47 protein-coding genes and 9 pseudogenes (1 of these 56 cut by a window edge) are annotated in these 57,671 nt (G+C 50.0%); 34 read left to right on the top strand and 22 right to left on the bottom strand.

The features are described from left to right. A protein-coding gene (locus tag BLS62_RS27500) for a hypothetical protein (RefSeq protein WP_143521623.1) crosses the window boundary here: on the bottom strand, positions 1 to 92 show its 5' end (the start). Its footprint begins 157 nt before the window's first position; only the first 92 of its 249 coding nucleotides appear in the window; it begins with the start codon at positions 90 to 92; its stop codon lies off the left edge, out of view. 105 nt (positions 93 to 197) lie between these two features. Between BLS62_RS27500 and BLS62_RS27495 the strand changes: the two genes are divergently transcribed. From BLS62_RS27495 to repC, 4 genes are all read left to right on the top strand, one after another. Then, a complete protein-coding gene (locus BLS62_RS27495; protein WP_093176470.1) occupies positions 198 to 1,457 on the top strand; it encodes an IS256 family transposase in 1,260 nt (419 codons plus the stop codon). Between the two features lie 1,385 nt (positions 1,458 to 2,842). After that, positions 2,843 to 4,180: an AAA family ATPase gene (locus BLS62_RS27490; protein ID WP_093190040.1), complete on the top strand. Its 1,338-nt coding sequence runs from the start codon at positions 2,843 to 2,845 to the stop codon at positions 4,178 to 4,180. Beyond that, a complete protein-coding gene (gene repB, locus BLS62_RS27485) occupies positions 4,177 to 5,226 on the top strand; it encodes a plasmid partitioning protein RepB (protein ID WP_093190038.1) in 1,050 nt (349 codons plus the stop codon). Before BLS62_RS27490 ends, repB begins: the two co-directional genes overlap by 4 nt. Before the next feature lie 208 nt (positions 5,227 to 5,434). Continuing rightward, a complete protein-coding gene (gene repC, locus BLS62_RS27480; protein ID WP_093190035.1) occupies positions 5,435 to 6,679 on the top strand; it encodes a plasmid replication protein RepC in 1,245 nt (414 codons plus the stop codon). A 4-nt stretch (positions 6,680 to 6,683) separates the two neighbouring features. Here repC and BLS62_RS27470 read toward each other — a convergent pair. After that, a pseudogene (locus BLS62_RS27470) lies at positions 6,684 to 8,617 on the bottom strand (DNA topoisomerase). A gap of 1,231 nt (positions 8,618 to 9,848) precedes the next feature. Here BLS62_RS27470 and BLS62_RS31130 point away from each other — a divergent pair. Next, positions 9,849 to 10,013: a hypothetical protein gene (locus BLS62_RS31130; protein ID WP_159436591.1), complete on the top strand. Its 165-nt coding sequence runs from the start codon at positions 9,849 to 9,851 to the stop codon at positions 10,011 to 10,013. Between the two features lie 286 nt (positions 10,014 to 10,299). Continuing rightward, positions 10,300 to 10,653 carry a hypothetical protein gene (locus BLS62_RS27460; RefSeq protein ID WP_093190023.1) on the top strand — a complete coding sequence of 118 codons (354 nt, stop codon included), beginning with the start codon at positions 10,300 to 10,302 and terminating at the stop codon, positions 10,651 to 10,653. On the opposite strand, the gene BLS62_RS27455 is transcribed toward BLS62_RS27460, so the two are convergent. The 4 genes and pseudogenes from BLS62_RS27455 to BLS62_RS27440 form a co-directional block, all read right to left on the bottom strand. Continuing rightward, positions 10,603 to 12,113, bottom strand: a protein-coding gene (locus BLS62_RS27455) for an IS3 family transposase (protein WP_244283677.1) whose coding sequence is annotated in 2 segments (ribosomal slippage) — positions 10,603 to 11,687 and positions 11,687 to 12,113 — 1,512 coding nt in all. Because the reading frame shifts where the segments join, the coding sequence is not laid out codon by codon here. The genes BLS62_RS27460 and BLS62_RS27455 overlap by 51 nt on opposite strands. A 154-nt stretch (positions 12,114 to 12,267) precedes the next feature. Continuing rightward, positions 12,268 to 12,558, bottom strand: a pseudogene (locus BLS62_RS31810) (DDE-type integrase/transposase/recombinase); the annotation flags it as partial. 567 nt (positions 12,559 to 13,125) lie between these two features. Next, positions 13,126 to 13,734, bottom strand: a pseudogene (locus BLS62_RS27445) (IS66 family transposase); the annotation flags it as partial. 36 nt (positions 13,735 to 13,770) lie between these two features. Further along, positions 13,771 to 14,712: pseudogene (locus tag BLS62_RS27440) on the bottom strand (IS256 family transposase); the annotation flags it as partial. Positions 14,713 to 14,808: 96 nt separating this feature from the next. On the opposite strand from BLS62_RS27440, the gene BLS62_RS27435 reads away from it, so the two are divergent. The 4 genes and pseudogenes from BLS62_RS27435 (at position 14,809) to BLS62_RS27425 (ending at position 17,181) form a co-directional block, all read left to right on the top strand. Beyond that, the gene (locus BLS62_RS27435) at positions 14,809 to 16,194 is read left to right on the top strand and encodes an IS30 family transposase (RefSeq protein ID WP_208991274.1); all 1,386 of its coding nucleotides are present in this window, start codon (positions 14,809 to 14,811) and stop codon (positions 16,192 to 16,194) included. A 36-nt stretch (positions 16,195 to 16,230) separates the two neighbouring features. Continuing rightward, positions 16,231 to 16,518: pseudogene (locus tag BLS62_RS27430) on the top strand (IS3 family transposase); the annotation flags it as partial. 30 nt (positions 16,519 to 16,548) lie between these two features. Beyond that, positions 16,549 to 16,734: a hypothetical protein gene (locus BLS62_RS30865; RefSeq protein ID WP_143521622.1), complete on the top strand. Its 186-nt coding sequence runs from the start codon at positions 16,549 to 16,551 to the stop codon at positions 16,732 to 16,734. Positions 16,735 to 16,773: 39 nt separating this feature from the next. Next, a complete protein-coding gene (locus tag BLS62_RS27425; RefSeq protein ID WP_093190015.1) occupies positions 16,774 to 17,181 on the top strand; it encodes a hypothetical protein in 408 nt (135 codons plus the stop codon). An 82-nt stretch (positions 17,182 to 17,263) separates the two neighbouring features. On the opposite strand, the gene BLS62_RS27420 is transcribed toward BLS62_RS27425, so the two are convergent. Next, the gene (locus BLS62_RS27420; RefSeq protein ID WP_093190012.1) at positions 17,264 to 18,193 is read right to left on the bottom strand and encodes a LysR family transcriptional regulator; all 930 of its coding nucleotides are present in this window, start codon (positions 18,191 to 18,193) and stop codon (positions 17,264 to 17,266) included. A 409-nt stretch (positions 18,194 to 18,602) separates the two neighbouring features. Here BLS62_RS27420 and BLS62_RS27415 point away from each other — a divergent pair, with 409 nt between their 5' ends. Both BLS62_RS27415 and BLS62_RS27410 read left to right on the top strand, forming a co-directional pair. Next, positions 18,603 to 18,899 carry a transposase gene (locus tag BLS62_RS27415; RefSeq protein ID WP_093190009.1) on the top strand — a complete coding sequence of 99 codons (297 nt, stop codon included), beginning with the start codon at positions 18,603 to 18,605 and terminating at the stop codon, positions 18,897 to 18,899. Further along, entirely contained in the window at positions 18,896 to 19,561 is a 666-nt protein-coding gene (locus tag BLS62_RS27410; protein WP_143521621.1) for an IS3 family transposase, read from the top strand. Before BLS62_RS27415 ends, BLS62_RS27410 begins: the two co-directional genes overlap by 4 nt. Here the strand turns inward: BLS62_RS27410 and BLS62_RS27400 are convergent. Continuing rightward, positions 19,553 to 20,251: pseudogene (locus BLS62_RS27400) on the bottom strand (IS30 family transposase); the annotation flags it as partial. The gene BLS62_RS27410 and the pseudogene BLS62_RS27400 sit on opposite strands and share 9 nt — an antisense overlap. A 92-nt stretch (positions 20,252 to 20,343) precedes the next feature. Here BLS62_RS27400 and BLS62_RS27395 point away from each other — a divergent pair. The 3 genes from BLS62_RS27395 (at position 20,344) to BLS62_RS27385 (ending at position 23,222) form a co-directional block, all read left to right on the top strand. Next, positions 20,344 to 21,603, top strand: a complete 1,260-nt coding sequence (locus BLS62_RS27395; protein WP_093190004.1) for an IS256 family transposase — start codon at positions 20,344 to 20,346, stop codon at positions 21,601 to 21,603. Between the two features lie 515 nt (positions 21,604 to 22,118). Beyond that, positions 22,119 to 22,469: a DUF1330 domain-containing protein gene (locus tag BLS62_RS27390; protein ID WP_093190115.1), complete on the top strand. Its 351-nt coding sequence runs from the start codon at positions 22,119 to 22,121 to the stop codon at positions 22,467 to 22,469. A gap of 261 nt (positions 22,470 to 22,730) precedes the next feature. Continuing rightward, a complete protein-coding gene (locus tag BLS62_RS27385; protein ID WP_093190002.1) occupies positions 22,731 to 23,222 on the top strand; it encodes a protein-tyrosine phosphatase family protein in 492 nt (163 codons plus the stop codon). A 364-nt stretch (positions 23,223 to 23,586) separates the two neighbouring features. Here the strand turns inward: BLS62_RS27385 and BLS62_RS27380 are convergent, their stop codons facing one another. The 3 genes and pseudogenes from BLS62_RS27380 to BLS62_RS27370 form a co-directional block, all read right to left on the bottom strand. Then, a complete protein-coding gene (locus tag BLS62_RS27380; protein ID WP_093190000.1) occupies positions 23,587 to 24,435 on the bottom strand; it encodes a hypothetical protein in 849 nt (282 codons plus the stop codon). Positions 24,436 to 24,809: 374 nt separating this feature from the next. After that, complete coding sequence (locus tag BLS62_RS27375) at positions 24,810 to 25,802, bottom strand: IS5 family transposase (protein ID WP_244283671.1); 993 nt, start codon at positions 25,800 to 25,802, stop codon at positions 24,810 to 24,812. A 53-nt stretch (positions 25,803 to 25,855) separates the two neighbouring features. Then, positions 25,856 to 26,413: pseudogene (locus BLS62_RS27370) on the bottom strand (IS6 family transposase); the annotation flags it as partial. 375 nt (positions 26,414 to 26,788) lie between these two features. On the opposite strand from BLS62_RS27370, the gene BLS62_RS27365 reads away from it, so the two are divergent. The 5 genes from BLS62_RS27365 (at position 26,789) to BLS62_RS27345 (ending at position 31,804) form a co-directional block, all read left to right on the top strand. Then, positions 26,789 to 27,718, top strand: coding sequence for a substrate-binding domain-containing protein (locus BLS62_RS27365; protein WP_093189995.1), 930 nt, complete (start codon positions 26,789 to 26,791; stop codon positions 27,716 to 27,718). Between the two features lie 124 nt (positions 27,719 to 27,842). After that, positions 27,843 to 28,625 carry an ATP-binding cassette domain-containing protein gene (locus BLS62_RS27360; protein ID WP_093189992.1) on the top strand — a complete coding sequence of 261 codons (783 nt, stop codon included), beginning with the start codon at positions 27,843 to 27,845 and terminating at the stop codon, positions 28,623 to 28,625. A 14-nt stretch (positions 28,626 to 28,639) separates the two neighbouring features. After that, on the top strand, positions 28,640 to 29,623 hold the full coding sequence (locus BLS62_RS27355) for an ABC transporter permease (RefSeq protein ID WP_093189989.1): 984 nt from the start codon (positions 28,640 to 28,642) through the stop codon (positions 29,621 to 29,623). Positions 29,624 to 29,639: 16 nt separating this feature from the next. After that, positions 29,640 to 30,659, top strand: coding sequence for an ABC transporter permease (locus BLS62_RS27350; protein ID WP_093190113.1), 1,020 nt, complete (start codon positions 29,640 to 29,642; stop codon positions 30,657 to 30,659). A 155-nt stretch (positions 30,660 to 30,814) separates the two neighbouring features. Continuing rightward, positions 30,815 to 31,804 carry a LacI family DNA-binding transcriptional regulator gene (locus BLS62_RS27345; protein WP_093189986.1) on the top strand — a complete coding sequence of 330 codons (990 nt, stop codon included), beginning with the start codon at positions 30,815 to 30,817 and terminating at the stop codon, positions 31,802 to 31,804. Positions 31,805 to 31,884: 80 nt separating this feature from the next. Here BLS62_RS27345 and BLS62_RS27340 read toward each other — a convergent pair whose 3' ends face one another. Further along, on the bottom strand, positions 31,885 to 33,042 hold the full coding sequence (locus tag BLS62_RS27340; protein WP_093189983.1) for a Gfo/Idh/MocA family protein: 1,158 nt from the start codon (positions 33,040 to 33,042) through the stop codon (positions 31,885 to 31,887). Positions 33,043 to 33,051: 9 nt separating this feature from the next. After that, the gene (locus BLS62_RS27335; RefSeq protein WP_093189981.1) at positions 33,052 to 33,945 is read right to left on the bottom strand and encodes a sugar phosphate isomerase/epimerase family protein; all 894 of its coding nucleotides are present in this window, start codon (positions 33,943 to 33,945) and stop codon (positions 33,052 to 33,054) included. 587 nt (positions 33,946 to 34,532) lie between these two features. On the opposite strand from BLS62_RS27335, the gene iolD reads away from it, so the two are divergent. The 5 genes from iolD (at position 34,533) to BLS62_RS27310 (ending at position 40,161) form a co-directional block, all read left to right on the top strand. Beyond that, the gene (gene iolD / locus BLS62_RS27330; RefSeq protein WP_200798629.1) at positions 34,533 to 36,416 is read left to right on the top strand and encodes a 3D-(3,5/4)-trihydroxycyclohexane-1,2-dione acylhydrolase (decyclizing); all 1,884 of its coding nucleotides are present in this window, start codon (positions 34,533 to 34,535) and stop codon (positions 36,414 to 36,416) included. After that, positions 36,416 to 37,420 carry a 5-dehydro-2-deoxygluconokinase gene (gene iolC, locus BLS62_RS27325; protein ID WP_093189978.1) on the top strand — a complete coding sequence of 335 codons (1,005 nt, stop codon included), beginning with the start codon at positions 36,416 to 36,418 and terminating at the stop codon, positions 37,418 to 37,420. The genes iolD and iolC overlap by 1 nt, the downstream gene beginning before the upstream one ends. A gap of 2 nt (positions 37,421 to 37,422) precedes the next feature. After that, the gene (locus tag BLS62_RS27320; RefSeq protein ID WP_093189976.1) at positions 37,423 to 38,265 is read left to right on the top strand and encodes a 5-deoxy-glucuronate isomerase; all 843 of its coding nucleotides are present in this window, start codon (positions 37,423 to 37,425) and stop codon (positions 38,263 to 38,265) included. A gap of 10 nt (positions 38,266 to 38,275) precedes the next feature. Next, a complete protein-coding gene (locus BLS62_RS27315) occupies positions 38,276 to 39,106 on the top strand; it encodes a class II fructose-bisphosphate aldolase (RefSeq protein WP_093189974.1) in 831 nt (276 codons plus the stop codon). A gap of 80 nt (positions 39,107 to 39,186) precedes the next feature. Further along, a complete protein-coding gene (locus tag BLS62_RS27310) occupies positions 39,187 to 40,161 on the top strand; it encodes an IS5 family transposase (protein WP_093189972.1) in 975 nt (324 codons plus the stop codon). Between the two features lie 89 nt (positions 40,162 to 40,250). Here BLS62_RS27310 and BLS62_RS27305 read toward each other — a convergent pair. Beyond that, positions 40,251 to 40,787: pseudogene (locus BLS62_RS27305) on the bottom strand (transposase); the annotation flags it as partial. 2 nt (positions 40,788 to 40,789) lie between these two features. Between BLS62_RS27305 and BLS62_RS30860 the strand changes: the two are divergent. Further along, positions 40,790 to 41,356: pseudogene (locus BLS62_RS30860) on the top strand (IS66 family transposase); the annotation flags it as partial. A 224-nt stretch (positions 41,357 to 41,580) separates the two neighbouring features. On the opposite strand, the gene BLS62_RS27295 reads toward BLS62_RS30860, so the two are convergent. Together BLS62_RS27295 and BLS62_RS27290 are read right to left on the bottom strand one after the other, a co-directional pair. Continuing rightward, entirely contained in the window at positions 41,581 to 41,994 is a 414-nt protein-coding gene (locus BLS62_RS27295; RefSeq protein WP_093189968.1) for a type II toxin-antitoxin system HicB family antitoxin, read from the bottom strand. 19 nt (positions 41,995 to 42,013) lie between these two features. Continuing rightward, positions 42,014 to 42,196, bottom strand: coding sequence for a type II toxin-antitoxin system HicA family toxin (locus tag BLS62_RS27290; RefSeq protein ID WP_093189965.1), 183 nt, complete (start codon positions 42,194 to 42,196; stop codon positions 42,014 to 42,016). A gap of 655 nt (positions 42,197 to 42,851) precedes the next feature. On the opposite strand from BLS62_RS27290, the gene BLS62_RS27285 reads away from it, so the two are divergent. After that, positions 42,852 to 43,430: a recombinase family protein gene (locus tag BLS62_RS27285; RefSeq protein WP_093189962.1), complete on the top strand. Its 579-nt coding sequence runs from the start codon at positions 42,852 to 42,854 to the stop codon at positions 43,428 to 43,430. Between the two features lie 519 nt (positions 43,431 to 43,949). On the opposite strand, the gene BLS62_RS27280 is transcribed toward BLS62_RS27285, so the two are convergent. After that, positions 43,950 to 47,225, bottom strand: a complete 3,276-nt coding sequence (locus tag BLS62_RS27280) for a DEAD/DEAH box helicase (RefSeq protein WP_159436589.1) — start codon at positions 47,223 to 47,225, stop codon at positions 43,950 to 43,952. Positions 47,226 to 47,802: 577 nt separating this feature from the next. On the opposite strand from BLS62_RS27280, the gene BLS62_RS27275 reads away from it, so the two are divergent. From BLS62_RS27275 to BLS62_RS27255, 4 genes are all read left to right on the top strand, one after another. Continuing rightward, complete coding sequence (locus BLS62_RS27275; RefSeq protein WP_200798471.1) at positions 47,803 to 48,051, top strand: type II toxin-antitoxin system RelE/ParE family toxin; 249 nt, start codon at positions 47,803 to 47,805, stop codon at positions 48,049 to 48,051. After that, positions 48,048 to 48,341, top strand: coding sequence for a helix-turn-helix domain-containing protein (locus BLS62_RS27270; protein ID WP_093177776.1), 294 nt, complete (start codon positions 48,048 to 48,050; stop codon positions 48,339 to 48,341). The genes BLS62_RS27275 and BLS62_RS27270 overlap by 4 nt, the downstream gene beginning before the upstream one ends. Positions 48,342 to 48,725: 384 nt before the next feature. After that, entirely contained in the window at positions 48,726 to 49,028 is a 303-nt protein-coding gene (locus tag BLS62_RS27260; RefSeq protein ID WP_093189954.1) for a helix-turn-helix transcriptional regulator, read from the top strand. Next, positions 49,021 to 50,238 carry a type II toxin-antitoxin system HipA family toxin gene (locus BLS62_RS27255; RefSeq protein ID WP_093189951.1) on the top strand — a complete coding sequence of 406 codons (1,218 nt, stop codon included), beginning with the start codon at positions 49,021 to 49,023 and terminating at the stop codon, positions 50,236 to 50,238. Before BLS62_RS27260 ends, BLS62_RS27255 begins: the two co-directional genes overlap by 8 nt. A gap of 503 nt (positions 50,239 to 50,741) precedes the next feature. Here the strand turns inward: BLS62_RS27255 and BLS62_RS27250 are convergent. Then, on the bottom strand, positions 50,742 to 51,542 hold the full coding sequence (locus tag BLS62_RS27250) for a DNA adenine methylase (RefSeq protein WP_093189948.1): 801 nt from the start codon (positions 51,540 to 51,542) through the stop codon (positions 50,742 to 50,744). A 389-nt stretch (positions 51,543 to 51,931) separates the two neighbouring features. Further along, positions 51,932 to 52,360, bottom strand: a complete 429-nt coding sequence (locus BLS62_RS27245) for a helix-turn-helix domain-containing protein (RefSeq protein ID WP_093189945.1) — start codon at positions 52,358 to 52,360, stop codon at positions 51,932 to 51,934. A gap of 276 nt (positions 52,361 to 52,636) precedes the next feature. Here BLS62_RS27245 and BLS62_RS27240 point away from each other — a divergent pair, with 276 nt between their 5' ends. Continuing rightward, on the top strand, positions 52,637 to 53,620 hold the full coding sequence (locus BLS62_RS27240; protein ID WP_093189942.1) for a sulfotransferase family protein: 984 nt from the start codon (positions 52,637 to 52,639) through the stop codon (positions 53,618 to 53,620). Positions 53,621 to 53,790: 170 nt separating this feature from the next. On the opposite strand, the gene BLS62_RS27235 is transcribed toward BLS62_RS27240, so the two are convergent. After that, positions 53,791 to 54,003, bottom strand: a complete 213-nt coding sequence (locus BLS62_RS27235; protein ID WP_093189939.1) for a hypothetical protein — start codon at positions 54,001 to 54,003, stop codon at positions 53,791 to 53,793. 393 nt (positions 54,004 to 54,396) lie between these two features. Between BLS62_RS27235 and istA the strand changes: the two genes are divergently transcribed. Continuing rightward, positions 54,397 to 55,650 carry an IS21 family transposase gene (gene istA / locus BLS62_RS27230; RefSeq protein ID WP_093176876.1) on the top strand — a complete coding sequence of 418 codons (1,254 nt, stop codon included), beginning with the start codon at positions 54,397 to 54,399 and terminating at the stop codon, positions 55,648 to 55,650. Beyond that, complete coding sequence (istB, locus tag BLS62_RS27225) at positions 55,647 to 56,474, top strand: IS21-like element helper ATPase IstB (protein ID WP_093175407.1); 828 nt, start codon at positions 55,647 to 55,649, stop codon at positions 56,472 to 56,474. The genes istA and istB overlap by 4 nt, the downstream gene beginning before the upstream one ends. Positions 56,475 to 56,503: 29 nt before the next feature. On the opposite strand, the gene BLS62_RS27220 is transcribed toward istB, so the two are convergent. Further along, on the bottom strand, positions 56,504 to 56,908 hold the full coding sequence (locus BLS62_RS27220) for a hypothetical protein (RefSeq protein WP_093189937.1): 405 nt from the start codon (positions 56,906 to 56,908) through the stop codon (positions 56,504 to 56,506). Beyond that, a complete protein-coding gene (locus tag BLS62_RS27215) occupies positions 56,905 to 57,447 on the bottom strand; it encodes a recombinase family protein (RefSeq protein ID WP_093177232.1) in 543 nt (180 codons plus the stop codon). Before BLS62_RS27215 ends, BLS62_RS27220 begins: the two co-directional genes overlap by 4 nt. Between the last annotated feature and the right edge of the window lie 224 nt (positions 57,448 to 57,671).

Genomic DNA, 57,671 nt, shown 5'->3' with positions numbered 1-57,671 from the left:
ATCTCGCCGTAGTTTTCCTTCTTTAAGCCATATCGCGAACACAGAAGTTCAAAGAGTTCTTTGTCTAAATCCTCATCCTGGCCCTCTGCCACCGGAACCTTTAGAGCTAACGGTGAATCTTGGTGACGGAGTGAATTGCGGCGTATCATAGCAAGTGATTGAGGCTTGCTTTTGACTCCAGAGGAGCTGATACGCCTATGACAGATGATAGTGTTATCCCGCTTGTGCAGCCAGGGGAATTTCAAGATGCACTTACGGAAGTTTTGCGTTCGGGTGCACAGCAACTTTTGCGAGCGGCCATTGAGAGTGAAGTCATGAGCGTGCTTTCGCTTTACTCGGACTTAAAATTACCAGATGGCCGTCAGCGGGTGGTTCGGCATGGGCATTTGCCAGAGCGACAGGTCCAGACTGGCGTTGGGCCAGTCACGGTCAGCAAACCTCGGATCCGGGATCGAGATGAGAATGCAGAAGAGAAAATTCATTACCATTCCAATCTGTTACCTAATTATCTGCGCCGTTCAACCAGTCTTGATGAATTGATCCCAGCGCTCTATTTGCGTGGGGTTTCTACCAATAATGTTCAGCAAGCTTTGAGTGCTTTGTTGGGTGTTGATGCCCCCAACCTTTCACCGGATGTCATCCGCGGCCTTGTCAAAAGCTGGCGATCTTTATGGGAAGAGTGGAAAACCAGAGACCTGTCAGCGCGCAACTACGTTTATATGTGGGCAGATGGCATCTATCTGAAAGCCCGGGGAGAACGGGAAAGTCGCTGTATTCTGGTGTTGATCGGGGCAACACCGGAAGGCAAGAAAGAGCTGATTGGCTTTGATGATGGCTACCGGGAAGATACTCAGAGCTGGCGGGAGCTACTGCTTGCTCTCAAAGCTCGCGGCTTGCAGATCGAACCGAAGTTGGCTGTCGGTGATGGTGCTCTGGGTTTCTGGGCGGCATTGCGGGAAGTCTTTAGCACAACAAAAGCTCAACGCTGCTGGGTCCACAAGACAATGAATGTCTTAAGCAAAATGCCTAAATCCTTGCAGGCCAAAGCAAAGAAAGATCTACAGGATATCTGGATGGCAGAGAACCGCGTAGATGCTGAGACGGCTTTTGATCTTTTCATAGAGAAATTTGAGGCCAAATACCCCAAAGCCACGCAATGCCTTGCCAAGGATAGGATCGAACTGTTGGCTTTTTATGACTTTCCTGCTGAGCATTGGGGGCATATCAGAACCACCAATCCAATTGAATCAACCTTTGCGACTGTGCGCCACAGAACAAGGCAGACCAAGAACTGCCTCTCCCGGGATACTGCAATGCCAATGGTCTTCATGCTGATCAAGGCAGCGGAGAAGCGCTGGCAGAAATTGAGAGGCAAAAATCAATTGCCTAAGATAATACAGGGTGTCATCTTCAAAAATGGCATCGAGAGTGATGCAAACCAAAATCACGCCGCGTGAAACCCATCACCAACTTTTGCGGTTAGCTCCGCGAATAGCAGCAAGCGCCACTTTCGCTTTAAAAGCCGGCCTATGGTTCCGACGGGGACGTCTGCTCATGGTGTTCTCCTGTTGGTCGCATCATGCCAGTTTCAGGAGCTAAATCCACTTATACTACCTGTCTAAAAAACCTGAGTCATCTCTTTGAGGTCTTAGGCTGGACTGGAATACTCATGAATCCAGGAACCGCGAAGCAGTATGATTTTTCTGTGGTATCTTCAGCAGATGGCCAGCGATTGCAGGGCCTGCTCAACAAGGCTGCTCGATAATTATGAAATCGAAAGAAAACCGTGCGGAAGGTTTTGATCTGCTTGTCGGGCACAACTTGAGGGTGAACTTCAAACCGATTTTGTAAGCCACAAAACCTACGCAGGAACGACGAACCGGGAGGTTCTGGAAGCAAAGATTGAAGAGGCGTTGAATACTGGGAACAATCACCTCGTTAACGAATAGTGTTACCTCTTTGTAGGGTTTGTGTGGATGCCCAAACTTAATCTAAAAACAAAAAGTGTCATGCGAGGGTGACAAAAATGACTGCCACATACCTAATACAACACATTCACACTTAGAAACTCTTGTAATAAACCTTATGTGGCACAGCTCTAACGAGCCGTACTTCAAATACTAACTAACAGCGGAAGAGCCGCTGAAAACGGCTTCTGAAAAAGCTTGTGCGAAAGCATGCTGCCAATCAAAAACTATATGTTCCAGATTTAAGTTTAGGGCATCTATGCGGTTATGATTTCTGGCGCTGGCCCAGTTCCCACGAAGATGCAAAAGTGGCAGGATTTTTTAGAAGCCCCCTAAAGCTCTGATATTGTAAGGCATTATTTCGTAGCAAGATCACGTGTTTCGGTGCTGTTTTATGGAACAAGTAAGCTTTTGAATGAAAAGGACTAGATTTTTGTTCCGTTTTTCTTAAGTTTCGGAACATTTTGAAGCAGGCTGACAAATCCTGCCGAAAATACACGTTCGTGGGAACTGGGCCTTGATTGAGGAAACTACTTTTCTGAACTGAAACCTTAAGGAGATTTGCAAATTAGCGCTCTACGGGCTCAGTTCAAAAAACCATAGGTTTTACTGGACGGTAGAGCGAGCCTAATGCATATTCGGAAAAAATTACACGTATCCTGAACAAACCTCTAATTGCCCCACGCTTTGTTGTACTCTCCTAAAAAGCCCAGCTGGCCCGAAGCTCCAAAAGTGGTCGGTTCCGGCTGAGTGCAAAATGGATCGGACATTTGTTAATTTACGTTAACCAAAAACAAATTGACAGAATCGGGTTCTCTGCATATTTCTATTTCCACTATTTCGTGCATTTTTGGTATATGGTGGAAATGAGATAAATGACAATTTCAGAAATCTCCAAGCAGGTTGCAGAAGATTATAACAGCTTAGCTGCTACCATTGAAGCGACTTCCAGTATCCACTTTCCTCCTCAAGCCAAGAAATCTCTTCGATTGTTTTCTGCAAGCGAAGCCGCGAATTTGGTAGGCGTTACAACTCGTTACCTTGCTATGACAGCCGAAGAGATCAATTTGGAACTCATTCGACATGGAAAAGCGAATTCACGAAATTATAGTCTTAGTCAGATCAATCAAATCAGAAAGCATCTTGCTGTAAAGGCCGGTTGGGAAACTGAAAAGGGCTTTTCCTACGATCCAGTTCGTCGGGAAAACGAAGGCTTAGCAGTAGTTGCTGCTGTGAACTTTAAAGGCGGATCTGCGAAATCTACGACTTCTGCGCATTTTGCTCAATATGCGGCTCTTAAAGGGTATCGAGTTCTGATGCTTGATCTCGATCCTCAGGCCTCAGCTTCGAGTATTTTTGGGAAGGTCCCTGAATATCTTGAGGAAGATGAAAGCCTCTATGCAGCCCTTCGTTATGACAATCCACTAAGTCTGTCTGAAGTCGCGCAAAAAACTTATTTTGAAAACATTGATCTGGTGCCTTCAGGTCGATGGGTTTCAGACTGGGAGTATGATGCTCCGCGCGTGGCAACTGAAGCTAAGCTTATAGAGAGACAAATAGCGGAAGAGCTTGAGCAAATAAATATTCGGCTTAAATCTCCAAATTTGAACAATGATCAGTTTGAGAAAATTCAGGCGACACAACAAGAGCTTGCTAAGCAATTGACAGCAAGTACCGTTGAAAAGTTTTATTTTATGCGGTTGCAGATGGCGCTCACTGATGTGGCAGATGACTATGATATTGTCGTCTGTGATACCGCGCCAAACCTCGGCTATCTCTCAAACGCTGCCATTTTCGCCGCAAACCATCTCTTGGTAACAATTCATCCGCATTGGCTTGATTGTGAGAGTATGGCTCAGTACTTGGCTTCATTTCAACAACACCAAAGCGACCTTGAAAATGCAGTGAGAAGATCTTTGGGTGCGGAGTACCTCACAGATAAGACCTTGCATTATTTGGTTACGCGCCATGACACAACAAGCGCTCCAGAAGCGCAAGTTGTTGCCATGCTACGTAGCCAGCTGTCGAACGTGCTCACCAATGTTCTGGTTCGCAGCTCTGCAATCACGGAAGCAGGGACTTATCAGCAGACAGTTTACGAGGCCGAGCGCGCTAAATTCAACGGAAAAACCTACGACCGCGCCGCTGAATCTCTTAATGCCGTTAATGCGGAGATAGAGGCAATTATTCAGAAGGGTTGGGGGAGATCATGAGCAAGAGAAAAGAACAGCAGGATAAACTAGCAGCAATCTGGGCGACTAAGAAGGTGGGTGGGCCTACACGCCAAAATGCGCCCTCCCCTCAAGATACGCTCGGTGTCACCGGAGCTAAACAATCGGATGCTAGTTCATCTCGAAAGGGAGCGAGTCCACTTGGATTACTCTCTGAAGCACTTATCAACGTGGGCGAACATAAAACATCTTCTATGGTTGTGGATGAGATAGTTGTTATTCCGTCTGAGAGATGTTTGCCTTCCTTTATCCGTGATCGGTTTGATTTTTCGGAAGATCCAGATTTTCTATCTCTAAAGGAATCTATTGAGAGCAGTGGCCAACAACTTCCTATTCTGGTCCGCCCACACCCTACTGAGGACGGTTGTTACCAAATCGCTTTTGGGCATCGCCGTCATAGAGCCTGCCAAGAACTCAGCTTTCCTGTTCGTGCTGTCGTCAGAAATATGTCTGATGAAGAGCTTGTTATTGCTCAAGGCAAAGAAAATAACGAGCGCGAAGATCTCACCTTTATAGAGATGGCTTTGTTCGCAAGTCACCTTCGAAAGAACTTCCCTCGACGGGTTGTTATTTCTGCCATTGGTAAAAGTTCAAAAAACTACATATCAATGCTTGCAACTATTACTGAAGCCATACCGGAATCAATAATCAAAAATATTGGTAAGGCTAAAGGGGTTGGTCGGCCTCGTTGGGAAAAGCTCGCTTCCTATTTTGCAGCTGGACAATTACGCGGCGAGTTAAACGCAGAATTGAATTCTCTCTTAGAGACTATAGAATTTGATAGTGCTTCCAGCCCAAAACGATTTGAAGAGGTTTTGGGACTGTTAGAACAAAGCTCTCTGGTAGAAAAACCAAAGCAGATATCCAAACAGCTTAAGGCGAAGAACGGTGGTAATCTTGGCGAAGTCCAGATCTCGGAAAAGATGTTTCGTTTAACAATTAAGCGCGATGTAGCACCTGAGTTCGCAGACTATTTATCTAGTCATCTTGAAAAATTGATTGCTGATTTCGAAAGTGAAGGAAAATAATCATGACCTGACAGGTAAGAAAAAAGCCCACTTAACGCGGGCTTTAATCGTATTTGAAAGCGCAAGCGCTCCAATCAGTTTAGCAACTTTATATTAGAGCGTCTCTGATGTTATTTCAACCCTGCTTTTGTCAGGGAACGGATTTCTGCGTCTTTCTCATAATTTTGGGTACTTCAACCAGCCGCATAATTTGCGGCGGGGATATGAGATGCTGCATCAATCAATAGCTCCATTTCGGCGAATTAATCCTGCCATTCTGTCCGCTCAATGTCTTGCCAGTGAACCGTTGACTGAGGATATTGTAAAGAAAGATCTCGCCATGACTTTGAAACGGGCAGCTCCTGTTTTGAAGATCACTGGGACGCCTTACCAGATCCTGGACATTCTGCTCGGTTTGGTGCGAGCGGAAGACTTACGAGCGGGTGGGCGACCATTAGTTGCAATCTCTAATGAGAAGCTTGCTCAATATACAGACAGGTCCACTCGCACGGTCAGTCGGTGTATTAAGCGGCTCGTAGAAGCAGGTATTCTGGCATATGCAGATAGTCCAAACGGTCGCCGCTTCATCAGGCGTGATCGGAGTGGAGCGATAGACTACGGGTATGGCTTAGATCTTACACCAGCTTGTATGAGGCTCCAAGAACTACAAGAAAGCGTAACGGCTTTTCAGGAACAGTTAAAGCTAGAGAAGCAGGCTCGCCGGTTGGTTGTTGCTCGTGCGCGAGCGGTGAAGGATTTAGCGCTCTTGTTGGGAGACACAGGCATTTCGATTATGGATCGTTTGGAAGGGATTTTGGCCTTACCTCTTGACCCAGTTTCACGAGCCAAAGAAATAGAGACAATCTATCAAAATGCTTTGCAACTAGAAACAAAATTGTCGTGCTTGGGTGACAAAAATGGCGCTGCTATATCTAATACAACACATCCACACATTAAGAAAGAAGTAGAAACTAACCGGAATGCCTCTAACGAGACATCCTTAAATTCATCAAATGACAACGGCGCTAACACCGCCGTTGAAGTGGCTCTTGAAAAGAAGCCTGTCGCTACCTACGGGAAACTTCAAACAGGAAGTACAACCGCCCTCCCCTCGTCACTGCTTGCTGGAGTTTCAATAGGCTTGCTCAGTCAAGCGTGCAGCGAGGTTGGCGATCTACTGCAAGTACAGATTTCAAACTGGAATACTTTGTTTGCTTTAACAGAGGATCTGCGTCACCTTATTGGCCTTTCTGAAGCGGGATGGAACGCTGCTTGCACTGCTCAAGGCAGACATTTGGCAGCAGCTTGTCTTGTTGTGGTGGCTGAAAAGGCTTTGCGTGACCCGGAGGCTATAGGCAGACCTGGAGGCTATTTCCGCGCTATGATTGAACGTGCTAACGACGATAAGTTGAATTTACAAAAATCTATTTTTGGGCTGGTTCGCGCTTATGGTTTTAAGGGGTCACAGCTGTGACCCCTTAAACAGTATAGGGACATGGTGCATTGCGGGCCTCCACTGGTGCAAGGGTTGAAGGTGCTTTGGCTTTCGCTGCCTTGACCATGGCCGCACTTGGTTCGCGTTTGATATTGAGTTGCTGGCCCTGCGCCTCCAATTTGTCGATAGCAGATTTTGCCGTACTACAAATCTCATGGATGATTTCATCAGCACTGGCAGAGCCGCGCACAATGTCATCAAGACGCGCTTCCATTGTTGCAGTTGTGCCAGAATCAAGCAGTGACGGGCAGCGCCCCTGCAGGAGATCGTAGAGCTGCATTGCCGTGTCGCTGGCAAATAGCTTTCCTTTGGAAATGTTGAGAAAGCCTTGTTTCTTCAGTCCCTCAATTATGGTGTCTCTGGTCGCTGGTGTGCCGATCCCTTTGGCTTCCTTCAGCCGCGAGCGTTGGCCTTCATCTTCAACAAACCTCCAAGCGTTTTGCATCGCCTCAATGAGAGAGCCTTCATTGTAACGTCCGGGCGCTTTAGTTTTTTGGCATCAACTTTGATGTGTGTGATTTTGACGCCTTCACCGTTGCCCACTTGAGGTAACTCAGCTTCATTTTCTGAAGAGGTCTTGTCTTCGATGAACTCACCATAAACAACGCGCCAACCTGGATTGATGGTAGATCGGCCCACCGTCTTGAAAATAACAGCCTGATCCTTCACCGGTACACTGATTGAAATCTGTGTCTGGTGATACTCATAATCTGGCCCAAGCGCAGCTAGAAATGTCTTGGCAATAAAATCAAACAGCTTTCCTTCATCATCGCTCAGAACGGCAATGATCTTTGAAAACTGATCGATCACAGCAGGGTTTGGAATGATGGCATGATGAGATTCTCCGGCCAATCCTGCGTCGGAAAACACGCCGCGCTTGCCGGTTCTGATTGTCGGAGCCTGCCAGTCCAGATCCTTGGCATAGCCACCACTAAGGAGAGCGGTAAAGACAGCGCTTGCCCCTTCAACCATATTCTCCGGGAGGTAACGCACAGCTGCACGAGGATAGGTTGTCAGCTTATGGGTTTCATAAAGCGCTTGAGCTGTCTCCAGCGTTTTCTTTGCCGTCCAACCCCACTTTGATGCTTGTTTTTGCAGTGTTGGAAGATCAACAGGTTTACCTGGAGCCTGACGCCGGTTTTCTTGGCGGACACTGGCAGGACCTTGCCAACCGGTCGCTGCCACCTGAATGGCTTCAGCTTTGGACCTGTCAAAGTAGCGCTCGTTGTCTGACGGCCGGTGATGCAGCTGGAACGGTCCTTTGATACCCTGAACATCAGCCGTCAACTCAAAATAATCCCGTGCCTTGAAATCTGAAAGCTCTTGTTCTCGCCTGCAGACAATTCCAAGTGTTGGAGTGCGAACCCGGCCAATGCCGATCACAGCGCGGACACCGGCAGGCACCAACTTTGTCGTTGCTGTTCTGGTGAGACTGAGATTGAATATTTGATCTGCTTGCGCTCTGGCAACAGCTGCATCATAGAGCGGGCGAAACGCTGTATTGGGTTTTGCTGAAGCAAACGCCTCGCGAAGCGTCTTTTCATCTTCCGCCGTAAACATCGCCCGCAATACGCGGCCCTTGAACCCATAAAAATGCAGAAGGTTCTCACCGATTGCCTGACCTTCGCGGTCGCAGTCAGTTGCGATGATGACCTGATCTGCAGACCTTAAAGCCTGCTTGATCTTGTCCAACCGCTCGCCCTTGCCATTGGATCTATCTGCAACCAGCAAGTACCGGCCACCTTGGGGCCGTAGCAACGCCGTTGACCAGGCTTTCCATTCTGGATTGGCCTCATCAGGAGATTGAAGGCGCAACAAGTGACCTTGTGCAGCAAAGACCTCGCCATAGCGAGTGCCAACCGCTTTCAGGACATTGCGGGCTTGAGAGGGTTTTTCAGTAATGATGATTGAGTTCATGATGCCCTAGGCGAGTGATCGTTGATTTTGCGCGTGCTCGAAAAGTGAGTTTCTTGAAAGTCCTTAGAGTGGAGGAGGCAACTCCAATCTATGTTTCAATCCATGCGATTCTACTGGAACAGTTTCGAGCTGCAAGAAAAATCACTCAGCTCTGTAAGAGGGCGAGCGTTGGCTGCAACTGTTTCATTTCAAAGGTGATAAGTTTGTGGGGCAGGGGAGACCGTGAGAGGACCGGGGTGTGATTACAGGTTCGGCACGGCGGTCTTGCTGCGCAATCCCTTGTTGCTCACCTTCCATCACACGCTTTGTTGCTGCTCGCTACACAAAACACGCCTTCGACATGTTTTCCTGGGCTTGCAAGAGGAGTGTTGCGCACCCGCTTAGGATATACGTAATGTGCGCATGGGATGTGCAACGGCTCCTCGTTGCAGGGAGTGCAGAATGCCTTTGAAAGATATTCGTAAAGGCGAGCAGGGCAGGCAGACCGAATTAAGCCAGAAATCTGGCTATCCTCTCTACAAGATATCAAAGTGGGAAAACACTCAGATCCGATGGATCTGGGGAAACGTCCAAGGTCACTGAGCCTTGGAAGTGACGCCAAATGCGCTTTACTCAAACGCAAGAATGTTGGACGTGCGAGCCGTGAAACTTGGAGGACTGGAGCCCGATACCCATTTCGGATCGTTGCACTTGAAAACAAAAAACTCCTAAGTCAGGCCAAAGCACTGCAGGTCTCTTGTGAATGGACGTTGAAGATCGAGCCAGGCCTTTTGAAAATCCAAGCCAGTTCTTTTTGGTTCAAACCCTGAATAATAAATGCGTCTTCGTCAACAAAGCGCACATGTATGCAATGAGCAGGAACAGGCAGTAACCAGATCCAGACGAGCTTCCATATGTGTCAGCGTTTTATGGGATCTTAAGTTCACAGGAAGAACTCCAGGGCTTTGAAATGCCGCATGAATTCGTAGACCACTTTGTTAAAGTTCTGAAACAAACAGATCTTGAGGATTTGGTTTGTATTCAGGGCCTTAAAGAGCCAAATGAGAAAGTGCATAATGCTCTCTAGAATAACTAATTCAGTCTATATTTCAATACCTTAATATGATTTCCTGAATAGCCACATTCAACCGTGTTGTTGCTGTTTGAGAAGCTGATGGGCCGGGAGTATCGTTGTGTTCCAGATCAATAAGTTGAAATCCTGAAAGTCCCAGCTGAATTGGTGGATCGTAAGATGAATGGTCCTGATGAATATGAAATCTTAAATTTGCCCTCTGATGAAGAGATGGACCGGATTTTGGTACAAATGAGGGAAAAGGGCAGGGGCACGTCTGCTACGCAGACCACGCCAGATCCACGCGCCTTTGGCGCTTACCAAGCCAGACACCTCCGCTCTTAAGGTTTCCTAATTCCCTTGCCGTCTCGAACGAGCCAGCAAGGACAAAACTCAACCTAAAGCGCTCCACTGTCTGTCTCGGCCTTCGGGGACTGTCCCTCGTGCAAAGATCTGCGGCAAGCCGCTGATGGATAAGTCTCCCTTCAATTTGCTCAAGGCAACCTGCAAGCAGGCATTCAAAGAATGACCTTGACCAAACTGAACGGCTCCGGGTGACGAGGAAAATGAAAGCGAACCTTCCAAACGGGGAGGGGAGTTATCAACTCTCTCGATCTCAGGGGACGACAACATGAATACCAAGATAATTCCATTTCCCACCAAACAAACAGCCATCAGCCGGTCTGAAGTCATCTCTTATTCAAAGGTGCTTGAGGCAGCTTGGGATGCTTCTTTGGAAGCAACCTTGGAATTTTATGAATCCAATGGTGATTTTTATGAGGAGGGCGGCGCCTTCGTTCTTCTGGAAGACTTGAACGCACCCTTTGTACGGCTCCTGAAGGTCAAAGGGATTGGAGAGCCAACGATTGCCGGTGAGTGGCGCATCTCGCTTTTGCTTGGCCTCGGTGTTTGTCAAACAAGTTGTCCGCTAATTTCATGCAGCGTCTCTGATTTCAGTGCAGCTTGTTTCGCGCTCCGGGTTTAACCAGACGGGCCCTGCTGGTAGCCAATTGCGTGTTTTTCCTGACCAACGTTCTGGCTTTTTCGTCCGAGCCTTTTCATAGATCATGGTGCGGTTGGCGAGGGACGCCTGGTCTTTCCCTGAATGACGCGTATCGGGAGTAACGAAGCGGATCGCGCTATGTAAGTGCTCGCTGTTATACCAACTGACGAAGGATTTCACCCAAGCCTGTGCTTCAGCTTGAGTAGCAAAGCCCTTGGAGGGCCAATCCGGACGGTATTTGCAGGTTCGGAATAATGCCTCGGAAAAGGGATTGTCGTTGCTGACACGTGGCCGGCTGTAGGAAGCAGTAATGCCCAGCCTTTCCATCGTCGTTTTCATTGTCGCGCCCTTCATTGGGCTGCCGTTATCTGCGTGCAGGACCAGAGGCTTGAGAATGCAGCCCTCGGCGAGTACCGCTTTTTCGATCAATTGTGCAGCTAGTTCTGCGCTCTCTCGCTCATGCACTTCCCAGCCGACGATTTTCCGACTGAAAATGTCCACCATCAGGTAAAGGTAGAAGAACATGCCTGCAATTGGCCCCGGCACCCATGTAATGTCCCAGGTCCACACCTGGCAGGGAGCATTAGCCTGATAACTGGTGGGTGGTTTGCGTCGTACAGGAGGCTTGGCACGGCCACGGTAATGCTGCTGTCCATCTGCGCGCAGGATGCGGTAAAAGCTGGATTCAGACGCCAGATATCGCCCTTGATCGGCCAGTGTTGGTACAATCTGACTGGGTGGCAAGCTAGCGAATTCCTCGCAATTGCAGACCTCCAGCACAACAGCGCGCTCATACTCACTGAGCCTATTAGCTGGCTCAGCGCGCGGCACGATGGGCCGCTGATCGGACTGAATTTGACCGTCTTTCGTCCATCTCCTGAATGTCCGTTCACTGATCTCCAGCTCGCCGCAGGCCATGATACGACGTGCACCAGCGGTGACAGCCTCGGTGATCAGAGCGACAGCAGTTTTGCGATCCGGGGTGCTGATCATGCGTCCTCTTCGCCCCCCCAGATCGCTGAGGCCTTTTTTCTCAGAATAAGCAGCGCGGCAGCCTCTGCCAGAGCCTTCTCCTTTCGGGCAAGGTCGCGTTCCAGGTCCTTAACCCTTTTCTTATCTTCTTTCAAAGCCTGGCCAAGACGTGCGGTGCTGGCCCGTTCCCAGTCATTTGCCTGCTCACAAGCTCCTCGCCAGGAGGCGATCTGTGACGGATAAAGCGCACGCTTACGGCAGTATTCGGCCAAGTCAGCCTCGTTTAACGACGCGGTTTCAAGTACAGCGGCAAACTTATCACGTGAGGACCAGCCTTCAGGGTCAGCATCTGCGCCAGGCAGAAGCTGGCCTTTGCCACGTGCCTCACCACGCCACTTATGCAGTGTCGCCTCGCTGATGCCTTCCTCCTTCGACAATCTCCGAATGGTTATGGTGTTCGGCGGCAGCATCCGCTTAAGCACTGCCGCCTTTCGCTCAGGTGAATATCCCACTTAATCTTCCTAGTCCGCCCTCTTGGTTAAATAGAGAAAAACAGAGACGCGGACAACTTCCCTGACACAGGGGGGTTATAAACTGACGATAGGCTGGACCGCCTTCCTGTCCCAGTTGCCCTTTTCGGATCATGCGAGCCACCTCAATACCATCCAGCGTCGCCGCTGCAGATCGGAAGGCCTTAAAGCCCATCATGGGTTTGGTGATGCGCTTGATAAAGCGGTGATCCTGCTCAACGATATTGTTGAGGTATTTGACTTGAAGAATGTCAATGAAGGAATGCCAGCGGCCCGCCAGGAAGAGGCAAATATTGATGTTGGTTAACCCGGCTTTGTTTGCTCCGCTTTTATCCATCACCACTTTTTCCGGCAGAATATTGTTGCCGATGGCTTCTTCAAAAAACGGGTTGCAGCAACCGGAAAGATAGGCACGGGCCAAACGTGTGACCGGTTCGGAGACGGCCATTCTTCCGCGCTCCAAGGCAGACATAGTTGATCTGATTGAAGCGCCCACCTTGAAACCCAGAAATGGACCAAACTGCTGTGCTGTAAGACCAAACATATCCCGCGCTTCCTTCAGTGTTTTGCCGTCCATTGCTTTGAAGGATGCTTTCTTCTCTATTTTTGTCAGCTCGGCTCTAAGTTCGCGAAGTGTCTCCACCGGCTTGATACTATCAAGAACCTCCTTCATCTCAGAAGGTGTATATCCGAGCCGAAAGCGGGTCACTCTAGCAACCCGCTCGACAGTTTTGGGGTCCATACTCATATAAAGTATTCCTGAGGCATTCATCCAACTCCAAAGGCTTGGAATATCAGAGCAATGGTTCAAATTTAAATGTAGCAAATTTTTACAACACTGTTCCATCTTTGGTTGTAAAATTTGCCACGTTTCCAGCATAATGGCTGTTGCCATTTTCGAACAAATAAGGAGCTTCAAAACTCGTCCTCCACGTTGAAGGGTAAGCGGTGTTTAGAGCCCACCTTGACTTTCTTGTTCCTCAAAATTCCAGGGCAGGAGTTCGTTGATCTTGCTTTGTTTGTGGCCTTGGGCGATTTTTGTGAGTGTGGTTGCAAGGTAGGTGTGTGGGTTGATAGCACCCAGTTTGCAAGTTTCAATAAGAGAAGCGATCATGGCCCAGTTTTCCGCTCCAGCATCATGACCGGCAAATAATGCATTCTTGCGATTTAGAGTTATTGGCCTGATTGTGCGCTCAACAGAATTGTTGTCCAGCTCTATGCGCCCATCGTCAAGGAAGCGGATTAGTCCATTCCAGTATTTGGCAATATAACTAAGGGCTTCTCCAAGAGGTGATTTTCTGGAGACCTTGGCCCTGTGGTTGTTCAACCACTCTTCAAAGGCTTCGATTAACGCTCTGCTGTGTTTCTGACGCGCGACCAGACGCTCCTGAGGACTTTGGCCCCGGATCATCTTTTCGATTTGGTATAGCTCGCCAATCTGGCGCAGGCCTTCCTCGGCAATAGGTGCGGTTTTGTTGCGTGCGACTTCATAGAGTTTGCGCCTCGCATGGCTCCAGCAATAGGCGAGCACCACCGGGCTCTTTTGTCGTTTCAGCAGCCGATTATAGGAGCTAACCGCAAAAGTTGGTGATGGGTTTCACGCGGCGTGATTTTGGTTTGCATCACTCTCGATGCCATTTTTGAAGATGACACCCTGTATTATCTTAGGCAATTGATTTTTGCCTCTCAATTTCTGCCAGCGCTTCTCCGCTGCCTTGATCAGCATGAAGACCATTGGCATTGCAGTATCCCGGGAGAGGCAGTTCTTGGTCTGCCTTGTTCTGTGGCGCACAGTCGCAAAGGTTGATTCAATTGGATTGGTGGTTCTGATATGCCCCCAATGCTCAGCAGGAAAGTCATAAAAAGCCAACAGTTCGATCCTATCCTTGGCAAGGCATTGCGTGGCTTTGGGGTATTTGGCCTCAAATTTGTCTATGAAAAGATCAAAAGCCGCCTCAGCATCTGCACGGTTTTCTGCCATCCAGATATCCTGTAGATCTTTTTTCGCTTTGACCTGCAAGGATTTAGGCATTTTGCTTAGGACGTTCATTGTCTTGTGGACCCAGCAGCGTTGAGCTTTTGTTGTGCTAAAGATTTCCCGCAATGCCGCCCAGAACCCCAGAGCACCATCTCCCACTGCTAATTTCGGTTCGATCTGCAGGCCACGAGCTTTGAGAGCAAGCAATAGCTCCCGCCAGCTCTGAGTATCTTCCCGGTAGCCATCATCAAAGCCAATCAGCTCTTTCTTGCCTTCCGGTGTTGCCCCGATCAACACCAGAATACAGCGACTTTCCCGCTCTCCCCGAGCTTTCAGATAGATGCCGTCTGCCCACATATAAACGTAGTTGCGCGCTGACAGGTCTCTGGTTTTCCACTCCTCCCATAAAGATCGCCAGCTTTTGACAAGACCGCGAATGACATCCGGTGAAAGGTTGGGAGCATCAACACCCAACAAAGCACTCAAAGCTTGCTGAACATCATTGGTAGAAACCCCACGCAAATGGAGCGTTGGGATCAATTCATCAAGGCTGGTTGAACGGGGCGTTGGCACGACGAGGGACTGTTGCTGGCCTTATTCATCATTCCGATCGCGGCAGTCAAGGCGGATTCAATCGGTCGTCGCAATGTTCATAAAATGGAGATTGTGATGACGATACGCAAACGAGCTTCGGATCGAAGTGGTCGAGTAAAGGTGAGTTCGCCTGGTCGCCCAAAGGCAGCGCATCGGGCGCTGCAGGTTTTGTTCTGGCGATTGATTGAGAAGGGTATTTCCAGCGAAGAGGCCGCAGTTCAAGTTGGTGCGTCTGCCCCCGTTGGCAGTCGTTGGTTTCGAGAGGCCGGAGGCATGCCGCCATCACATTATTCTAGTTCTGCGCCGCCACTATCGGGGCGATACCTCCGTTTTGAGGAACGTGAAGAGATTGCAATTTTCCTTGCCCAAGGTCTCAGCATCAGTGCGATAGCTCGTAAAATTGGGAGAGCTGCTTCTACAGTTTCCAGAGAGTTGCGGAGGAACGCAGCAACCCGCAGCGGCAGTTTTGAGTATCGCGCGACCACAGCGCAATGGCACGCAAATCGTGCCGCACGTCGGCCCAGGGCAACAAAGCTGGCCCTGAACGACACATTGCGACAATATGTTGAAGATCGGTTGTCAGGCCAGATCGCGAGCCCTGATGGGGATATTGTTGCAGGTCCAGAGGTGCGCTGGACAAAGCGGCGTTCGGTGCGTCGCCAACACCGCAAATGGGCCTCGGCCTGGAGCCCAGAGCAAATTGCGCGCCGCCTGCCGCTGGATTATCCGGATGATCCTTTGATGCGTATCAGTCACGAAGCCATATATCAGTCTTTGTTCATTCAGGGCCGCGGTGCGCTGCGCCGTGAGCTTGTCGCATGTCTGCGTTCTGGCCGTGCCCTTCGCGTTCCCAGAGCGCGGCGAAAGGGTAAAGGGAGGGCATTTGTGTCTGACGAGATCATGATCAGTGAACGGCCTGCTGAGGTAGCAGATCGAGCAGTTCCAGGTCATTGGGAGGGCGATTTGATCTTGGGCTTGAAGAGCTCTGCCATTGGTACTCTCGTGGAACGAAAAACTCGCTTTACTCTTCTGCTTCACCTGCCACCGATGCCGGGCCATGGAACGAGCCCGCGACAGAAGAACGGCCCAGCCCTTGCTGGGCATGGCGCTGATGCTGTTCGGGACGCAATTGCAAAATCCATCCAGGATTTGCCCGAACATCTGCGCAGATCACTCACATGGGATCAGGGCGCTGAAATGGCGCAGCATGAAAGGTTAACATCTGAGACCGGGATCGACGTTTACTTCTGTGACCCCCAAAGCCCCTGGCAACGCGGCAGTAACGAGAACACCAATGGCCTGCTGCGCCAATACTTCCCGAAAGGCACAGATCTAAGCGCTCATGGTGTGGAAGAGCTGGAAGCAGTCGCCCATGCCCTCAACGGCCGCCCAAGAAAAACGCTTGGGTGGAAAACACCCGCAGAAGCATTGGAAGAAGTCTTAGGTTGAAATATAAACCAGACATTGCGACGACCGATTGAATCCGCCCAATATGCAAGTGAGGAGTATCGCAAACTTCTACGACAAGCTGGCATCACCCAGTCAATGAGCCGAAAAGGTCAATGTCTCGACAATGCTCCCATGGAGAGTTTCTTTGCCTCCTTGAAAAAAGAACTGGTTCACCGCACCAGGTTCCTGACAAGGGAGCAGGCTAAGGCGGCCATCTTCGACTACATTGAGGTATTCTATAACCGTCAGCATAGACATTCGGCTATCGGCTACAAAACGCCTTATCAGGCATTTGAACAAAGGGCTTGGAATATGACAGCATAACGGGTTTAATCAAACTGTCCGGAAATCGGGGTGAACTCCAATACTCGATTGTCCGGGATCAGGGACGAACTCCAGCCAATGGTCTTCATGCTGATCAAGGCAGCTGAAAAGCGCTGGCAGAAATTGAGAGGCAAAAATCAGTTGCCCAAAATAATACAGGGTGTCATCTTCACAAATGGCATTGAGAGTGATGCAAATCAAATTCACGCCGCGTGAAGCCCATCACTAACTTTTGCGGTTAGCTCTGTATCGGATATGCTGGACCAAGTTGGGGGTCCGGTTGCCACGTTCCTTGGTGATGGTGCTTATGATGGCTTCCCAACACGACAGGAAATAGCGGACCGTTATGAAGGCGTTGAAATCGTCATACCACCGCCCAAAACAGCAGTCCCCAGCCTTGAGGCTGCGACCACTCCCACTGCACGTGACCGGGATATTCTGCTCATAGAGGAATATGGCAGAATGGGTTGGCAGAAGCAGAAAGGATACGGGCGGCGCTCACGAGGGGAGACCTTAATGGGGCGTTACAAACAAGACATCGGGACCACACTCAAGTCCCGTAAGTTGGAAAATCAGAAGACGGAGGCTAAGATTAACGTCGCCGTCCTCAACACAATGGCCGCCCTCGGACGTGCGACGTTCGAACGCGTAAACGCGACCTGAGTTAAGCGGTTAAGGGTGAGCTGTAAACTGAATTTACATTCCGCAACAACGCCAGGTAGGAGCCGTGTTGTACAACGGCAATTTAGTGCACAACTTGCCCCGACGCTGCTTCTGCAACAATCCATTGCCGGAACTGCTCAACTTCAGATCTGCATTTGGCTTTGGGTAGTGTTACGATATGGTAGTGTAGATCTGAGGTAACAGACTCAATGAAACAGCGTTTTAGTTGTCCGGTGGAAAGCTCATTCGCCACCAGAGACGAGCGAACAAGCGCAAAACCTTCGCTGCGCTTGCAGGCAGCTATCATATCGGGAAACGTATCAAATACCGGGCCATATTCAATTTTAGGCTGGGCCACTTTCGCAACCAATTGGTCACCATATATCTGTTGAAACCAGCGCTCCCAATCGAGAACAGTGTGCCGGGCTCCAACATATTGGAGCAAAGGTGCGACGGACCTTGCATTCCGTTTAGGTAAGCTTTGGGCCAGTTCTGGTGAACAGACAGCAAAATCTTCTTCTACCCCAAGTCTAGTCGCGGATAAATCTTTATTACCTGCTCCAAGCCATACTGCGGCATCTACTTCACCCGATACGAGGTCAGCTCGTCGATACTCAAGGATCATGTTCAAACTAATCGACGGAAACAAATTAAAGAATTTCTCAAGTCGAGGTGCCAACCATTGTGTGCAAAATTCGGGTGAGGATGAAACCACGATAGGCTGTGTTTTATCGGAGTTCTGTGCCTCTTTGAATGCATCCCAAACGCCGCTCAATCCGACTTCTACCTTAGGAAGAAGTTTTTTTCCTAGATCGGTAAGCTGTACATTTGGCCGATTGCGAACAAAGACGGGGGCACCAATGTGGGTTTCTAACTGCGCTATTTGATGACTAACGGCTGTTTGTGTAAGCCCCAAAGCTTCAGCTGCATGGGTGAAGTTTCCAAGCTGGGCGACTGCTAGAAAAGCGCGAAGGCACTGGAGAGATGGTATCGCACTAGCTGGGATTATCATGAAATTCCTTCATATAGTGTTTTGATATGTTTCATTTCCTTGATCCATCTATATATGCGCTTATGAGCTCATGTCTATTCTTCAATCAATCTACTTCATCATGAAAAAATTTACTGCTGGTCTGTTGCAAAAACCCGTCAGACCATTACCTCCTGGACGCAACGCACTTCGTCAGGACATTGGGCTTCCAGAAAAGCACAATGAAACTACGCATTGGTGGGAGCTCTAAAACAGTACGCTGGTGCTGAAAGGCGTTGTTGCAGTATCCCCTGACGTGGAGTATCTTTTCTGAAATTTCCCTTTCAGAAGATCTACTTAATGCCATTTAAACAGACTGCTGATCGGCTGAACTTCGTCCCTGTTCCCGGACATTGGGGTACTTTACCCCTGTCCGTGAAAGGGGCACCAAATGGGACAACAGCGACGGAAGTACACAGACGATTATAAGGCAGCGGCAATTGAGAGATTGTACGAGCCTGGGGCGACGCAAGGCAGCGTTGCCAAGGAGCTCGGGATTACGGGTACACAGCTGAAGACGTGGCGGCTAGAGATAGAGGCGTTTGGCTCAGTTGAAGCCAAACGGCGTCTGCAAGCCGATGCGGCTGAATTGGTTCGCCTTCGCAAAGACAACAAGCGGCTTGCTGAGGAAGTGGAGATTTTGCACAAAGCATCCGCTTTTTTCGCAACGCGGGCGGTGAAACCATGACGAACAAGCGTGCTTTCGTGACTGCCCATAAAGCGCAATATGCGGTTTCCACATTATGTTTGCTTCTGGAGATATCCCGGGGTTGGTTCTACGGCTTTCCAGCCAGTCAGCCTGCACGCGATCAACGTCAAGCCAATCGTGAGGTCCGAGATCAGGAGTTGCTTCCCAAGATTAAAACCTTCTTCAGGGTCAGTAAAAAATACTATGGATCAAAGCGTATTCATCGGGATCTTCTAGCTGCGGATGAGGTCGTTTCTGAACGACGCGTGGCCAGAATAATGAAGGAAAATAAGGTTTCTCCGCTTATTCGCAAGCGTAGAAAGCCAATCACGACGGACAGCAATCATAAGCTGAAGCCTTCCCCAAACCTGCTGGAACAGAAGTTCCATAGCCAGACACCTAATACGGTTTGGCTGGCCGACATCACGTATATCGACACGGACGAGGGCTGGCTTTATCTGGCTGGTGTGAAGGACATGGCCACGCGTGAGATCGTCGGTTGGGCGATGGAGGATCACATGCGCGCCGAGCTTTGCTGTGCCGCCCTCGAGATGGCTCTGGGACGCAGAGGCCCGGTTCCTGGGTTGATCCACCACTCCGATAGGGGAAGCCAAGGCGGATTCAATCGGTCGTCGCAATGTCTGGTTTATAATTCAACCTAAGACTTCTTCCAATGCTTCTGCGGGTGTTTTCCACCCAAGCGTTTTTCTTGGGCGGCCGTTGAGGGCATGGGCGACTGCTTCCAGCTCTTCCACACCATGAGCGCTTAGATCTGTGCCTTTCGGGAAGTATTGGCGCAGCAGGCCATTGGTGTTCTCGTTACTGCCGCGTTGCCAGGGGCTTTGGGGGTCACAGAAGTAAACGTCGATCCCGGTCTCAGATGTTAACCTTTCATGCTGCGCCATTTCAGCGCCCTGATCCCATGTGAGTGATCTGCGCAGATGTTCGGGCAAATCCTGGATGGATTTTGCAATTGCGTCCCGAACAGCATCAGCGCCATGCCCAGCAAGGGCTGGGCCGTTCTTCTGTCGCGGGCTCGTTCCATGGCCCGGCATCGGTGGCAGGTGAAGCAGAAGAGTAAAGCGAGTTTTTCGTTCCACGAGAGTACCAATGGCAGAGCTCTTCAAGCCCAAGATCAAATCGCCCTCCCAATGACCTGGAACTGCTCGATCTGCTACCTCAGCAGGCCGTTCACTGATCATGATCTCGTCAGACACAAATGCCCTCCCTTTACCCTTTCGCCGCGCTCTGGGAACGCGAAGGGCACGGCCAGAACGCAGACATGCGACAAGCTCACGGCGCAGCGCACCGCGGCCCTGAATGAACAAAGACTGATATATGGCTTCGTGAGAGCTAGCGGTAAAAGTTGGTGACGGATTGAAGTGCGGCGTATCATAGCAAGTGTTCGACGCTTGCTTTTGACTCCAGAGGAGCTGATACGCCTATGACAGAAGATACAGTTATCCCGCTTGTGCAGCCAGGTGAATTTCAAGATGCGCTTACGGAAGTTTTGCGCTCAGGTGCACAGCAACTTTTGCAAGCAGCGATTGAGAGTGAAGTGGTGAGTGTTCTTTCGCTTTACTCAGACTTGAAATTACCAGATGGCCGCCAGCGAGTGGTCCGGCATGGTCATTTGCCAGAACGCGAGATCCAGACTGGCATTGGGCCTGTGACGGTCAGAAAACCACGCATTCGGGATCGAGATGAGACGAGCGAAGAGAAAATTCGGCACCATTCCAATCTGTTACCTAATTATCTGCGCCGCTCAACCAGTCTTGATGAGTTGATCCCGGCTCTCTACTTGCGTGGAGTTTCCACCAATGATGTTCAGCAAGCTTTAAGTGCTTTGTTGGGTGTTGATGCTCCCAACCTTTCGCCGGATGTCATCCGCGGCCTTGTCAAAAGCTGGCGATCTTTATGGGAAGAGTGGAAAACCAGAGACCTGTCAGCGCGCAACTACGTTTATATGTGGGCAGACGGCATCTATCTGAAAGCTCGGGGAGAGCGGGAAAGTCGCTGTATTCTGGTGTTGATCGGGGCAACACCGGAAGGCAAGAAAGAGCTGATTGGCTTTGATGATGGCTACCGGGAAGACACTCAGAGCTGGCGGGAACTATTGCTTGCTCTCAAAGCTCGTGGCCTGCAGATCGAACCGAAATTAGCAGTGGGAGATGGTGCTCTGGGGTTCTGGGCGGCATTGCGGGAAGTCTTTGGCACAACAAAAGCTCAACGCTGCTGGGTCCACAAGACAATGAACGTCCTAAGCAAAATGCCTAAGTCCTTGCAAGCCAAAGCGAAAAAAGATCTACAGGATATCTGGATGGCGGAAAATCGTGCAGATGCAGAGACGGCTTTTGGTCTTTTCATAGAGAAATTTGAGGTTAAATACCCCAAGGCCACGCAGTGCCTGCTGAAAGACAGGGTTGAGTTGCTGGCTTTTTATGACTTTCCTGCTGAGCATTGGGGGCATATCAGAACCACCAATCCAATTGAATCAACCTTTGCAACTGTGCGCCACAGAACAAGGCAGACCAAGAATTGCCTCTCCCGGGATACTGCAATGCCAATGGTCTTCATGCTGATCAAGGCAGCGGAGAAGCGCTGGCAGAAATTGAGAGGCAAAAATCAATTGCCTAAGATAATACAGGGTGTCATCTTCACAAATGGCATCGAGAGTGATGCAAACCATAATCACGCCGCGTGAAACCCATCACCAACTTTTGCGGTTAGCTCTTTCGCAATTGCACCAGAACGAATGTCTGCTTTCCACCTTTCAACAACAAGGCGACTGAGATCGAGCTGAAGTTGCAACCTCGCTCTGACTAGACTTGCCCTGAGACAGCTCGAATGTCAGCAAATGGTCAGTTGAGTAATTCCATATCGCCCATAAGAGCTACTGTAGAAGCCTCCGGGTGAGCGTGTGTCAACCCCTGATGGAACCACCTGAGTGGCAGCTGTTGGCCCGAACTTCTAAACCTTCCTGCCACATAGCAGTGTGACCATACCTGTCGTTTGCCTCAGTACAGGGGTCTCACCGGTTTTACGTTCTTGCTATTTCTGATTGTGTGCGTTTCCAAGAGGCCTTAGGTGTGGACGACAATCCACTTAAGCGCGGTCCATGGACCCTGTGCGGACTTTGCCGCCATTTGGGCTCTGGTTGTGCATGTCGGAACAATTACTGTACGCGTTGCGTTAAACAATCAAACTAGGAAACATCAGATGGCTGGTTATGTACTTCACCATTACAATATTATTGATAGATCTCGTATCGGCGAACTAGGCCCGATGTCGCTTCCTATTGTAGAAAAGTACAAAGGCGAGCTCATCGTAGCTAGTCCGATTAAAGCGCTAAGTGGGTCAACCTCTTACGAAAATATGGTGATATACAGATTTGGCAGCTTTGAAGCGGCATTGAAATTCTATCACTCCTCAGAAATGGCTGAGTTAGCAGAATTCAGGGACCAAGTGGTCGAAGGTTTTTCGGCAGTTATACCTGGTCATTTTGAGACTGAAAGCGTGGTGAAATCCAATTACTTCACGACTAACTCTACAGAATTTAAGGCCCCTTAAAGCAGCCGTTTGCAAGCAATGCAGCATCGGTAACTTTGGGCTCTTAGGCTCGCGTCCCAATTAATTCTCGCGCAATTATTGGAGCGAGAAGAGTTCGCCACGCAGAGACCACTGCAGCGTCTCTCTGAGTTTGTCTCAACCCTTGATGGAAATACCCAACGGCAGCTCATTGCCCAACGAGATCTCGAAGTAGCCATGCCCATCTCCAACTTTCTACGCTGTGGCGACCGACAGCAAAGCCCGCAATTCTGAAAGCAAGTAATGAAGCCTTCAATTTATCCAATATCTGCCGATTACCCAGGGCAGTTGTTCCTAATGCCCAAGCCCTCTGGGGAATGGTTAGATGAGGACATGCAATATTACCGATCGATAGGCGTGGATTTGGTTATGTCAATGTTAGAACATACCGAAGCAATCGAACTCTCGTTGCAGAACGAGAGTAGAATCTGTTCTGAGAACAGAATGGATTTTTTGAATTTTCCAATTCCGGACAGAGGGTTGCCTGAAAGACAAGGGTTCAAGGAGATCGTCACACACGTTAGTAAGCGTTTAAAGCAGCACGAAGGTGTTGCCATTCACTGCCGCGCCGGAATTGGCCGTTCGGGACTGTTAGCTTGTTGCGTTATGGCCGGTTTTGTCGGATCGGCACAGGCCGCAATTGAAATTGTTAGCGGTGCGCGTGGAGTTCAGGTGCCGGATACATCAGAACAACGTGCCTTTATTGAGAGCGTTGTGTCGGAGCTCTTTGTCTAAGTAATGTCATTTTCGTTCCTCGCCAGCATTTGCAATGCCCTTCACGAGTGGCCGTTTGCTCGTGGAACAGCAACTCATGTATCTAGGTTTTCGCGATTGCGGTGAATGACTTCCTAGTGAGGTAGTCAGAATACCTTCCAAGTAGATAGCATCAACCCTTGATAGAAACCGGTGAATGACAGCTCTTGGCCCTCAATGCTTGCAACGGCCTCCCACCAGCCTGTGTTCCCGCAATGCAGCGAAGGCAGCTAAGTCCTCGTAAGTATGAGGCTTTATTACTCTCCTACAATACCCCGTATCAGCCTTAAGCAGGGAAGGAGGGCTGGGCGTTTTTCAGGCGTCAAAGTACCCGCTCGTGTTCAAGTTATATCTTCCTGTTACGCTTTTTATCAAATGCATAACGCACCTGCGCTGCAAAAAGCAGCTCTGCCCGATCCTTACCATGCAGCCCGACCAGATCATTCCAGTCCTTTAATCCCTGGGATTTTTCTGTTTCTCTAAAGGGAGGGATGATCACATGGCCGCCAACGTCCTGTGCAGCTTGCATCACCGGTAAGCGTGGGTTCACCTTCTGATGAGCCATAGCGTCCAAGGCAAACAACAGGGTCACATCCGGGTATTTCTCACGAAAAGATTTGGCAAATTTGATTATATTCAAAACAGAAAACGCGACAATGACCGGTGCCTTCACCATCTCATGCACTACAGCTGCGCTGGCGTAGCTCCTAGTGATCACAAGTGTCTCTTGACTAGTGAGTTTGCGCTCCTCACTCAGACGACCTTGCGGATCAATCACATGGAACAAACCTGCTCTGCGGCCATGTTTTATATTGGTTGTTACATGTCCGATAAACAGCAGGGATTGGAACTTAAAGTCCATGTCACGCAATGGCACAACCATGCGCCCGTCCTTGTCCTTCTTGACACCAAATCCTTGAACGTTGTTTTGTTTCAGGTACTCGCAGTTCTCTTCAGTGGCCCATGTTGTGAGGCTGGCCCACAGAGCGACTGATTTCTCAGATACTTTCACCCGTTCTTGACTGCTCTTACTGCCGTCATTTTGGTCCTCGCAGCGAGAGGATTTTTTCACGCATGCGGAGTTTTTTGGCTCAAGCGCGTCTTCTTTGGGATCAGAAGCCGTTAGCTGATGTTCTTTTTCCATTTTAAGGCGGAGCTTTTGAAGGGTCTGGCGGCTTTTGAACGGCGTGATCACTTAGTAACTCTCAGGGTGAATTTGGTTGGTCGCAATATTTGTATGGAAATAGTCGTTGTTGATGCAGGTTGCAACAATGGGATCACGCACCCCCAATTCTTTTAGCGCGTGTTCGGGTAGCTTTTATGCCGGCGGTTATATTTTGCGCAGGCCCGGCAGACAGGGTTGGCGTTCACAAGGAGGCATCAGACCTGCAGAGCTGGTAGCCTGGTGTCCTTACCCAATGCTCTCCCATAAGAGAGGCTGTTAGGGCTTGGTGTGTCACGAAGTCTCTTTGGAGACGAACTGTGTATGAGATGAGGGTAGGCCCCTCGGAACGGCGCTGTTGCACAATTCGAAATTAGCTTGCAGCTTGCCCAATCCCATGCATCTGATCATGCAGAAACCTTCTTGAACGCAGCGCGTTCGAGGGCGGTCATTGTGTTGAGGACGGCGACGCCAAGTTTTGCCTCTGTCCTCTGATTGTTCAGCTTTCGTGACCTGAGCGTGGTCCCGATCACCTGCTTAAAGCGGCCCATCAAGGTTTCGCCTCGAGACCTTCGACCATATCCGGTTTGCTTTTGCCAAGACATCCTGCCGTTCTTTTGAATGGCAAGAATATCCCGGTCGCGAGCAGTGGGGGCGGTGGCAGCCTGTGGGCCGGGGATAGCTGTTTTGGGAGGTGGAATGATGATCTCAACACCGTCATAGCGCTTTGCTATTTCCTGTCGTGTCGTGAAGCCATCATAAGCGCCATCCCCTAAAAACGTTGCCACCTGACCCTCAACCTGATCCAACAGATCCGGCACAACGGTTGGATCGGCAACCGTATCCTCAGTCAGTTCAGAACATACGATTTCGCCGGTATTTAGATCAAGGCCAAGGTGAATTTTGCGCCAGGTTCTGCGCTTTATCCTGGTTCCATGCTTGGTTTCCTGCCATTCTCCGGCACCAAAGATCTTAACGCCTGTACTATCGATTACCAGCGCTACTGGCTCAGAGTTCGTTCGCGGTTTGGGATTTGAAAGTTTCAAGCCATCTGCGCGGCGCGACAGGGTTGAAAAGTCAGGAACCGGTAAAACCAACTCCATCAAATGGAACACAGACCTCACAAACCCTTGAGTCTGCCTCAAAGCAAGACCGAATACGACCCGGATCTGCAAACAGGTTTCAATGGCAAGCTCTGAAAACTTGGCGGGCCGTCCACGTCGTTGGTTCTCGGGTGCAAACCAAGCCTTGGCAGCGCTCTCTTCAATCCAAACCGTGACATCGCCGCGACGACGCAAGCTTTCATTATACTTCGACCAGTTCGTCACTTTGTATTTGGCTTTGGCAAACTTATGTCGGCGATCAGCATTGGCTTTAAACGGCATGAAGTGAATCTTCATTGAAGGAAATATCAGCCGGAATATACGCCTGAAGAGTATTTATGCAACAGCGCCGATTTGAACCGCCCCATGATCTTCTCTCGCTTTCTTGTTGGGCGATGAGAGTTTTCTATCCTGTTGTTCAAGCCTTTGTGGGCGCGGTGATCTGCATCTGGAGCAAGGGTCTGTACAGGTTTGATATAGCTGCGCAGTTTATCCGTTACCACGACCCGTGGCTCACCAAATTGTTTGACAAGTTTTTTGAAAAACCGTTTGGCAGCCTTGGCGTTCCGGTGCTTTTGAACCAAGATATCGAGCACGTCACCATCTGCGTCAATCGCCCGCCAGAGCCAGTATTTCACCCCACGGATGGTAATAACCACCTCATCCAGATGCCATTTATTATTTGGCTTTGGCCGATCTTTGCGGATGCAATCGGCGAAATGGCGACCAAAGCGGTTAATCCAAAGCCGAACAGTTTCCCGGCTGACAATAACACCGCGCTCTGCCAGGAGGTCCTCAACATCAGCGGTGCTCATTGCAAAACGATGGTATGCCCAAACGGCATACGCAATGACCTCACGAGGAAAACGGTACCCCTTCAGGCGGGCAAAGGAGCTCGGTATTTTCATTGGGATTTACTAACTCAAAATCTGGCCTTAAACAACTTGGCAATGCCGTTTGAAGGCATCAAAAACGACTTGCATTTACCGGGGCATCCACACATGTTGCCTGCTTGATGTAGGTGTCGTAACGGTTTTGTTGTTTTCCGAACTGATGTTGATCTCTTTGTTTGAAGCTGCGGACGGCCACTTCACATCATCAAAATAGCAAATTTAATGCAAGCGGTTGCAATATTGGTAATTGTTAGGTTAGTTTAATCCCGTAGTGATCGACAGGGAAGATTTGGTGGGATTAGCATTTATTTGGGTTCCGGTGCTGATATGGCTCCCAAATCCGCTTCATTAAATCTTGCAATCGGTTGCTAACGCAAATGGGAGGAAACTATGAAACAAACTGGTTTACTGGCAGCAGTCGCTGCGTTCACGATGATGGCAACAGCCGTAAGCGCCGACACTATCGGTTTTTCAAGTCCAAATTTTGATGATAATTTCCAGACAGCTCTTCGCGAAGCTGCCAAAAGTCGCGCGGAAGAACTCGGACATTCAATTCAGATCGAAGATGCCCGAGAAGATGTGGGCATGCAGTTGAGCCAAATTCAGAACTTTATTGCCTCTGACGTTGCAGCAATCATCGTAGCGCCGGTAAGTGCGGCAGCGACCCCTCAAATTACCAAAATGGCAGAAGCAGCGGACATTCCGTTGATCTATGTGAACCGTCGCCCTGCTGATCTGGATGCACTAGGTGAAAAGGCTGCCTTTGTGGGGTCTGATGAAACCTGGTCCGGCACATTGGAAGCTTTTGAAGTATGTAAGCAGGCAGCGGGCACTGGTAAAGCGGTCATGCTGATGGGGATTCTTTCAAACGAAGCTGCTGTTACCCGCTCTGAAGACGTGCGCGAAGTCCTGAAGCTCTCCATGTGTAACGGCATCGAGCTTGTTGCAGAACAGGAAGCCAAATGGCAGCGCACAGAAGCAAACAACGTCGTGTCGAACTGGCTCAGCTCTGGTCTTGATTTCGATATTGTATTTGCCAACAACGACGAAATGGCTCTTGGCGCATTGCAAGCTCTCAAAGCTGCTGGCGTGAATATGGAGGATGTGCTGGTTGCTGGTGTTGATGCAACAGATGACGCTCTTGCTTCTTTGGGCAAGAATGAGCTGGATGTTACCGTCTTCCAGAACGCGAAGGGGCAGGCAACTGGCTCTGTTGATGCTGCTGTGAAAGCCATGAACGGCGAAGCTCTGCCAAACTGGATCAACATCCCGTTCGAACTGGTCACTCAGGACAATCTAAAATCCTACATGAGCCAATAACAGGCTTTCAGTAAGAGCGCTCCGTGCGTCTGTACGGAGCGCTGCTCGCTTTGCAACTCATAGTCTATTGGCCGTGATTTTCGGTTTGGCCGATTTTATCTCAGCCCTGGTGAGGAAAAGAACAATGAATGATGCGAGAAAGATCGTCCTGCGAACGCAAGGTCTTTGCAAAAACTATGGTGGGGTGCAAGCTCTGAAAGGTGCAGACTTTGAGCTCCGTGAAGGCGAACACATCGCAATCGTTGGTGATAACGGGGCAGGGAAGTCCACCTTTGTTCGCCAAATCACTGGCGTTGAGCAACCCTCTTCTGGCCAGATGTTCTTCGATGGCAAAGAGGTTAGCTTCAAAAGCCCTCTCGATGCTCGGGAAGCAGGCATTGAAGCCGTATTTCAGAATTTGGCACTCGCCAACGATCTGGATGTTCCAGCCAACATCTTCCTTGGACGTGAAGAAGTCTATTTCAATCTTGGTCCCTTCAGTTTTCTGAATGAGAAGAAAATGCTGGCGAAAGCCAAAGAGGGGCTTGAGAAGACTGCTGTAAAAATTCCCAATTTGCGCAACGCAATCGGTAACATGTCCGGCGGTCAGCGCCAGTGCGTTGCAATCTCCCGTTCTGCAGCCTTTGCCTCCAAACTCATTATCATGGATGAGCCAACTGCAGCGCTTGGGGTTCAGGAAACAACGCAGGTAGAGAACATCATTCGTCGCCTAAAAAAACAAAGCATTCCGCTGATTCTGGTCAGCCACAACTTACGTCAGGTGTTCAATCTTGTAGATCGGATTTTTGTGTTCCGACGCGGTGAAATTGTTGGTGTCGTGGACGCAGACAAGACGGATGGCAACGAAATTGTCTCCCTTATTACAGGTGTGAAAACTGGCGTGCATGAAAACGCTAGCTACATTTAAATGGGAGCACGTAGATGAACACTACTGCAATCCGAAAGCTTCCTCAGGAGGCGAGCATTCTGATGGTTTTGGTTGGAATTGCTGCGCTTTTTGAGATCCTTGGCTGGATTTTTATAGGGCAAAGCTTTCTGGCTAACTCCAAGCGGCTCGTCATCATTGTTCTTCAGGTATCTATCATCGGCATCATTGCTGTTGGTGTAACGCAAGTTATTATTACTTCTGGTATCGACTTGTCGGGCGGGTCTGTGGCGGCACTCTCTGCGATGGTGGCAGCGAGTTTTGCGCAGGCGTCTGGTGGTTTCTCAATTTTCTATCCCGGCATTGTGGATCTACCCGTCATTGTTCCTCTGCTGGTTGGTATCGGGGTTGGGCTGCTGGCAGGAAGTATCAACGGAGCCATCACCGCTTATACCGGTGTTCCCCCGTTTATTCCTACATTGGGAATGCTTGTTGCAGCTCGTGGACTTGCTGTGTTGTACGCAGAAGGCCAGCCAATCTTTGGTTTGACCGAGCAATATACCGCGATTGGTCAAGGAATTAATCCAGTCCTGATTTTCCTCGGTGCTGCTCTGTTCTTCCATTTTCTTTTGAAGCACACGGTTTACGGACGCCGGACGTATGCGATTGGGTCCAACGAAGAGGCTGCCCGAATAGTCGGCATTAAAGTAAATCGCCATAAGGTTCTTGTATACGCGATTGCGGGTGGTCTTGCAGGTCTTGCAGGCGTCGTTATGAGTGCGCGGGCGACAATGGGTCAACCTGGCATGGGCTTCATGTATGAGCTGGACGCAATCTCCGCAGCTGTCATCGGCGGAACGTCATTGTTCGGCGGCAAAGGGAAGATTTCGGGGACCGTTATCGGTGTTTTCATTCTCGGCGTCATCACATCAGGTTTCACCTTCCTGCGGATCGATTTTTATTATCAGGAAATCGCCAAGGGCATGATCATCGTTGCTGCCGTTATCGCTGACCAGCGTCGGCAGGCTCGTAAGGCATAGTTCGGAGGCCATCTTGATTAATTCATCATCAACATTAGGCTCAGCCGAAACGCAAAAATCTCTCCTTCAGCGACTTCCAAAGGATACGGGCATTCTTCTGGTGCTCGTCGGAATTGCCGCAATTTTTGAAGTTTTGGGCTGGTTTGTCGTTGAGCAGACTTTCATCTTCAACGGTCAACGTCTGTTCATCATGATCCTGCAGATGGCAATCATTGGCATTCTTGCTATTGGCGTTGGTCAGATTATCATCATGGCAGGCATCGATCTTTCCGGTGGTTCCATTCTTGGTTTCGCCGGTATTGTAGCGGCCTCTCTGGCACAAAGCTCTGAGTATGCCCGAGCCGTCTATCCAGGGCTTACAGATCTGCCGATCATCTTTCCGGTACTCGCAGGCATTGCAGTCGGAGCGCTGCTTGGTTTTGTCAACGGGAGCGTAATTGCCATTACCGCAATTCCTCCGTTTATCGCAACCCTTGGGATGCTTGTCGCAGCGCGTGGCTTGGCGCGTTGGTATACAAGTGGCAAACAGGTGAGCTTCCTGACTGAGGATTTCGCCATCTTCGGTTCCGGAGCCTGGCCCGTTATAACATTCTTGATTGTTGCTGGCGTCTTCCATGTGCTTTTGAAATATACGGTTTATGGGCGCCGTACCTACGCAATCGGCTCAAATGAAGATGCAGCCCGTGTTGCAGGCATTGCCGTCAAAAGACACAAAATCCTCGTGTACACCATGGCAGGTGCACTCTACGGCATTGCTTCAATCGTTCAGACCTCGCGCGCAATGACCGCTCAATCTGGCACTGGCCTAATGTTGGAACTGGATGCAATCTCGGCAGTTGTGATTGGTGGAACTTCTCTGTTCGGCGGTCGTGGCCGCATTATGGGCACCATCATTGGTGTGCTTATTCTGGGTACGCTGACCTCGGGCTTCACCTTCTTGGGTATCGGTGTTTATTACATCAATATCGTGAAAGGTGTTCTGATTGTTGCGGCTGTGGTGGCAGATACTTATCGCCAAAAGCGAGTTGCAGCTTGATGATATGTAAAACTTCGAAACTGGGAGATTTCCTCCCAGTTTTGAAGGGATAACCAAGTAATAACGTCAGAATTTAATTGTTTTTTAACTTGGGTCATCATTGGTGAACGGGTTAAATTATAATTTCCAGATGCGCAAAAACGAAAAGGCAGAGGATGGCTGTTACGCTAAAAGATGTTGCCTTGCGTGCCGGGGTCTCTGCTTCAGCGGTGTCGCGCTCCTTTACGGAAGGTGCAAGCGTTTCTGCAAAAACTCGTCGAAAAGTCGAGAAAGCAGTACAAGAGTTGGGCTATCGACCCAATGTCTTAGCTTCCAGCTTAACAACGCGGCGGACAAAGCTCATTGGTCTGGTTTCCAACAATTTCCATAACCCAGTTTTTCTGCAGGTCTTTGATCTGTTTACGCAGTCATTGCAAGCAAAAGGGCTCAGGCCTCTTCTCGTAAATCTTTCAGGTGAGGTTGATCCGGCTAAATCACTCGATATGCTTCTGCAATACAGCGTTGATGGAGTAGTTGTAGCGTCTTCCACTCTGCCTCCTGATTTTGCTGAATCATTCCGGCATGCAAAAATTCCGGTTGTGCATTCCTTTGGGCGATGCAGCGCGACACCGACGGTGCACACCGTAGGCATTGATAACCGTTACGCCGGTGAGTTGGCTGCGGAGCTCTTGCTCTCTAAGGGGTATAAGCATATTGGATTTTTGGGTGGGCCGGAAAATGCGACATCTACGCAGGATCGCCTCTTCGGCTTTCAACGAGTTCTCTCTGAGCATCCAAGTATAAAATTATCCGTCAATTTTGCTGAGGATTACTCTTATGATGCTGGCAGGAAAGCGATGCAGAGCATCCTGCTGAAAGATCGCGCTGACGTTTATTTTTGTGGTGATGATGTGCTTACTATCGGAGCATTGAGTGCCGCGCAGACCGCTGGTCTAAGAGTACCGGAAGAAATAGGCTTTATTGGCTTCAACAACATGGAAATGGCAGGTTGGGCAAATATCAATCTGACAACTATCCATCAGCCTGTTCAGGAAATCATCTCTTCCTCTGTTGAGTTGCTTGTTGACTGCCTGGAAGATCCAGACCGGATTCCTGAAACACGGATGTTTCCATGCCGTGTGGTTGAACGTGGAACACTTTTATAATAGGCCGCCTAGTTGCTGGCAAATACCAGAGGTGCCTACAAAAAAGGGGCCAGTAAGAATACGGCCCCTTCTCAAAAGTGTTACTTCAGTAGGATTGGAACGGCGTCTTGCCATGCACCTGCTGCATGCGCTGACTTTACTGCAGCATAGACACTTGCCATAGACCGCAAACCATCTTCACAGCTTGGGAATAGGAAAGCTGATCCCTCAGAAGATCCATCAGCTTTGTCCGTGTGGATCATCTCTGCAAGGTCGCAATAGATATTGGCAAAGGCCAGGGGCATGCCTTCTGAGTGGCCAATCGTGACGCGTGATGCTTTTTGGGCTGCATTGTATAGGTCACCAGCGCCGCGCTCGATGATCTGGGTGCGCCCGTTCAATGGCGTGTAGTGCAATTGGTTCGGATGTTCCTGTTGCCAGGCCAATCCACCTTTTTCACCAAACACTTGCAAGCTCAGGCCATGCATACGCCCAACGGCAACTGCTGATGTCCAGAGACGCCCAACTGCACCGCCGTCCATTCGGAAGTTGATCATTGCATCATCTTCCAAGTCACGGCTAGCAATGGTCGATGCAAAGTCAGCTGAGACAGTCGATACTTCCTGCCCGGTTACAAAGCAGGCCATATGCAACGCGTGGATACCTGCATCAGCCAGAACCGCAGAAATGCCAGCAGCGTCAGGGTCGTAGCGCCAACGAACGCGTGGGTTATCGGCATCAGCTGCATCGGCGTGGAAACCATGCGCGAACTCTGCTTTTACAAGGCGGACTTCACCCAGTTCACCTGCGGCAATCATTTCTCTCATCTGGCGAACCAAAGAAAATCCTGAATAGCCAAAGTTTACTGCGCACTTTTTGCCAGTCCGGCGACTGATCTTTACGATCTCTTCGCCTTCTTCGACAGTCATGGTCATGGGCTTTTCGCACAGCACATGAAAGCCACCCTCGAGGAAGGCCTTGGTGATCTCGAAGTGTGTTGCGTTTGGTGTTGCAATAGTAACAAGATCAACTTTGTCACTGCGCGTTTTTTCAGCGGCCAGCATTTCCTGCCAATCACCATAAGCCCGGTCTTCTGCAATACCCAGCGACTGAGCAAATATGCGCCCTTTTGCTGCATCCGCATCCAGAGCGCCCGCAGCCAGCTGAAACAATCCGTCAACGGATGCACCTAGACGGTGCGCAGGACCAATCTGGCTTCCTTCGCCGCCTCCAATCAGACCCCAGTTCAATTTAGTCATGATGTTTCCTCAGTGAAAGCCAATGGATTCCAGGTAGTTACGATTGTGTTTAGCATCATCGATCGGAGATGTGTCGCCTTGTGGGTCGCAGTCTTGTTCAACCGTACACCAGCCTTCGAAGCCTGCCTGGCGTAGTTTTTCAAGCACTGCCGGGAAATTCACTTCGCCCTCACCAAGGTTACAGAAAATCCCTTGGGCGCATGCGTCGTAAAAACCAATCCTGTTGGTTATAACCTCTGCCTTTACAGATGCAGATGTATCTTTGAAGTGCATGTAAGAAATGCGATCCATATGGCGGTCCATGAATGCAACCGGATCAAAGCCAGCATATGTAGAATGGCCAGTATCTAAGCAAATTTTTAGTAACTCGGGATCGGTTTCAGCCAGGAGGCGCTCTAACTCACTCTCGAAGTCCATAAAGCCTGCGGCATGCGCGTGGATGCCGACTGTAAGGCCGTATTCTTCGGCCCCCATATGCGCAACTGTCATGATACGCTCTTTGAATGCAGTCCACTCCTGCAGATCCATTTGCTCTGCTTCACTCGCACGTCCGGCAGTTGGTGCCCTCCGTGGGGAAATTGAGTCAATCAACACCAGATGCTCGGCACCATGAGCCTTCAGGGCTTCGCAGGTCCGCTTCGCGCCATCCCAAACATCGTCCCAGGCACTAGGATCATGAAATGGCCGGAATACGACTCCCCCAACCAGTTCCAGATCCCGCTTCACAAGAGCATCCTTCAGCACTGCAGGGTCCTCTGGCATATAACCAATCGGCCCAAGTTCGATACCCTTGTAGCCCGCGGCGGCACATTGATCGAGAACGCTTTCCCAGCTCGGGTTACGTGCATCATCTGCGAACTCTACCCCCCATGAGCAGGGTGCATTACCAATTCTAATTCCCACGTTTCATCCCTTTGTTGTACTTAGAGCGATGTTGCTAATCTACTGGTGCCATCATGTTGCTGTGGTGGACTTATGTTCAGACCGGAGGAGAATTACGAAAAATTGAAAGCGGTTTCAATATGATTTGCCACAGCGTTGACCAGACTGAAACTATATCGAAGATAAGGCCCTCTCATCTGAAAACCTGCAGCCTTCCTTCAAGCCCGAACCTCTGAAGAACATGAAGCCGCGCAAACGACGTGTTCACATATGAACGAGCCAAAAAATCATTCGCACTCGATATAAACGCTATTTTTGCCCCTCTTACTGCGAACAAGTAGGTGTGACCCCTCCGAGCAGACCTAAGATCTGATCGCGAGAAAGATGCGGATAGTTTCAGCGCAATCTCATCGATCTCTCACCTGTAGTTACCCCTCATCAGCGCAGTTCCAGTTGGGCCTAAATACATCTTCCAGAAAAGATTTGTTGCAACCGGTTGCAAAATAGGTATCCTTCAAAAATACCACGGCGTCAATAGACCAGTTGATGGGACCGCGAATTGTGGTGGAACAAGGCGGCGATTGCAGGCGGAAGGAAATAGGGACACCATGACCACAAAAAGTGAAATCACCACTGGCACAATCCGTTTGACTATGGCGCAGGCGATCATCCGATACCTTGCAAACCAGTACATAAGTATTGACGGTGACGAGGTGCTGCTCTGCGGAGGTGGGTTCGGAATTTTTGGTCACGGCAATGTGTCATGCTTGGGCGAGGCACTATATGAGCATCGCGATACACTTCCGCTTTATCGAGGTCAGAATGAACAGGGCATGGGCTTTGCCGCTGCAGCCTATGCCAAATATCATTTGCGTAAGAAATTCATGTTCTGCACGGCTTCAGCAGGACCAGGCACAACAAACCTTGTCACATCAGCTGCGTTGGCACACACAAACAGGCTTCCAATGCTACTGTTATGTGGCGATGCGTTCATCTCAAGATTGCCGGACCCGGTGCTGCAACAGGTTGAGCATTATGGTAATCCGACTGCATCAGTGAATGATGCCTTCCGCGCAGTCTCACGTTACTGGGACCGTATTACACATCCAGCACAGATCATTCAGTCGTTGCCAGCTGCAATAGCGACCATGCTTGACCCAGCAGATTGCGGTCCTGCGTTCTTGGGACTGCCGCAGGATGTGCAAGGTTGGGCCTATGACTACCCTGTTGCTTTCTTTGAGAAAAAAGTTCACCGCATCCGCCGCCAAACACCTGATAAGAGCGAGCTTGATGACGCCATTGCACTGATTAAATCCGCCGAGAAACCTGTGATCATAGCGGGAGGCGGTGTGCAATATTCTGGCGCAGCGCAGGAGTTGCTTGCGTTCGCTGAACAGACACAAATTCCGGTTACAGAGACAATAGCGGGCCGTGCAAACCTGCTGTCGGATCACCGGCTGAATTGCGGACCAATCGGCGTAACAGGCTCAAACTCAGCAAATGCTATTGCTGCTGATGCCGACGTGATTATTGCTGTTGGAACGCGTTTGCAGGACTTCACCACTGGGTCATGGACCGCTTTCAGAAAAGATGCTCGGTTTATTTCCCTTAATGCTGCTCGTCATGATGCAAGCAAACACCGTTCGCTCCCTGTTGTGGGAGATGCAAAATTAGGTTTGTCTGCGTTTATTGCATCCTTAAAGCAATACAAGGCTCCAGAGACATGGACTGCATTTGCGCAACAGGAGAAAGCAGAGTGGCTCTCCTATGTGAAGCACAATGTTGACCCCGCAAATGGACCCAACAGCTATGCGCAGGTCATTGGCGCCGTAAACGACCTATGTGACACCAATGACAGGGTTGTTGCAGCTGCAGGCGGCCTACCTGCCGAAGTCACCGCTAATTGGCAAACCAAAGCCATTGGCTCGGTTGATGTAGAATTCGGTTTCTCATGCATGGGCTACGAGATTGCAGGTGGTTGGGGCGCGCGTATCGCCCAATCGGAGAAAGAGCCGGAGCAAGATACCATCGTGTTTACAGGCGACGGCTCCTACCTTCTCATGAACTCGGATATCTATTCCTCTGTCCTGACCGAAAAGAAACTTATTGTCATGGTTTGTGACAATGGTGGCTTCGCCGTGATCAACAAACTGCAAAACAACACCGGCAACACCTCCTTTAATAATCTGATCAAAGACACTCCAACAGTTACAAATCCCGTTGCCGTAGACTTCGCTGCGCACGCAAGAGCTCAGGGTGCACTGGCCGAAACCGTAGAGACGCTTGAAGAGCTGCGTGAGGCGTTCAAGCGCGCAAAGGCTGCAGACCAAACCACGATCATTTCTATTCAGGTCGATCCTTATGAAGGATGGACGCAGGAAGGCCATGCATGGTGGGAAGTTGGACTGCCCGAGGTTTCTAACAGTCAGAATGTACGCACCGCACGTGAAGAATGGGAAGCTGGTCGTATAAACCAGCGTGTGGGTGTGTAATGAGTAGGCTTTTGGAGAAACTGCAGGGAAAAAGATATCTGGTTGTCGGGCGTGCAGGTATGGATCTCACCCCGGAACCTGCAGGCACATCAATTGAAGAAGCACAAACCATGTCTGTGCATCTGGGCGGATCAGCTGCAAACATTGCAGTCGCCCTGCGTCGGCAAGAGTGCCACGTCTCGTTACTGACCCGTGTTTCTGACGATGCAATCGGACGTTACTGCGTCAATCAATTGGAACACTATGGCATTGACCATAAATACGTCACTCCAATTGGCGGAGAATACAGAAATAGCCTTGCACTTTCGGAAGCACGTTTGCTTGACCATCAGACGACCATTTACCGAAATGGTGCAGCAGATTTTATGATGAGTGAAGCCGATGTAGATGCCGTTGATTTCTCTCAGTTTGACGCAATTGTCACCACAGGAACTTTGCTGGCCTCCGAGCCGTCTCGCACAGCGACTTTCTACGCCTTGGAGAAAGCAAAAACTGAGAGACTGGTTTCGGTTTTTGATATCGACTATCGCCCCTACAGTTGGGCATCTGCACAGGAAGCCTCAGACATATATAAACGCATGAGCTCACTCTGTGATGTCATAGTAGGTAATGACGAGGAGTTTGGTTTCATGGCTGGGAACATGGCTAATGGCCCGAAGTTTGCCCACGAACTCGCAAACAGATCTGACTGTATCTGCATTTACAAAATGGGCTCAAAAGGCTCGACCACTTACACTGAAAATGAGTCCTTTCAGACCGGCATATTCACTGTTTCTGCAGTGAAGCCGACCGGCGCAGGAGATGCATTCCTAGGTGGTTTCCTATCCTCACTTTCAAACGGAAATACCTTGCAGCAAAGCGTAACTCGTGGATCTGCCTGCGCAGCAATTGTTGTGTCCAAGGTCGGCTGCGCAACAGCCATGCCCGATGAAAGCGAGCTGGTGAATTTTTTGAAACATCACAGCATTTCCATAGAAGAAACAACGAGTTCGATAAAGGACTAAGCATGCATATCCCTCCATTCGATAATCAGAATAAACCCATCGTAGACGTTGATGATGCGCGCGTCCCGTTGAACTACTTCAACATCGTAAAACTGAAAAAAGGGGAAGCATTCCACTATCAGGTTCCCGGTTATGAAACCTGCATCGCACCTGCAACCGGCTCGGTAAACGTTGAATGCGAAGGGCTGAACTGGGATGATATAGGTGGTCGCGGTGTAGATGTTTGGGATGGCGAGCCTGAGGGTGTCTACATTCCAACCGGAGCGAAAACAACAATTACATGCGTTAGTGATGCAGCCGAAGTGTTCATCGCCGGAGCGCGGTTTGACGGTGTTTTGACGCCATTTGCGGTAAGAAAAACCGACCTGGATGTGGTTCAGTACGGCTCGGATGACACGAAAACACATCGCAAAATCAAACATATACTTGGAACCAAGTATCACGACAAAGTTGGCCGTCTCTTGGTCTCCGAGTTGTTTACTGTGGGACAGGGGGGCTGGTCAGGTTTTCCTTCTCATAAGCATGATACTGACAACTTACCTTATGAGACACGGCATGACGAAACCTACAACTTCCGCTTCAGACCGGGACATGGCTTCGGAATGCAGCTGCTTCAGAAAGAAGATGGGAAAGTCGGGGACGCTTATCACATCGTAGATGGATCAACTCTCGTTATTGATAAGGGCTACCATCCTTGTGTCGCCGCGCCGGGCTACGAAATGTATTATTTCACAATTCTTGGTGGCCTCAGTCAACGCTCACTGGTGCAGCATTTCCAGCCAACACACGCCTATCAGGTTGAAACGATCCCAGGCATCAAAGACATGATCGCCAAGTTTAAGTAGTGATACAGTAATGCCTATTGCAAATCTTAAAGACGTTTTAGTGCCAGCTATGAACAATGGGACAGCAGTTGCTGGCTTTGTTGTCTTAGGTTGGGAAGATGCACGTGCATTTGTGGAGGCTGCCGAAGAGATCGGCTGCCCGGTCATTCTGCAAGCAGGTCCTGGATGCCGGGCGCATACTCCATTGAAAGTTCTAGCTCCAATGTTTAGAGTTTTAGCTGAGACAGCCTCTGTGCCAGTGGTTGCTCATCTTGACCACGGCTATGAAGTAGAGGATTGCTTGAAAGCAATAGATCTTGGCTTTACGTCTGTCATGTTTGATGGCTCCAAGCTTCCTCTTGAGGAAAACATCCGCCTGATGCAGTCCATCGCTGCAAGCGCTAAGCCACATGGTGTATCTCTGGAAGGAGAAGTCGGCTTTGTCGGGTACGCTGAGGGCGCTGTGTGCTCAGGGACAAAACCTGAAGAAGCCGCGCAGTTTGCGAAGGAAAGTAATGCCGATGCGCTTGCTATCTCTGTCGGCAATGTGCACTTGCAGCAAGAGAAAGCAGCAGTGATCGATTTTGATCTGGTCCGCGCTATTGAAAACGTCACCAACATTCCGCTCGTGCTACACGGAGGCTCTGGAATTCCTGTAGAAATCAGGCAAAAACTGGCAAAAGAAACAAGGATCTGCAAATTCAATATCGGTACTGAAGTTCGCATGGCTTTCGGACAGTCTCTTCGGAAAACTCTGAATGAGGACGCGCAGATTTTTGACCGGATAAAACTCCTGACGCGAGCAGAAGAAAGCGTCAAACAGGCGGCTAAGAAAGTCATGCTGGATATAAGTGTGACGTAGGACCATGTTGCATGGCCCTGTTGCAGGGGTCGCTCAGTGTCTGTAATTAGAAGGCTTGTTCGTCTTCATAAAGCTATCCGATGCCCCACAAGTTCCACGCCAGCCGTCGTCACAAATTTGACAAGAAGAAATATCGTGTCACGAACTGGCGTGACTATAACGAAAGTCTTCGTAATCGTGGTGATTTGACGATCTGGGTCAGCCGTGAGATCGGGAAGGAGTGGTCAGCGCAGCGCCGGACCACTCGCGGAGGGCAACGCAAGTATTCTGATTTAGCCATTGAGGTATGCCTAACACTGCGTAGCGTATACGCCTTGGCGTTACGACAGTCGCAAGGATTTATGCGCTCTGTGGTTCGATTGATGCAAGTTGATTTGTCAGTTCCAGATTTTTCAACGTTGTCCCGGCGAGCCGGTGGCTTGCAGATTACCAAGCCAGCAAAGGCCAGAACAGAGACGGTGCATCTTGTGGTCGACAGTACTGGTGTCAAGATCTATGGCGAAGGCGAATGGCTTCAAAACAAACACAAAACCAAGGCAATGCGGCGATCCTGGCGCAAGCTCCATCTTGGTATGGACTTGAACACTGGCGAGATTGTATGCTCCGATCTCACCTATGAAAATGTAGGTGACCCGACCGTCCTGCCTGACCTTCTGGATCAGGTTGACGGTCCTGTAAACAAGTTTTTAGGCGATGGAGCCTATGACGGTGAGCCAACACGAAGGGTCCTTGAGACACGGTATGGAGATGACGTTGAGATTATCATTCCCCCACCCAAAACAGCTGTTTTAAGTCCTGAGGCTGACCGGAATCCGTCATCGCGAGATAAACATATTCTTGCGATCAAAGACAAAGGGCGCCTCGGTTGGCAAAAACAAACAGGCTACAATCAGCGCTCGCGAATTGAAACGCAGATGGGACGCTGGAAGCAAGTCATCGGCAACAAACTGAAGGCACGCACCTTTAACAATCAGAGGACCGAAACAAAGATTGGCGTTAGCATTCTCAACACAATAACCAAACTCGGCAGGCCCGCGTTCGAAGCAATCCCATGACCTGAATTTACGGGTTTGGGCGTGCTTTAAGCTATTCACGACCCCTGCAACAAGGCCGTTCCAGTGCCGGAGCCAGCGTAACCGTCCGCTCAAGGCGCCAAGGTTTGGGCTTGCCGCTGTGATTTTGCGTCCAGCTTCCAGTTCCATGGCAGGAGCTCGTGGAGGCGGTTGATCATGTGATCGTTGATGCGGGCTAGGATGTCGGTCAGATAGATTTGTGGGTTAAGGCCATTCATCTTTGCAGTTTCAATCAGCGTCATGGCGTCGGCTAGAGTTTCTCCGCCCGCCATTGATCCAGCAAATAAGAAGTTCTTACGGCCCAGAGCAATAGGTCTGACTGCGCGCTCAGCAGCGTTGTTATCGATCGCGACGCGGCCCTCGTCGAGGAACAGGGTGAAGGCGTGCCAGCGGGAAAGGCCATAGCGGAAAGCTCTGGCAAGGTTGGATTTGCCTGAGACGCGAGTAAGTTGAGCTTCACACCAGGCCTTGAAGGCCTGAGCGATGGGTTTACTGTGCTTCTGCCGTACCTCATGCCGCTGGTCTGGTGGTTTTCCGCTGATCTGGCGCTCGATGTCATAAAGCTTACCAATCTGTTCTAACGCGTATCTGGCCAGTTCTGATTTGGTGGCGGCGCGACTTCTATGACATTTTCACTTCCACCAAGTCGGAACTGGCACAGCATGCCCTCCATGAAATTGGCAAGCTTTACGACGTTGAACGCCAGATTAATGGTAAACCGCCGGATCTGCGCCGAGAGGTAAGGCAGAAATATAGTAAGCCCATAGCAGAACACTTCAAAGCCTGGTGCAAAACGCAGCTTGCCCGGATCTCCGGAAAATCAAACCTGGCCAAAGCGATCCGATATGGATTGTCACGCTGGCACGCCTTCACCCTGTTTCTCGAGGACGGTCGGGTCGCCATTGACAACAATGCCGCTGAGCGCGCCATCAAGCCAGTGGTGATGGGCAGGAAAAACTGGATGTTCGCTGGATCCATGGCAGGTGGTGAAACGCTCGCCGATGCCATGACACTGATTGAGACCGCCAAGTTCAATGGCCTCAACCCGCAAGAGTACCTCACAGACATCCTCGAGCGCATCAACGATCACAAGATCAATCGCTTGCACGAGCTCCTCCCCTGGAACTGGGCGTCGCTCTCAAAATCGAAACGTCAAGAGAAAATCGTGGCGCCCTGAGCGGACGCTTACGATCAATCCACCAAAGACAACGAAAGAAAATCAAGTTTAAAATCCAAAAGCTACTGTCTCAAAGTCGTTGACACGTTCCGCTCAACACAATGACCGCCCTCGGACGCGCTGCGTTCGAGAAGGTTTCTGCATGATCAGATGCATGGGATTGGGCAAGCTGCAAGCTAATTTCGAATTGTGCAACAAGGTCCATCCAACCCATCAAGGTCAATCTAATGCCTCTCTGCCGGTTTGAAGTTCATCGCCGCTTGTGCTGCGCTTACCAGATACGCTGACCGGTTAAGGCCGTGAGCCTTCGCCGCTTGGTCAATCGCTGACAGCATAGCCGTATCCAGTGAAACATTCACTCTGACCTGCTTGCCTGACAGCCACATGTAGGGCACGGCCACAAGCACAGCCCCAGCCGCCAACTCAGCTTTAATCTCTGGGAGATTTACAAGCTCATCCATTTTACGTGGCTCAGGAATCTCAGCCTGATCTTCGAAATAGAGCTGCAGGGCTTCGCTGGCATTAGCCACGGCCTCTTCCATTGTCTCACCTGCAGAAAAACAGCCTTCCACGTCAGGGAAGGAAACACCGAAAGAACTGTCCTGATCTTTGTGTATGAGTGCCTGAAAATACATCATCGTCCTATCATCCTTCGAGTTAAAGCCATCCAGCAGCCTTTGCTATCTGTCGGGCAGTTCCAATCGGGAGGTCCTTCTTTGGGTGCGGTAGGATGATCGTCTTCGATCCTTTCCGCAGCTTGTGGTGAGAGCCACTTATTGAAACAACCTCAAAGCCTTCTTTTTTCAAACTCTTGAGGATGTTTTTTGAATTTCTTTCCATGTATCACCCCGCAACATATGTGTATTAAATTACACATATGTCTCTATATAGTCAAGCTTAGATGTGTATTAAATTACACATTTTATCGGCGTTGTTGCAGAACTCAACTTTAGCTTACAGCTCGCCCTTACCCGTTTAACTCAGGTCGCGATGATCCGCTCAAACGTCGCACGTCCGAGGGCAGCCATTGTGTTGAGGACGGAGACATTGATCCTGGCTTCCGTCTTCTGGTTTGTAACCGTCCGTTCACGGCGCCAGGATTTGGGCTTGACGCTGTGATTTTGCGTCCGACTTCCAGTTCCATGGCAGGAGCTCGTGGAGGCGGTTGATCATGTGATCGTTGAGCGCCGCAAAAACCAATGTCTTGCAGGGGGAACAGCTGGAACAGGTTTAAAGTGCCTATCTGCAACGGCTTTTTTTAACGCGTGCGAAAGCACCAGATCTACCATCACAAGAACGGCCGGTGACGATTACTTTTAGTTTTTCAGATGTGTTCGAATTTACCTGACAGCGTCCGTAAGAGGGCCGGTATGCGTACGCCTTTGCCCCGTTGTTTCACGTCGCTCTGTTTGGCAGATATCTGCGGATTTGTTATTATCAAATAGATAGTACGAAATAATTTGCAGTGAAGGGGTGACTAACGTACATTTTGGCTATGAAAAACATCTTGATTGGCTACGCCCGCTGCTCGACCGACAAGCAGGACCTTGAAATCCAAAAATCGTCGCTCGCGGATCTTGGCGTTGATGCCAGCCGAATTTATAGCGATCACGGATTAACCGGCACCAACCGCACCCGACCGGGGCTCGATCAAGCATTGGCAGCCGTGCGCGAGGGGGACACTTTGGTTGTTGCTAAACTGGATCGGCTTGCCAGATCTGTACCAGACGCCAGATGGATTGCCGAACAGCTCACAGAGCGCGGCGTGAAGCTGCAGCTGGGCGCCAGCGTTTATGATCCGGTTGATCCTATGGGGAAGATGTTCTTCAACATTCTTGCCACTTTTGCCGAGTTTGAAGCCGACCTCATTAGACTACGAACCCGCGAAGGCATGAAGCGGGCAAGAGCGCTAGGTAAACTGCGCGGCAAGAAACCCAAACTCTCGGAGCTGCAACATAAAGAGCTACGCCGGATGTACGATACCGGCGAGTACTCCATTTCCGATCTAGCGGAAATGTTTACCGTCTCCCGACCGACAGTGTACCGCACATTGGCGAGAACCAAAGTCTCTTGAAAGCTCTGAAGCAAAGAAAATTGGTCTACGCTGAAAATCTTTGCATCAGCACCAAAACGCCACAAGCTTGGATGCTGAGAGACTGAATTTTGACCGAATATGGAAAATCTCGAAGTGATGATCAATGGGCTGACTTGGTGGGCCATATGTATGGACCGCCTGCATTTTGCAAGAGAGTTTTAACTTGGAACCTTGAAGTCGCTACTATGTATCCGACCTGTTTATCGGCGCGCGGGCCGTGGCCTTGATGGTAATACGCACGTACCTACAGTCTAATTAGCGGACAGGTTACTTAGAACCATTATGGCCCTCTGACTTTGGGTGCGTTCTTTCTTCCGTTCCATGCTTATGCTCTGTCGCGAACTTTTAAGGAGGTTCTGGTTAGATCGCCTCCATGTTGGGTCCGTCAGCATAAAGGTACGCGGGGTCCCGCAGGATTTTAAAATTTGTACTTCCTCGTATTTTTGTCTGGGTGAACTCGCATAGTTTTTCGATTGCCAGTACGGAGTTTTTCTCTGTTCAACAAAGCGGGGCGAAGAGGTCTTTCAGGGTTTGCTCGTCAAACAGGGTGTTTGTGGATATTTCGGGACTGGATAGAAGTGCGTCGGCGAGAGCTTGTTTTTTCGCTTGTAGTGCCATAATTTTTTCCTCGACTGTTCCTTTGACGACAAGGCGGTGCACAAAAACGGGTTTGTCTTGTCCGATGCGGTGCGCGCGATCCATTGCCTGTCGCTCAACAGCCGGATTCCACCAAGGGTCATATAGGAACACCGTATCCGCCTCGGTCAGCGTCAGGCCAACACCACCTGCTTTGAGGCTTAGCAGAAAGACAGGAACTGTCCCGCTTTGAAATGCATTCAATACTGCGCCACGGTCTTTGGTTTGGCCTGTTAACATGACATAGGGGATACCTAATTCGTCGAGATCTGTGGCGATCAGATCTAGCATGGTCGTAAACTGCGAGAAGACCAGAACGCGTCGATGTTCCGCGGTAGTTTCGATCAGAAGTTCCAGTAGCCGAGCGCGTTTGGCGCTGTCGGTGACCGAGCGCGCGGCTTCGGATTTGACCAAGCCGGGATCGCAGCAGACCTGGCGCAGTTTCAAAAGCGCATCAAGAATGGTAATTTGTGCCCCGTTCAGTCCGCGAGCTTGAACCGCTTCACGAACCCTCTCATCCATTGATGCACGTACGGTCTCATAAAGCGCCTGCTGTGGTTTAGGCAATTCGATATAATGAGTGATTTCAGTGCGAGGCGGTAATTCGGATGCGACCTCTTCTTTGGTGCGTCGCAACAAGAAGGGTCGGATCCGCCGATTCAGCCGTGCCTGTGCCTGGGCATCTGCGTGCTTTTCGATCGGCGTGCGAAACACAGACACAAAAGTTTTGCGATTGCCCAGCAACCCCGGGACCACCCAGTCAAAGAGCGTCCAGAGGTCTTGCAAAGAGTTCTCAACCGGTGTGCCGGTCAGCGCCAATCGGCCAGAGCCGGGAATTAAACGCAGGGCTTTGGCCATTTGCGATGCCGGGTTTTTTAACGTCTGCGCCTCATCCACGATGATGAGGTCCCAATTTTGCGCAGACAGGATATCCTGATCACGTGACAATAGGGGATAGGTAGTTATCACGAGGTCCGCATCGGGGATTTGTCCAGCCAATTCCCGTCGCTTCAGTCCGTGCAGTGTCAGCAAACGCAATTCAGGTGTGAATTGTGCAGCCTGATTTTGCCAGTTATGCAGCAGGCTTGTAGGTGCCACCAAAAGTGACGGTCCACGGCCTTGGCGCGCTTGTAAAGTGGTTAGGGTCTGAAGTGTTTTCCCTAGCCCCATGTCATCGGCCAACACGCCGCCAAATCCGGCCTCGGTGATCCGTTCCATCCAATCGGCACCAAAGGCCTGATAGGGTCTGAGTTTGGCTTTGAGACCTTCAGGCGGTGTATAGTCGTCCTGAGCACTGAGAGCCTGAAGCGCTCTGGCGAGCGGCAAAATCCCGGCTTCATCAGCAAAGCACACGTCGCTTCCATTCAGCGCGTCATGTACCGCGGCAACGAGAGGCGCGTCGGTTGGATGCAAGCGATGCCTTTCAGCCTCCTGGCGCAAGAACAAATGTAAAACACCCGCAATGGGGGCGAGTGACACCTGCGTATAGCCTTCTTTGCCCAGATCAACATAAACCGGATGCCGGTCCATATCCTTGGTGAATGAATCCAGATCCGGTAGTGCTTGCGGGTCGTAATTGACCGCGATCTGCTCCAAAAACGCGGCGATCATAGGAGCAATGTCGTGATTTTTTGCGCTTATTTTGACCTGAAAGCCAAAAGAAAACCAATCATGCCCCTGAAACCCCTCACCGGGCTCGGCTTGGGTCGACACGGACAACTGCGCTTTAGCGGCGGATAAACGGTATGGCCATTTGGAATTTTCTGTAATCTGCCAGCCCTCGGAGCGCAGTTGTGGCAAGATATCGAAGGTAAAGCGCATTGCATCGTGTGAAGGGGCCGCAGGAAATACCAGATCTGCATCAAGCATCTTGTCGCTGGGTGTAAAATCTCCTTCAAAAGGAGGAATAGCACCGGTATCTACCAGTCGTAGATAACAATTCTCCTCCCATTCGTTATCGCGTTTTAATGTGATTACCTCATCGCCGCTGACAAACTGGGGTGACACAAAATCGCCAAAAGCAACGTCAATTCCTTCATAATCAAACAGCAAAGTCAGCGTTGGCAAAGTTGACACAGGTTTGCGATACCATCCTGCCGAGCAGGTTTTGGCCACATCAAGTTTCAGTTTTGCAACGCGGGTTTGAGGTGCTCGCGTGACCTGTTTAACTTGAACTGGTTTTGGTAACGGCAATACTCCAAGATGTGTGGGGAGCGCCTCGACGATCACCGGTAGATCATCCGGATTGAGCTCAGGGCTTTGCTCAACCAACCGGACGATTTCGGGTGATACCTGCCCTTCAAAACATCCTAGCTTACCAGCATTTGCGTCGATCCAGATCATATCAGCCCCGACCTGCACAACTTCGCCCGCAGCAAAACCTAGGCGCTGTGATCCCGATGCCCCAACGTTCCATGTTAGATCTACTGGACGGTTTTCCTCGGACCAAACCAGTTTGCTGCTGATATCATTATTTGAAAAACAACGCTCCGTTTTGCAGATCCGCTCAATCAAATCCGTACCAACAGTGGGTGAATGGCGCAGCACTTCGGGGATATCCGTATAACTTCCATAACTGTACTGGCCAACAATCAACTTGGCCTGAGCCAGCTCTGAAACAAGGACGAGGTCAATAGGCCGAATAAACTTGGGAATGGATGATCGTAAGTTTTGCAGGATATTGTAGCGCTGCATTGATACATTCAGCCCGGTGCCTTGCGCGTTTACCCGCCCCTTCCAGATTGAAACTGAGAGCCCACCCCCGCTACGCTCCAGAACATAAAGCAGCCGTTCTTTGGTTTTCGGCGGATAGTCCTCTGGTCGTTCCTCATCTGACTTTGCGTTTGTCTGATCTCCATCCAAGGCCAGTTCATTGGTACGCGCTATCCAGGTTAGCATCCGGTGAGAGATTTGGGGTTTATCACGCAAGACAGACCCGTTCATCCCCGCCCAGGAGATCAACGCTGCAGCCACATGTTTGCAGTTGTATGCCACAGGACAGGTGCAATCCCCGTCTATCGTGTCCCCGGATGCTGCTTGTATGCGTTGGCGATAAACAACTCCGGACTCATTGCGCACCTCCGAAAGAAGATTGTTTTGTGGCGAACCAATCAGCTCTCCGACATAGCCCTTGTTCACATATGAACGAGCTCTTTCTAGAGTCCTGCTGTCAAATTGCTTCAGAAAATTCATAGGGTTCGCCTCAAAAAATCCTGTACCCGCGAAATCGAAGGTTATACATGCGCAAAGAAAAAACCAACCGAGGCAACAACAGGCTTGGATGGGTATCTTAAAATTGGAGTTACTGTCAATTCTGGGGCATGAGCTTTTACTTAAGCAGTTTTTATCAGGCTGAGGTTGTTGTCGCCATCTCAAAAGCCTCATACACCAGATTCAGTTATAGCTCCAAATTGGGGTCTGTTGAGGATACGTGTAAAATACACTCACTTCAAAAGCAACATGCTCCGCTAGCAAGGGCCTGCGTCCTTATGAAGGAGCTCCTTGCATGTTTTGTTGCACAAAGATTATAGCTCTTAGCGCAGTTCTTCTGCAGCGAGTAAGTGATAGCGGCCACCATTTTTATCAATAAGTGCGCCATTGACATATAGGTCATTGGCGCATAATCTGGGCTTATGACACGTCTTCAAACTGTAGTAGAGCTGCCTGAATTTGTCCGACGAGCAAAAGCCATAATGTCAAACACCGAACTTGAGGCATTAATCAATCACATCCTGAGTCTGGTGTCCCGTTAGGTGGGGGACTTAGAAAGGTTCGTATCCCGCGTAGGGGTGGCGGCAAAAGTGGAGATTACCGGACGATGTTTGTATTTGGAGGAAGTCACATGCCGTTGTTTCTTGTAACTGTCTTTGGCAAGAATGAAAAAAGTAATCTGACAAAAACAGAGCAGGCAGCGGCCGTTGATTTATCCAAGAAGATTGGCGCAATGTATGGAGATAAAAAATGAGCGCATTTTCCAGTGTCTCACAGGGATTGAATGAAGCCTTAGCCTATGCAGAGGGCAAAGACATTAACGCTACGCTGCATCAAGTGGAAGTTCCGGCCGTTGACGTTTGCGGGATAAGAAAGTCTACAGGGCTTTCTCAGAGCGATTTTGCCAAGAGCATTGGGGTTGCTAAGGGTACGCTTGTAAATTGGGAACAAGGTAGACGACATCCAAGTGGTCCAGCGCAAATCCTATTGGCTCTTATTGCTCGTAAGCCTACGGTTGTTCAGGATCTTCTTACGGATAAGTAGCTGTCTTAGATAGAATAGCTGTTACTCCTGACGCGCTGTAAGTGAGTTGGAGATGATACACGGACAGAGCCATCTGCCAGATCCAAACCTTCTGAAACACGTATCACCCTTGGGTTGGGTTCATATCAGCCTCACGGGTGATTATGTCTGGGATTCTGGCGCAGCAGAGCGTTCTAATGAACGCCACCTCAGCAATGCGAGAAGGTGGGCGTAAACTTATGAAGATGAAAAGGTTTACTAAATGTTCGCCCTTAGCGTTTTCTGCGCACAGACCTTGCAATGACGCCAATGGGGCCAGATTCGATACCGCCAAAGGTGACGAATTGACCATAAGGTTATTCCAAGATAACATTATGATGACTTACGTTCTTTAGAGGTAACATTATGGCTACTGCAGTCAAAACCCCCCGGGCAGCGCGCAAAGAGCTCATGACCCTCGGGGAGAACATTCGTGTCGCGCGCCTGCGTCGAAAGCTGACGGCCGAGATCATCGCGCAGCGCGCCGGAACAACCCGGCAGACCGTGGCCAAGGTCGAGGACGGGGATCCTGCGGTCAAGATAGGCACCTATGCGGCAGTGTTACAGGCGCTTGGTCTCCTGAAAGGGTGGGGGCAACTCGACGACCTAGTTGGTGATCAGATGTCTCTCGATGGGCTTCCCCAGCGGGCGAGGTTGAAGAATGGTTGAGGTTTGGATCGATTGGAAGGGTTTGCACCGAGTCGGCACGCTACACCGGACAGCGGGGCGGGGCAGGGAGCGGGTGTCCTTCACTTATCATGAGGGCTGGCTCGCTTACGAAAATGCTTTTGACTTGTCCCCGGACATGCCGCTGGGTCCGGGGCAGTTCGTGCCACAAGCAGGGCAGGACATGCTCGCACCGCTCGGGGACTCCTCCCCAGACACATGGGGTCGAACCGTCATGCGGCGCTATGAGGGGCGGATGGCCGAAGCCGAGGAACGACGTCCGAGGACGCTGCAAGAAACCGACTATCTGTTGGGCGTAAACGACGAGACCCGATTGGGCGCGCTACGGTACAAGGTTGATGACGAGTTCCAAGCGCACGAAGGGATAGGTGTGCCTGCGTTGCTCAGTCTCGGGGATCTGCTCCAAGCCTCTCAGCGTGTTCTTCGTGGGGAAGAGACCGCCGAAGACCTCAAAATGCTCTTTGTTCCAGGAAGCTCTCTGGGCGGTGCACGGCCGAAGGCCAGCATCTTGGATCAGCACGGACGCCTTTCTGTAGCGAAATTCCCGAAGGAAACGGACAACTACTGCGTCGAGCGTTGGGAAGCTATAACGATGGTGATAGCCCGGCGAGCCGGGATTACGGTTGCGGATCACACCCTCGAAATGGCTGACGACAAACCTGTCTTTTTGTCCCACCGGTTTGATCGGAACGAAGAGGGCAGGATCCCGTTCATCTCGGCGATGGCCATGCTTAACGGGCGGGACGGGGAAAGCTACAGCTACCTAGACCTAGCAGACGTGATCACCTCGGAAAGCGTAGCCCCGGACATGGATCGCGAGGAACTCTACAGGCGGGTCGCCTTTTCCATCCTCGTGACGAACCTCGATGACCACATGCGCAATCACGGATTTCTTCGCGGGAAGGGCGGCTGGCACCTCTCACCTGCGTACGACATCAACCCGATCCCGAACCAACCGCGCGTGCTCAAGAGCTTCGTGAACGACGACAATCCGGATGCTAGCATCGAACTGCACCGCTCTCAGCACGAGAATTACCTCCTCGAGGCTAAAGATGCCGATCACATCATTTCGGAAGTGGCCAAGGCCACGAAGACTTGGAAGGAAGTCGCCCATGCTTTGGGCGCACCGGAGCGGGAAATCAAGGAGATGGTGTCAGCTTTCGAGCATGAGGAAACGGATTTGGTCTGGTAATCAGGGACCAGAACAAGTTTTGCTCGTAGGCGTACGCTAAGCAATTTATCTTTATTGTCAGTAAGGTGTCTTTTAACCACCGTTATTGTACGTGTCCATAACGGGATATGGTGCTTTGAAAATACAGAGTATTTGGGCCTGATTTTTGCGAATGTACAAAAGTAATTCATTTTTTTATTTTTGTACGTCTACTTTTGTACATGCTTAAACCTAAATATATTTAGAAAATACAGTGGGTTAATCTCAATTTCTATTGTCGAATCTTATCAATATTAATGTTTTTGGACAAACAAGCTAAACCCATGTCGCATTCTGTCCCTTTGCGGGGATAGACCCAAGATGCATTCATCCGATTTCCCTTGAAATTGGCAACCATTAGATTGTGTATGGAGATAAGTCCTAAGCAACACACAAAAGAAGCTGCAAACGACTTGACGCCCGCAATCAACAATTGCGAGCGCCTATGCAAAATCCAAATGGCAGACCGCTGCCTTACTCCGAATTCAATTTGAGATAATCAGTTCACTGACGCGCCTGCCTGTCCCCTTCGCGATGGAATAGTTCAGGTTAACCTCATCCTGCCGGAAGTCCTCAAAGGTCTTTCGCGTCTCATCTGTATTATTGAGCGAGAGGATAAACCGACCTGCGATCTTGGAAAGCTGTTCTGCCATCTCTGCAAAGTCTGAGCGTTCAAATACCCCTTTGCCATAATCCTTTTCCCCGCCCCAGTAAGGCGGATCCAGATAAAACAGAGTTGCACTCGCATCATAGCGCTCAAGGCAGGCTCGCCAGTCGAGGTTCTCAATCGTCACAGCAGACAGTCTGTCAGATACCAGCTCGATATTGTTGAGCACACGCTTGACATTGAAGCGGGACGGACGCTCGACCGCAGTCCCGAAAGACTGCCCCGTGGCCTTCCCCCCGAAGGCGAGGCGTTGCAGATAGTAAAACCGAACCGCCCTTTGAATATCCGTCAGGTGGTCAAGATCTGCATTGTGTAAGGCTTCAAACTCCTCACGGGATGCAAACATATATTCCAAGCTTCGCAAAAACTCAGGCTTGTGGGATCGCAAGACACGAAAGAAGGTGACAAGCTCACTGTTGATGTCATTAATGACTTCGCATTTAGCCACAGAGCTTCGCTTAAAAAACACCCCACCCATCCCGCAGAACACATCCACATAACTCAGGTGAGAGACTTGATTGATCTGGCCAACGATACGGCCAGCAAGCTGGCTTTTGCCACCAAGATACGGTGCCACCGGTTCAGCTTTAACCGGAGCGACTTCTCCAAACAAATTCATTTTGAGGATAGCTTTCAGGCTTTGGCAAATTTCCCAACCATAATTTACAACGGGTGTATAATGTCAATTAGGGAGGAGCCGTTTTGCTGAACTGCAAGCTCTCACGGACTGATTAACCAGACAGACCGTGGATGGACGTGGAGCTAACACGCCTATCTCCCTGCAGCAGAGAGATATAAAAGTACCTAAACGTCTCTAACAATCGTAGCAATTTAAAATGACTGATTGGTCATAAGTTCGGCCCTCGGACGTTCTAATACGATTGGTCAGTCTGTAGCTACTTCCAGCAGTCCCATCGATCACAATTGAGAGTGATCTTGTCCTGATACCTTGCAAGGCCACTGTTGCAGATGCCCAAGGGAAAATGTCCCCGTCATGGGATACAGCACCTATAAAGGGACATCCCCACTATCAACATCCCCATATACGGTCTCTTTTTCATTGATACAACGGTAGATTGTTGCAATATGAACGTTGAATTTCCTTGCAATGGCGCGGACTGACTGGCCATTTTCAACGAGTTCCAACACGAGGACTTTCTGATCGCTACACAGTTTCGGGGGACACCCTCCCAGCCGCGCTAGAGACGTTTCTCTATCTTCCTGCGTTCCTGCCAGAGCAAGTGATCGCTCGGCGATGTCAGATGCAGGCGTGATCATATTGCCAGTCGGCGGTCTTGTGGCGGACTGCTGCATAAGTGCAACCACCGCCGCGATATCTTTTTGCGAGCCACCATAAATTTCACTGATCCGAAGCAGCGACATGCCAGCCTTGTATCGGGCCAGAATAATTGATTTTGTTTCTGACAAATAGTTCAACGTTTACATCTCACTTAATATCTATACATATCTTGCCCAATCTTTTCGGCTCTGTCCAGATCTGCCGCGCTGGGTTTTGACGGACTGAGAAGCATGTCGTGAGGACTGGATTCAATGGAATAACTTCCAGAAAGGGAGAAATTCCACCTCACGAACCTTCCTACTTCAACTGAGCAGAGCCCCGCAAACATCCATAGATTCAATCACACCCAAGAATGCTATAATATATTTTCATTGTGCCGAATTAGATGGCCGATCTTTAATGGAGTTAGATGCATGGCAATTTTGCATATCGGAGCACCAAAAACAGGTTCGACGTCTATCCAGAGCTTCTTGTATAAAAACAAAAAATTGCTAGAAGAGTCCGGCGTTTGCTATCCAGATATTGGCTTAACCCAAGGAGGGCATGTTGATTTTCGGGGGTCATTAACTTTAAAATCAATGTCTGACCCACACTTCAGTAAGATACGCGCAGATTTTCAACGCATAATCTCAACAACCAATGATTTACTCATCTGCTCTGAATTTCTTTGGCAAGTCCATCCTGAGAATCTTGTCGAGGTCTACCCTAGCTTATCTCGCGCAAAGATTATTTTCTACATTCGCAACCAAGTGGAGATGATGGAATCTCATTATAAGCAGAAGGTAAAGGGTGGCGCGTCGATTGATTTTCCCGAAAAATTTATTCGCGATAATATTGAACATTACAACTATGATAGAAAATACGAAGACTGGTGTGCAGCGCTTGGAAAAAACAATATTCACCCAGTAATTTATGAGGACGCAAAAGTTACTGGCCTCATAGAACATTTTTGTTCTCAGATCTTTCATCTTTGCGAGAACCGAGAACCAGCTGATGGTTCTCGTCACAACTTGTTGCGCAAAGCCCGAGAGGTTAATAGCAAGGCCGCCAACGAAAGCTTCTCCGCACAAACAACAAATGCGATACTAGCGATCAACCGTTGTGTAGAGGATATCGAAACTCGAAAAGAAATAATTACAAAACTCAGAAAAGATAAGCAGCTGCATCACTATCTCCACACTGAAGAAAGCCTATTTTCAGATGACTTAAAAGAATTCATCAAGAACAACTTTCGAGAGAGTAATCAGTCTCTCGCTCATAAGCTTGGTAAGACAGAGCTCTTTCACAGCAATCCTGCATGGCCAGCCAAGCTGCCAATACAGCGTTTAGGCTCACAGTGGCGTGCTTTAATCAATACAAGAGTTGGCGTCACTTTCTCGAAGCTGTTTTCTCTTTAGCCGGTTGTCCAGAATCCTATTCCAGGCCATGTAAAACGCAGCAACTACAGTCAAAATAACTAAAACAGCGCTCATAACTGGCTCCAAGTAATTGGTCCAATTCTGTGCGATCCAAGCAGCAATAAATGTGAAGGTAGTTCCAGCCTCTGATTTCTGCATTTTAACCCCGCTTAGGAATTTGGATCTTCTGGTGGATTTGGACACTTTGCCAGATCTCGAACTTCCACTACCCAATCAAGCGAGCGTGCCAACCGCTCTGAAATCACATCAGCATCTTCTGGCTTCCAACTGATTGGAAGCGTACACGGATCAAGCCCGTGCCTGCTCGCGCAACCGCCGACGAGTATCAGACAAGCTGCGGTCGCGAACTTTAATCTGAGCATTGGTATTAACCTTTTGCATTCGGAGGGTGTTTTCTTTGAGAGCAGCATCACGCACGAGCCTGTCATGATGCTTGTCGCGCAGCCACCCTCGAAGAAACTTCACGAGTAGGCCCTATGGGCACATAGCTGCATATTTGGCCATCTTGAGGAACAATCAGCGAACTTTAGCGATTGATTGAAGCAGCACGCGAACCTGTTCGGGCGAGAACTTAAATAGTCGCCCATCAGAGATCCGTTTCGCTTGTCAGTGCTGGATGTATTCTCCCCAAAAGCGCTGGTTGAAAATTCCCCACTTTTTCAGCTTTGACTTTTGTTTGAAGGGGCATGCCCCTTCAAACAAAAGTTGGCCAAACTCTCCTCTACGTTCCTGTTGGAAAGAAGGGGTGTGGAGGAGTGGTCAATCTAGGGAAGATCGTAATGATCCATAATTTGAAGCAGCAGGGACTGTCTGTAAGTGCCATAGCGCGCAAAGCCGGGCTGGATAGAAAGACGGTCAGCAAATACTTACACCAAGGCCTTGAAGCTCCTGTCTACGGCCCCCGCCAGCGTGACGGGCGTGTACTGGAGGAATACAAAGGCTATTTACTTGAGCGACTGGAGCGGTTTCCCGGTCTATCTGCCCGGCGCTTGCTTCGTGAGCTGAAGACACTGGGGTTTAAGGGCGGTTACTCCACTGTAACGGAATATCTTCGCCTGATCCGTCCAGCTCCTCCGCATGCATTTGAACGGCGCTTTGAGACAGCACCAGGCCAGCAGGCACAGGTAGATTTTGCTGAGTTTCAGGTGGAGTTCACCAGTGAACCAGATGTGGTGCGAAAAGTCTTTTTGTTTTCAATGGTGCTGAGTAATTCACGGTTTTTGTGGGGGCGCTATTGTGCCAATCAAAAACTAGAGACAGTCCTGCGTTGTCATATCGCGGCCTTTGAGGTCTTCGGCGGAGCGACACTGGAAGTCCTGTATGATCGCATGAAGACAGCCGTTCTGGGAGAGGAGCCAGATGGCACTGTTCTTTTTAATCCTGCTCTTGTCGCTCTTCTGGACCATTATGGCGCTCAGCCGGATGCCTGCCAGCCCTACCGGGCCAAAACCAAGGGCAAGGTGGAGCGGCCATTTCGTTACATCCGGCAGGATTTTTTCCTTGGTCGTACGTTCCGCGATCTGGACGATCTTAATGCCCAGTTCACACGCTGGTGCAAGGAAATTGCCAATGTCCGTGTTCATGCCACCACCAACCGTGTGGTGGGCGAGGTCTTTGGAGAGGAACAGCCCGCTCTGATCCCTTTGCCAGCGCACCCTTATGATGCTGTTTTACTGGTGGAGCGGCGGGTCACGCGTGATGGCATGGTCTCCGTTGGAGGTAATCTTTATTCAGTGCCGGACACCGTTAAGAAACGGATGGTCGAAGTCCAGCATCACCCGCAAGAGGTGCGCATCTATGAAAACGGTCAGCTCATCGCCACCCATCCGGTCATGGAGGGAAAGAACCAGCGCCGGGTTGATCCATGCCATCGCAAGGCTCCTCCACGGGCAACACAGCGCCGTCGTCTGGCTGCGGAGCCAACCAAACACAGCGGTGTAAACCAACGCCCACTGGAGTTCTATGAAGCGGTAGGCCAACGACTTGCCAGTACTGGAGGTAAGCCATGAGTTCGCTCAGTAAACGCATTCAGTCTTCACTGGTAGGCTTAAAAATGCCGCGGGCTTTAGAGGTGCTCGACCACACGCTGAGCCAATTGGAACAAGGGGAACTCACGGCACTGGAGGCCCTGGATTCTCTGCTCAATGAAGAATATTCAACACGCGAGGGCCGCCGTATCGGCGTCGCCCTGACGACAGCGCGGCTTACTCCGATAAAAACACTGGAAAGCTTCGACTTTACCTTCCAGCCCTCGCTGGACAGGGATCGCATCATGGCTCTAGCCGAACTGGAGTTCATCACTCGCAATGAAGTGGTACACTTTCTCGGTCCACCTGGTACAGGAAAGAGCCATCTGGCAACTGCTCTTGGGGTTGCAGCCGTTAAAGCGGGTAAACGGGTGTATCGCATTGCTTTAGCTCACCTCATCGAAGCCTTGGCAAAAGCTGAAAAAGAAGGGCGGTTGACTGAGAAACTACGCTTCTTTGCACGAACTTCACTGCTAATCGTCGATGAAATCGGTTATCTGCCAATTACCAATGGGGGAGCAAACTTGTTCTTCCAGCTCGTCAATGCCAAATATGAAAAGGGATCCATGATCCTCACCTCAAACCGTGGCTTTGCGGAATGGGGTGAGATCTTTGGTGATCGCGTTATTGCCACAGCCCTTCTCGATCGGCTTTTGCATCATGCCGTCGTCATCCAGATCGAAGGTGCTAGTTATCGGTTGCGCAGCCATGCGGACCTCATGCCAGAGCACGTACGGGCTAACGCTTCAATAGCCCCACCTCCACCACCAAAACGACGCGGCAGGCCACCCAAAAAGGAGAGTTAGACCCACAGACAAGGCTGGTCACCAAATACTCAAACTGAGGACTTTCCGTCCAGCACATGTGGGGAAATTTGACTCAGCATTGACATCGCTGAGATCGGGTATTTGGGACGCCTAGTATCCAGGCCAGCAATGCGGAAACGCTCTTCCCCATCACTAAATATCTCGCCGTAGTTTTCCTTCTTTAAGCCATATCGCGAACACAGAAGTTCAAAGAGTTCTTTGTCTAAATCCTCATCCTGGCCCTCTGCCACCGGAACCTTTACCCGCAGCACCATTTCAAAAGCATCGCCTCTGGATTTGAGACGCTTCCCACCTTGCTCAACTTCCAGCCCATGAGTTTCCGCAATTTTACGACAGGCTTTCAGCATTTCCTTCTCAAGGGTTTCGCTCAGGCGGGGTGTGATGCGCACATGTTTTTCACGTTGGCTGGTCATCGGTTCTTTACCTTGTAAACTGTTCCTCGAGAGACGCCGAGCTCTCGGGCAATCTCCGTTGGGCTCTGGCCAGCAGCAAGCCGCACTTCAATCTTCTTTGTATCAATCTGTGGCGGGCGGCCTTTGTAAGCACCTCTTGTCTTTGCCGCCGCAATGCCTTCTGCTTGTCGCTCGCGGCGCAGATTGGTTTCGAACTCTGCAAAGACACCGAGCATATCGAAGAAAGCTTTGCCGGCAGCCGTTGAGGTGTCGATAGGCTGCTCAGTCGCAAACAAATGAGCACCCTTGTCTTGCAAGCGCCGTGCAATAACTTGCAGGTCATGCATAGACCGGGCAAGCCGATCAATGCGGGTGACCACCAGAGTTTCGCTCGGATGGATAAAGTCCAGGATTGTCTGCAACTCAATACGCTCCTTGAGAGAAGCCCCGCTCTTCTGTTCCGAGCGGATCAGATGACACCCAGCTGCTTCCAATGCAAGAACTTGCGCTTCCAGATTCTGATCGGTGGTAGAGGTGCGAGCGTAACCGATGCGAGACATAAATTTGTTCATTTTGGGTGTGCCATGAGCCATTTCTGTTCACTAACACAAATTTAACCCAAAATGAACAAGATACCGGGCTCACTCTGTGTTCACTGAAAGTGTGAATTTGGGTATACTCTAAATACCGTGCAATTCGTTCTCCATCTGATCTTCAAGATGGCCAAATATGCAACTTCGTGCCCACTGGGCCTACCTTGGGTAAAGTTGCACTGGCGAGTTGA

Source organism: Pseudovibrio sp. Tun.PSC04-5.I4 (assembly GCF_900104145.1).
GTDB lineage: Bacteria > Pseudomonadota > Alphaproteobacteria > Rhizobiales > Stappiaceae > Pseudovibrio.
This window is presented reverse-complemented; position numbering and strand designations above follow the sequence as displayed.

Bases quoted from the DNA above. Each gene is read 5' to 3' on its own strand.
- BLS62_RS27490 (WP_093190040.1), top strand. From the start codon at position 2,843: ATGACAATTTCAGAAATCTCCAAGCAGGTTGCAGAAGATTATAACAGC.
- BLS62_RS27390 (WP_093190115.1), top strand. From the start codon at position 22,119: ATGGCTGGTTATGTACTTCACCATTACAATATTATTGATAGATCTCGT.
- BLS62_RS27410 (WP_143521621.1), top strand. From the start codon at position 18,896: ATGACGAACAAGCGTGCTTTCGTGACTGCCCATAAAGCGCAATATGCG.
- BLS62_RS27355 (WP_093189989.1), top strand. From the start codon at position 28,640: ATGAACACTACTGCAATCCGAAAGCTTCCTCAGGAGGCGAGCATTCTG.
- BLS62_RS27270 (WP_093177776.1), top strand. From the start codon at position 48,048: ATGAGCGCATTTTCCAGTGTCTCACAGGGATTGAATGAAGCCTTAGCC.
- BLS62_RS27460 (WP_093190023.1), top strand. From the start codon at position 10,300: ATGAATACCAAGATAATTCCATTTCCCACCAAACAAACAGCCATCAGC.
- iolD (WP_200798629.1), top strand. From the start codon at position 34,533: ATGACCACAAAAAGTGAAATCACCACTGGCACAATCCGTTTGACTATG.
- BLS62_RS27360 (WP_093189992.1), top strand. From the start codon at position 27,843: ATGAATGATGCGAGAAAGATCGTCCTGCGAACGCAAGGTCTTTGCAAA.
- BLS62_RS27290 (WP_093189965.1), bottom strand. From the start codon at position 42,196: ATGGAAAGAAATTCAAAAAACATCCTCAAGAGTTTGAAAAAAGAAGGC.
- BLS62_RS27340 (WP_093189983.1), bottom strand. From the start codon at position 33,042: ATGACTAAATTGAACTGGGGTCTGATTGGAGGCGGCGAAGGAAGCCAG.
- BLS62_RS27320 (WP_093189976.1), top strand. From the start codon at position 37,423: ATGCATATCCCTCCATTCGATAATCAGAATAAACCCATCGTAGACGTT.
- iolC (WP_093189978.1), top strand. From the start codon at position 36,416: ATGAGTAGGCTTTTGGAGAAACTGCAGGGAAAAAGATATCTGGTTGTC.
- BLS62_RS27295 (WP_093189968.1), bottom strand. From the start codon at position 41,994: ATGATGTATTTTCAGGCACTCATACACAAAGATCAGGACAGTTCTTTC.
- BLS62_RS27240 (WP_093189942.1), top strand. From the start codon at position 52,637: ATGGCAATTTTGCATATCGGAGCACCAAAAACAGGTTCGACGTCTATC.
- BLS62_RS27255 (WP_093189951.1), top strand. From the start codon at position 49,021: ATGGTTGAGGTTTGGATCGATTGGAAGGGTTTGCACCGAGTCGGCACG.
- BLS62_RS27435 (WP_208991274.1), top strand. From the start codon at position 14,809: ATGGAGATTGTGATGACGATACGCAAACGAGCTTCGGATCGAAGTGGT.
- BLS62_RS27215 (WP_093177232.1), bottom strand. From the start codon at position 57,447: ATGTCTCGCATCGGTTACGCTCGCACCTCTACCACCGATCAGAATCTG.
- BLS62_RS27250 (WP_093189948.1), bottom strand. From the start codon at position 51,542: ATGAATTTGTTTGGAGAAGTCGCTCCGGTTAAAGCTGAACCGGTGGCA.
- BLS62_RS27315 (WP_093189974.1), top strand. From the start codon at position 38,276: ATGCCTATTGCAAATCTTAAAGACGTTTTAGTGCCAGCTATGAACAAT.
- BLS62_RS27495 (WP_093176470.1), top strand. From the start codon at position 198: ATGACAGATGATAGTGTTATCCCGCTTGTGCAGCCAGGGGAATTTCAA.
- BLS62_RS27235 (WP_093189939.1), bottom strand. From the start codon at position 54,003: ATGCTCAGATTAAAGTTCGCGACCGCAGCTTGTCTGATACTCGTCGGC.
- BLS62_RS27285 (WP_093189962.1), top strand. From the start codon at position 42,852: ATGAAAAACATCTTGATTGGCTACGCCCGCTGCTCGACCGACAAGCAG.
- BLS62_RS27375 (WP_244283671.1), bottom strand. From the start codon at position 25,802: ATGAAGATTCACTTCATGCCGTTTAAAGCCAATGCTGATCGCCGACAT.
- BLS62_RS31130 (WP_159436591.1), top strand. From the start codon at position 9,849: ATGAATGGTCCTGATGAATATGAAATCTTAAATTTGCCCTCTGATGAA.
- istB (WP_093175407.1), top strand. From the start codon at position 55,647: ATGAGTTCGCTCAGTAAACGCATTCAGTCTTCACTGGTAGGCTTAAAA.
- BLS62_RS27385 (WP_093190002.1), top strand. From the start codon at position 22,731: ATGAAGCCTTCAATTTATCCAATATCTGCCGATTACCCAGGGCAGTTG.
- BLS62_RS27260 (WP_093189954.1), top strand. From the start codon at position 48,726: ATGGCTACTGCAGTCAAAACCCCCCGGGCAGCGCGCAAAGAGCTCATG.
- repB (WP_093190038.1), top strand. From the start codon at position 4,177: ATGAGCAAGAGAAAAGAACAGCAGGATAAACTAGCAGCAATCTGGGCG.
- BLS62_RS27220 (WP_093189937.1), bottom strand. From the start codon at position 56,908: ATGACCAGCCAACGTGAAAAACATGTGCGCATCACACCCCGCCTGAGC.
- BLS62_RS27415 (WP_093190009.1), top strand. From the start codon at position 18,603: ATGGGACAACAGCGACGGAAGTACACAGACGATTATAAGGCAGCGGCA.
- BLS62_RS27420 (WP_093190012.1), bottom strand. From the start codon at position 18,193: ATGATAATCCCAGCTAGTGCGATACCATCTCTCCAGTGCCTTCGCGCT.
- BLS62_RS27310 (WP_093189972.1), top strand. From the start codon at position 39,187: ATGCCCCACAAGTTCCACGCCAGCCGTCGTCACAAATTTGACAAGAAG.
- BLS62_RS27395 (WP_093190004.1), top strand. From the start codon at position 20,344: ATGACAGAAGATACAGTTATCCCGCTTGTGCAGCCAGGTGAATTTCAA.
- BLS62_RS27425 (WP_093190015.1), top strand. From the start codon at position 16,774: ATGCTGGACCAAGTTGGGGGTCCGGTTGCCACGTTCCTTGGTGATGGT.
- BLS62_RS27365 (WP_093189995.1), top strand. From the start codon at position 26,789: ATGAAACAAACTGGTTTACTGGCAGCAGTCGCTGCGTTCACGATGATG.
- BLS62_RS27345 (WP_093189986.1), top strand. From the start codon at position 30,815: ATGGCTGTTACGCTAAAAGATGTTGCCTTGCGTGCCGGGGTCTCTGCT.
- repC (WP_093190035.1), top strand. From the start codon at position 5,435: ATGCTGCATCAATCAATAGCTCCATTTCGGCGAATTAATCCTGCCATT.